Raw genomic sequence first — 57,671 nt, 5'->3', positions numbered from 1 at the left:
TTTGCAGCTAGCAGCATGAGCGTTCCCCAACCACAACCAATATCAAGTAAAGTTTTGCCTTTTTCTGGATTTAATTTATTTAAAATATGATGTATTTTTGCCAACTGCGCAGTTTCAAGGTCATCATTTTCATTTTCGAAATAAGCACAGGAATAAGTTAAAGTAGGATCGAGCCATAATTTGTAAAAGTCATTACCGATATCATAATGACGTTGAACATCTTTTTCGCTTTGTTCTTCTGTATGCTTTTCTTTTGGTAAAAATTTACGGAATTTACTGGAGCGCAAAAAGCTTCCAGCACTTTCATAAGCTCCGCAAATTAATTTTTGCAAACTCCCTTTAATTTCAATTTTTTTATCCATATATGCTTCTCCAAGAGCTAAAGAAGCATTTTTAGAAATAGCGCTGGTTGGGATCTTTTCGTTAAAAATAATCTCAATATTCGGAGTACCGTTTCCATATATTTCGCTTTTACCGTCCCAGTAAGTTACTTTAACAGGGAACGGAAAAGACTTACTTAACATTGTTCTGTAAAAAGTTTTTTCTAACAATTTTTAAAATCCTCCGTCTGACATTTTCACACTAATATTCTAACACCGGAATAAAATAATTTTTATGTAAAACTATCTCTTTTTATTGAGGATGGTAATGAAAATTTGGATTCTGTTCGTAATCAATTTTATCCCAGGCCTTTTTTAATTTGTTATCGATCTGTGCTTCATTTTCATGTGTAAGCTTAGTTTTACGATCAACCATGAATGGTTCGCCAAAACAAACTTCCAAAGGTTGCCTCTTTAACAATCCGGTAAAGGTTAGGGGACCTTGATAAACGACGGGGACTATGGGCTTATTCGACAGCTTGGCAATAGCAATAGTGCCACCTTTCATTTCAGCTGAATGTCTGGTACCCGAGGGGAAAATAATTAGTGAATAGTTCCCATTTTTCAAACCTTTAATTGGTGTTTTTAAAGCTGAAGGTCCAGGATGTTTCCGATCAACAGGAAAAGCATGTGCGTGCTTTAAGATAAAGCGCAATATGGGATTTTTGAATAATTCTATCTTAGCCATAAACATAAATTCTTTAGGACTAGCGGCAAGTGCAAACAATATTGGTTCCCACCATGTTCTGTGCGGTGCTGCTAAAATATAGTTGCCTTCTGGAATTCTTTCTTTATGATTAACGTGTAGATGTCCGTTTAATAGCCAAACTATAAAGCGAGCTACGGGACGAATAAAATGATAAAACATAATTTCCTCCAATTGATGTAGAATATTATAACAAAGCTGAGGAAGAGGACAAATTTTTATGGGAAAATTATTGAAAAATGAACGCATTGATTATATGTATAGTGACGATTTACGAATTATTCAAAATAAGACCTCTTTTAGTTTTTCTTTAGATACGCTCTTATTAGCGGCAGCCGCAAAAAATGTTATTAAAGACAATTCTAAAGTAGCTGATTTATGTGCGGGTAATTGTGCAGCTACAATGTACATGGCCTATTTTAATCGTGCCAAATATGATGCAATTGAAATTCAAAAAGAAGTGGCATCACAGGCTAAACGATCTATTGCACTAAACCAGATGGAAAACAGGATTCAAGTTTTTCAAAAAAATGTTAAGGATGCCCCGAAATTTTTAAGAAAAGATTCTTATGATGTTATTGTCGTAAATCCACCGTATTTTAAAGTGGCGCCAAACCATAAAGTTAATCCCGATCCAGCAAAAGCCATTGCTAGACACGAGATCTTAATTAATCTTGAAGAAATAATTGCTGTGGCGAGCGGCCTGCTTAAGATGAAGGGAAAAATGTTTATGGTTCATAGGCCTGAGCGGTTAAACGAAATTGCTTATTTTTGTCTTCAGCATGATTTGAGTATTAAAGTGATTCAACCATACGTTTCCCACCGTGGAGAAGACTGCAATTTGATAATTATTGAAGCAGTTAAGCATACTGGTAGTGACGGATTAGTGTTAAAAGATGCAATTGAGGTACACGATCAAAAAGGCAATTATCTTCCTGCTATTCAGTGTATCATTCGTGAGACTGAACAAGATAAGGTCAAAAGGAAAAAATTAAAAAAATACTTTTTTTATGTTTTGTTGTGTAGTGATGGCAGCTTTTATGGGGGCTTTACGGACGATCTATTAAAAAGATTAGAGGCTCATAACAACGGTAAGGGTGCTAAATATACTAAATCACGCAGACCAGTAAAATTAATTTATCATGAAGAATTTCAAGATAAAAATTTGGCACTTAAGAGAGAATACTGGTTTAAACACCATAACAGGTTATGGAAAGAAAAATTTTTAAAAGAGCATAAAGTTAACTTTTAGCCTTGCATCTTCAGCAATAATCTAGTATTATTTTAACGTATGCGTTTTAGCATATATGTAGAAAACATCAAGGGCGATCAGTATTTTGGTGCCACACAATGGTGAAATACTGAAATGACCGCTTGAGAGGATTAAAACCGTAGGAGGAATTTAATATGTCAGTAGTTTCAATGAAACAATTGCTTGAAGCTGGTGTCCATTTTGGTCACCAAACCAGAAGATGGGATCCTAAGATGGCTCCTTATATCTTCACCCAAAGAAATGGTATTTACATCATTGATTTGCAAAAAACAATCAAAATGTTGGATGATGCTTATGCCTTTGTTAGAGCCGTTGCTCAAAATGGCGGCGTTATTCTTTTTGTTGGTACTAAGAAGCAAGCACAAGATTCAATTGCTGAGGAAGCTACTCGTGCTGGCCAATACTACGTTAACCAACGTTGGTTAGGTGGTACCTTGACTAACTGGAAGACTATCCAAAGCCGAGTACAAAGATTAAAAGATTTGAAGAAGATGTCAGAAGATGGCACATTTGATGTGTTGCCAAAGAAGGAAGCCTCTCTTTTGACTAAAGAAAAGGATAAATTGGAAAGATTCTTAGGTGGTATTGAAGATATGCCTAGAATTCCTGACGTTTTATTCGTAGTTGATCCTAAGAAAGAAAAGATTGCTGTTCACGAAGCTAACATTCTTGGTATTCCTGTTGTTGCTATGGTTGACACTAACACTGATCCAGATCCAGTTGACGTAGTCATTCCTGCAAATGATGACGCTATCCGTGCAATTCGTTTAATTACTGGTGCCATGGCTGACGCTGTTATTGAAGGTAAACAAGGTCAAGATGACGATGATGCCGAGGCTGAAATGGCTAAGGGTGCAGAAGAAAAGCATGCTGATACTGAAAATGATGCAGAAAAAGCAGTAGAAGCTGAAGAAACTTCTGACTCAGATGAAGACTAGTTTTTAATTATCAATAAGTTTTTATTTGGAAGGGAAAATAATGGCAAGTATTACTGCTAAACAAGTAAAAGAATTACGTGACCGCACCGGTGCTGGCATGATGGATTCCAAGAAGGCTTTGGTTAAAGCTGATGGTGATATTGAAAAAGCAATTGACATTTTAAGAGAAAATGGCGTTGCTAAAGCTGCGAAGAAGAGTGGCCGTATCGCAGCCGAAGGTCTTGCTGAATATGCTTTTGATGGCAACGATGCAGTTGTGGTTGAAGTCAACTCAGAAACTGACTTTGTTTCATCTAATGATAAATTCATTAAGTTAGTAGACGATGTTACCAAAGCTATTTTGGCAGCGAAACCAGCAAATGTTGACGAAGCATTGAAAGCTCCGCTAGGTGATTCAACAATTGGTGATGCTATCACTAATTTAACAGCAGTTATTGGTGAAAAAATCACTTTAAGAAGATTTGATTTAATTACTAAAAATGATGACGAAGTTTTTGGTGCATACAAGCATAATGGTGGTGCAATTGTTGCAGTTGTTACCTTAAAAGGAAACAGTGAAGAAGCAGCTAAGAACATTGCCATGCACGTTGCCGCAATTAATCCAGAATACTTGAACAAAGATTCTGTACCAAAGGCTGACTTTGAACGTCAAAAGGAAGTTTTCACTAAGGAAACTGAAAATGAAGGCAAGCCTGCTAAGATTATTCCTAAGATTGTTGAAGGTAGAGTAAACAAGTATCTTAGTGAAATTTGTTTAGTAGACCAACCTTATGTTAAAGATGGCGACATGACTGTAGCAGAATATGCTAAATCAGAAGGCTGCGAAGTTGTCGGATATAAGCGCTATGAAGTTGGCGAAGGTATTGAGAAGAAGCAAGAAGACTTTGCTGCTGAAGTAAAAGAACAAATGCAATAGATATTTTTGATAAAATTATCTGATGAAAAGCTCTCATCTCTATTGATGAGGGCTTTTTGTATTCAGTTGAACGCTCATTTTAAGGTAACAAAAATCTTAATCAATCCTAAATGATAAGAAAAAACAAGATAACGTATAAAACAAACAGCTATCTCAACAAAAAAACTTAAATTTTCTTTTATTTTTAAAAGCAATTTACATTTATTGCGGAATTTCTTTTAGAATTAGTGCAGTATCTATTAAAGGAAAAAATTTTGTTTTTAACTAGATTTACTTAAAGCGAGGTGATATTTTTGGGTTTCTGGGTTATGATTCTTTCACTAATTTTCGGAGCTATACTAATATACCTTAGCTTTGCTGGTCGGTTTTCTAAAACAACAAAATATATTTCTTTTTTGGTCGGTTTCTTATTAATAGCTGGAGCTATTTTCTTGTCTACTCCAGACGGAGCCGAATTTGTAATGAAAATCACATAGGAAAGTGAAATGTATTTAAGTGCTAGAGTTTTTATAAAAATTGGCACTGTATCTTGTTGCACTGGCAGCAAGATACTTTTTTTATAAAAATTGTGACTTTTATCACTTATGATCTTGACGATGAAGTTACTTCATCAATTAAAATAAATTTGTAAAAGATATTTATAAGGAGAAATAAAAATGACTAAGAAATCATTTATAGGTAAAGGCCAGGGATTTAAAAGTCAGATAGTTTTAAAAGGAGAATTTGCTGACAATAAATTAAGTGAAATAGAGTTAGTTTCAAGTAATGAAACCAAAGATGTCGGTGAAAAAGCCCTACCAAAACTTGTAGATGCTGCAAATAAAAGTAAAAAATTTCAAGTTGATGTGATTTCTGGAGCATCAATAACTTCTAAGGGCTTTAACGAAGCTCTAAAAGATATTGAGAATCAGCTTAATGGTGTAGAAGCCGAAACAGAAACTACTGTAAAAGATGGTAATTATACAGTTGAAGTAAAGTCTTTTAAAGAAAACCAGGGACTGCCTGGTACTGGCAGGGCTTTGATGAATGTCACATTTAAAGATAATAAAATAACAAATATTGTTGTGCCAGAATATACTGATACGCCAGTAATTGGCGGAATGGCATTTGATTTGTTAAAAAATAAAATAATAGAAAATCAGTCTACTGCTGTTGATGTGATCACTAGTGCAACAGTTTCTTCAAATGCATACATTTCTGGTGTTGCAAAAGCAATTTCAAAAGCAGAGGGTAACCCACAATCTTTTGCAAATCGCAAAATTCACAAACCTGCTCCTAAGCATAAGGAAATACATACAGATGTTATAGCTATTGGAGCAGGTTTAACTGGGTTTAGTGCTGCAATTGAAGCAGCAGACGAAGGTGCTAAAGTAATCCTTCTAGAAGCAGGACAAACTTATAGCAGTTCTACTACCCGTGCACAAGGATTTGTCATGGGTGCTGATACGGATGAACAAAAGAGAAGGGGGATTAAGGACTCAGCCGATGACTTTTATAATGATTTAATGACTGTTTATGGTGATGAGCCAAATATTGAACCCAAATTGTTACGCAAGCTAGCTAATGAGTCTGCAGATTATATTTCATTTTTAGAAAATCAGGGAATAAAATGGGATAAAGTGGTTAATATAGCTCCTAAAAAGCCAAGATTAACAAAACGCGCTCACACTATTAAAGGTATGGGAACCACTTTAATTCATGCTCTGGTTGATTCAGCCAAAGCAAAAGGTGTAGATCTGCGATTGGGAATAAAAGTAGATGAGCTAATCGTGGAAGATGGAAAAGTTAAAGGTGTTAAAGCAACTACTGTAGATGGTGATAAACTGTCGATCTATGCGTCAGCGGTAATAGTTGGAACAGGTTCTTATACCGCAAATATGGCAAAAATTAAGGAACTTAATCCTAAAATGACCAATATAGAGGTAATAGTTGGCAATGGCGATGGATCAGCTTTGAACTTTTTCAAGCAGGTTAATGCCAAAATAATAAATGTTCCTTATTTGCAATTTATGTATTACTTTTACGGTGTCTCTTTTGGCGATAAATTCCCAGAGGCAATTCCTGAATCTCCTACTTTACCAAACTATGATGTCTTATGTGTTGATGGTGGCGGTCACAGACTGGTTTCTGAAGATGATTTCACATTTGAGTTTACTAAAAGATGCTGGCGTAATGGTTATGATGAAGGCTATGCCGTTTATGGGCAGAAGACGGCAGAAAAGTATCCAGTTATGACGGAATTGGGCCTAACCAAAAAGACAATTCATGGTAAAAACTTTGGTTATAAAGAAGATAATCTTGAAAAATTGGCAAAGGATGTTGGAATTAATCCTGATAACCTCAAAGAAACAGTTTCGCGGTACAATATACTCTGTGAAAAAGGAAAAGATGAGGACTTCCACAAAAACAGTAAAAATATGATCAAAATAACTGCGCCATTTTACATTTTAAGAATGCCACAAATTTGTACTGATGGTTATACTGGAGCAAAAATTAATGAAAACGGTCAGGTTCTTGACAGTACTGAAAAGCCCGTTCCAGGATTATACGCAGCCGGTTCATGTGCTGACAGTGGAGTAATGGGAATCGATTACTTTGGAGATGGTATGTCATTACTAAATTGTGGAGTATTTGGACGCGCTGCAGCTAAAGATGCCGTTTCTAAATTGAATGAAAAATAGTTAAAAAAATTTAAAAGACTTTGACAAAATATATTAAAGTCTTTTTTTCTGCTTTAATATAGCTATAAGCATGCAAAGGAAGTAGAAAAATGATAGATCATAAAGCGTATCCCTATGTCTATACTTCTTCACAGCTGGGTAAGTATTTTGGGATTTCCATTAAGGGTATAGAATATTATGAGAGAAAAAAATTAATCAACCCTAAAAGAGTAGGCAATAATAATCAGAGACAGTTTAATTTAAATGATACATATCGAATTTTCATGGCTAGGTATCTTAGTCAGTCGGGTTTAACTCTTAATGACACACTGGATGTATTAAACGCTTCAAATGAACAAATTGCTTTAAAGTTTTTAGTAAAAAATTTGCATGATTCTGAAAAAGAACTTAAACGTATCAACGCTTCTATAGAAGTAATGACTCACAACATAAAGCTTTTACAAAAAGTTTTGAACTATCACAGTTTTTTTGAAATAACAAAATCACCAACATTAAAAACATTGTTTTTACGAGAAATGGACGGCCCTCATAAAAGTAATCAAGAACAAACAGATGAATATCGCACTTGGAATGAGTTAATGCCGATAACGAATGGCTCAATCCGTTATAGAAAAAAGGATGTTTTGAATAAAACATCAAAAATTGAACCAGAAATTGAAATGATTATCAGCGAAAAATATTTCAAAGCTTTTGGTTTAAAAAATAGTAATCGTGTTAATACTATCCCTTCCAAAACTTGTTTGCATACTGTTGTAGTGGGTAATGCTCAAAATATTGATAATAAGGGGTGGTTAAATTCTATAAGATCTTATTTAAAAGAAAATAATTATCTTTTAAATGATGATATCATAACTTCCTTGCTTTTAGTCTTAGACAATTCGCAAAAGCACATCAGATATGATGAAGCCTGGATACCAATCAAAAGTAAGCTGTGAAAATGTTAATATAGGAGGAAATTTATGAAGTTTTGGATTATGGTTTTAGGTCTTGCCATTGGAGCAATATTAATATATCTTGGTTTTGCTGGTCGGTTTTCTAAAACAACAAAGTATATTGCTTTTTTGGTAGGATTCTTGTTAATTGCTGGAGCTATTTTCTTGTCTACTCCAGATGGAGCAGAATTTGTGATGAAAATTACTTAATTTTCCATGAAATCGCTTGCAAAAAATCAACGCTCCGTGTATACTTTAAAACTGCACTGTTAATTTACAGGGCAGTATTTTTAGTTTTAATGGAGGCGTGAAAATGGAATTTACTGAGCAAGATTTTGAAAATCGTAAAAATTTTGTCAAAGGTATGTTTTCTTTAGGCGGATTAAGTGAATGTGGCAAATCAGCTGCTGGAATCTATTTTGACAGCATTGGTATAAAACGAATGAAGATCATTGCAATCGAAAAAGAAATGATGATAGAACGCAATTATCAGTTCACTGGACATCCCTCAGAACAAGATTTTACCAATCTTTATGCCAAAGACACTGAAAAAGTGTTTAAAGAGTTTTTATATCGTTTAATAGGTAAAATGCAAGAAGAAAATATTCATTATGCATCAATAGAAAGCCTCTACCGTTCAGAATTGGGTGTTTATCTAAAAAAAGAACTGGGTCCTAAAATGATGAACATTTACATTGAAGCGCCTCTTGAAGTTCGCGCACAAAGAGAATACCAAAAGCAAACAATTGATAACGGCAAAGATTTTACTTTTGATGAAATAGTAGAACGGACCAAAAAGAAGGATCAGTTCAAAATCAAGCATGGAGCGCTAAAAGTAAAGGATATAGCAGATATTATTGTTAACAATGACTCTTTTGTGGAAAATGAAAAACAATACTTAAATATTATGGCAGGTATTGCTTCTATAGTAAAAAAGTAAAAAAATAAAGCACTTTGATTTTAATCATTGTCAAAGTGTTTTTTTGTTATTTTAAACTAAGGCTGCTTAAGAACCTTTTGGTTTTTGACCACCAAATATGAATAAAATATGCTGAAGTGAAGGACAATGTCCAAGTCAGTATCCACATGCCAAAAAATGTTAGAAATGGATGATATACGGCATGATAACTCATATTCAGTCCACGCCAAAGCAGTTGATCCCAGAATACATTCGATAAATATGCTCTATAGGCATAGGTTGCTAGAAAGTGAAAAACTTTTAAACAAGTTTCTGATTTGTGTCTAACGTTAAATAAACATAGTGTAGCTACTAAAGCTATAACGGCTAAACAGTAAAATGTCATGGACGGTTTGTAATAAGGCACGTTTGCAAAAAGAACCGGATGACCAAAGCCATGTAATTCAAAATTAGTCCAGAAAAAACATGCAGCAAAACCAATTAAGATCAGCCACCAAAACTTATATAGAAACGTATTGACATAATACCTAAATTGCCACGCCAATACACCAAAAACACCGTAAATCACAAACGAAATGAAAATACGATCCAGCAGATACCAGCTTTTTTCGTATGGCCCATGAAAAACGTAAAAGTCATAAAACCACAGCCAGAAAAAATACAAAACAAACGTAATACCGGCAACTGATAAACCCCGTTTTACGTTGTTAGCAACATAACGACTGATTCCCCAGAAAATTGGCATTAAAATTATAAATTGTAACATCATGGTGTTATACCATAGATGAGGAGCAGCGTTACCGTTGACAAATTGCCAGCAAAATGTACCAAAATTATTGAACTTTCTTATTTGCTGAAGCCAGGGCATTCCCAACAAGTAGATCAAAGTCCACCAGATTGTAGGAACAAACAAATTTGACCAGTTTGCTCGTAAATGTTTTTGATATGAAAAATTGCCTGCTATATCGTTAGTACGAATAGTTGTATACAAAATGCCAAAGATAAATGCTGGAGCAGTATACTTAACCAAATTATACATAACGCCAAAAATATCTTGCGTATTATATGGTTGTCCCACTCCCATAATTAAGGACATTATTGGTTGAGACATAACGGCGCTGCAAGCAAAAACCTTCAGGTAATCACCTATGTCAGCTAATTTATATGATTCGAACGAATACTCTTTCATTTTATAATTTAAAAATACTTTTTCTTTTAGGATAAATTTTTAAAAACTTCATAAAGATAGTAATAAATTATATTATAAAGTTCAAAAACATAATGGCAAATTACCTGATAAATTAACGAAAATTGCAATTTTCGAAAATAAAATTTTCATCCTTCGGCTATTTAAACTTTTTGCGATATTTTAAAGGCGATAGACCCTTAAAACGTTTAAAGGTAGTCGAAAACAAGCTTGTACTGCTAAACCCAGCATCATACGCGATTTCTTCTACTTTTTTATTAGTAAAAATCAGTTCGTGAACAGCCAAATTTACCTTTTCTTGGTTCATATAAGTTACTAAGGAAGAGTTTTTTTCTTTTTTAAAAAGATGTTGTAAATATGAGGTACTGACATTTAGTTCTGCGGCAATTTCACTGATATTTTTGATAGAAGTTAAGTTAGAAAAAATGTATTCTTGTGCACGATAAACTATGGAAGTTATATTATTCCTTTTTACTCTGTTAACTCGAGCTACAAAGATTTCACCAATTGCTCTTGAATATTCATAGTAGTTAGATATGACGGTATCTTTTTCAATTTGTTTTATTATTTCATCGCTGAGCCCGAATGCTTCAGATACGGGAACACCACCTTTAACTGCTGCTCTAGTATATAAGGTAGTTGCAGCAATTGCCATATCCTTAGAATTTCTGAGCTTGTTACCTCCAAATGTACCCAAATTACCATACTTGACGAATTTTTTGAAGATATCATTATATTCATCTAAGTTACCCTTACTAACTGCTTTCATTAATTCAGTTTCTATCAGATATCCTTTGTAAGAAGCTTTTTTCTCATTATCCAGTGAAATATTTTCCCCTAGGGAAAAAGTTTCACTGGATTTTGCTATTATTGGCCACTTATTAAAGACCATGAAATAAAGACATTTCATGGTTTGTGAAAATTTATTCCATCCTAATAGTGGAGCTAGGCGATCATAATTTTTGTTATTAGCAATTGTAAAATTTAAGTTTAAGCCAATAATTTTTAAATCTTTTATGTTAAAAAAGCCCATGGCGCATTGATTATTAAACAATATTAAATTTAATTTATTGCTTGTATTTTCTGATTCTTTTAATAAACTCAGTGGAAAGTTTGGAGCTAAAGGTGATGTGTACTTTCTTATTTGATCATATTGGTTTTTAAAAACATATAAGTTCAAGTCTGTAGCGCGATGAAAGTTATTTAAAATTTCCTCAAGATATTTAGCTATCATAAAATATTTCCTTTTGCAGCAGAAAACATAAAAAATAAACAGAAAACATAAAAAAAGTTATTAAAATTATACCATAATTTGTTTGTAAGCGATATCAGAAAGGGGAGATATTTATGAAGCTTACAACTATAGAAGTAAATCATATGATTAAACCATTAGGTTTTGATTTTAATAATTCTTTGCATATAGTTGGCTTTTTAGATCAAGGTACTGACCAAAAATTAGAAAGGAAATTGGTGATTAAAAATAATGGTAAAACGATTTATCAAACCAACTGGGAGGCGGCTAACGACTTAATATATGATATTTCGTTAATTTTAAAGCCAAGAACCAAATATTATGTAATTATGTCTGTTAAAAATAAAGAAAAAATTGTAAACAAAGAAACTTGGTTTGAAACGGCATTTATCAATGAAAATTTAAAAGGAAACTGGATTGGAACCAACTTTCATAAACTTCATTCAGTGATATTTAGCAAAAAGTTTTCAGTAGAGAAAGCAAATAATGCTAAGCTCTACATTTCTGCTTTGGGACTATATGAGGTATACATAGACAATAAAAAAGTAGGTGATGAATATTTAACCCCCGGTTTTACAAATTATTTTCGTAATATTCAAATTCAAACATATGATGTAACTGACTTTTTAAGTAGCGGCAATCATGTTATCTCAATTTTAGTTGGGGATGGCTGGTATAAAGGTAAACTGGGCCTAAAAACTCATGGTGGACAACCAAATAACTATGGTGCAGATCTTTTTGCTATTGCTAATTTGATAATTACTAATAAAAATGGTGAACAAATAGTTACCACAGATGAAAGTTGGAAAGTAATTAAATCACCTATTACTGATTCGGGAATATATTATGGTGAAGATTACGATGATACTATTTCATCAAAAGTTTTAGAGTCTGCGCACTTAAGCCAAAAAACTAAAGGCGTCTTAAATGACAGGTTAAGTTTACCAGTCAAAAAGCATGAAGTATTCAAAGTTAAAAAAATTATTCATACACCTAATAATTCTACAGTTTTAGATTTTGGTCAAAACATTGCTGGTTGGGTTGAATTTAAAAATAATTTGCCTCAAGGACAAAAAGTAACGTTAGAATATGGTGAAATTTTGCAAGATGAAGAATTCTATAGAGATAATCTTCGCTCAGCTAGGGCAAAATTCACCTACAAAAGTAATGGTAAATCAAAGTGGGTCAGGCCACACTTTACTTATTTTGGTTTTAGATATGTAAAATTGGATAATTTTGCTAAAGAAATTAATCCTGACGATTTTAAGGCTTTTGCCTTGTATTCTAATATGGAGGAAACAGGCAATATAAAAACTGATAATAAAAAAGTAAATAGACTTTTTGAAAATATTAAATGGGGGCAAAAATCAAATTTTATAGATATACCAACTGATTGCCCTCAGCGTGATGAGCGCTTGGGATGGACAGGAGATGCTGCTATTTTTGCCGAAACAGCTAGTTATAATATGGAAACTTACGCATTTTTTAAAAAATTTGCTAAAGATATAGCGATTGAACAAGATGAACAGGAGGGAAAAGTTCCACTTTATGTGCCAAGAGTTGATACAGATGACGGCGGCAAAGCTGTATGGAGTGATGCAGCGACTATCATCCCCTGGATTTCATATCAACGAAGTCAAGACAAATCAATCTTAAAACAAAACTTTTCGCAAATGAAATCCTGGGTAGACTGGATTCACAAGAGGGCCAAAAAAGCTGGTAATGAGTTCTTGTGGTTAGGTGACGATCAACTAGGCGATTGGCTAGCATTAGACACAGAAGATATTCTGAAACTCAAAGGTAAAACTGCAGATGATTTGATTGCCTGTGCTTTTTATTACTATTCTTCTTTCATTGTAAAAAATGCAGCTAAAGTGCTTAATTTTAAAAAAGAAGAAAAGAAATATAGTCAACTAGCAAATTCAATCAAGACGGCCTTTATAAAACATTTTTATACAGCAGATGGACTAACAGTTGCGGATACACAAACGGGTTTAGCTCTTTGCTTAAAATTTCATTTGTATCCCAAAAATGCCAAACAGAAGGTCATTGATCTATTGGTTGAGAAAATAGAAAAAAAGCAAAATCATTTAGATACTGGATTTGTGGGGACACCAATTTTATTGCCAGCCTTATCTGAAAACAATCAGAAAAATCTGGCTTTAAGAATATTTTTGCAAACAGATTACCCAAGTTGGTTATTTGAAGTTGATCATGGAGCTACAACAATTTGGGAACGATGGAATTCTCTCGATGATCAAGGGAAAATAGCTGAAAATGGTATGAATTCATTAAATCACTATTCTAATGGTTCAGTAATGGCGTGGGCATATGAATACTTACTTGGATTAAAACAATCTGGAAACAATGTTGAGTTTGATCCAGCAATATCAACAAAATTCCATACAGTATCTGGTCAGATAAAATTGCCAACTGGATTAGTAAAAGTAAATTGGGAAATTAAAGATGCATTTCATGTTGCTTTTAACGTTCATATTCCCTACGGCAGTGAAATGATGCTGAAATTCTCAAATGTTAGAGAGCTTATAGTAAATGACAACCATGCTCAATATACTTTGCCATCTGGAGAATATCATATCTATTTAACTGTTAAGGAACCTATTGTTGAGTTTTTTGATATACATACCCCTATTGGTGAATTTTTAGAAAATAAGAACTTAACTAGCAAAATAAGTAAATTGGTACCATTTTGGGATTTCTTGACATTACCAGGAAATATGAAAAACTTTGCGAAATATTCCCTTTATCAATTAAGTAAAGAGATGAAGGGTATTGGGTTTAGACCATTTAATGAACAAGAAGTTGAAAAAATCAATGACTTATTTAAACAAACAGCGATCTTAGGAGTCAAAAATGAATAAAAAGAATTTCGGTTTAAAATTAGCAATCTTATTGTTAAATATTTTTGTTGTTTCATCGGGTGCAACTGCTGCAACTATACCCTTAATGATTAAATCTTTCTCAAATGTTAATCCAACTCTTGTTGAATTAACCATGACGGTTTCATCACTTGGAATAATTGTTTTCACACCTATCAGTAATATTTTAGCTGACAAAATTGGAATTAAGAGCACAATAATTTTAGGCTTATTTATAATTTTTCTTAGTGGCATAGTACCTGCACTTAGTAATAATTTTGGGTTAATTTTTACGTCAAGAATTGGAATCGGAATTGGAACAGGACTATTAGCATCGTGTTCTCAATCTTTAATCATTTCTCTTTTCAGCGGCAAAGAGCAACAGCAACTTCTTGGTTGGTCAAGTGTAGTTCAAGGATTAGGGATGTTTTTAATGACTTTTTTGGCAGGGGTGCTGCTAAATTATGGTTGGCACATGGCCTATTGGGTTAATGCAGTTGCTTTGCCAGTCTTACTCATGTTTTTTGCTTATATACCTAAGAACTTAAGAATTGATCAAGAGAACAATAAATCTGAAAAACCTGAAAATAATAGTCGAAAAATAAATGGGAAAATTTGGCTTTTAGCACTCTTCATATTCTTATTTAATTCTATCTTTGCTTTTGTTTCAATTAAGTTTGCAACTCTGGTAATTGAAAAAGGATATGGCACAGCTCAAGATGCAAGTACATTATTGGGAATAATGTCTTTTGCAATGGCAGCAGGTGGATTTATCTACATGGCTTTACCGCAAACTATTAAAAACTTTTATTTGTCTATCTCCATCGGATGCGGTCTATTAGCATTTTTTATATTTAGTGTTTCTAATTCCTTATTGGTTAGTAGTATAGGTGTCATACTGGTAGGGATTTCAGTTTCGATGACAATGGTTTCGACAATGTCAAGCGTAGGTGCTTTTACTTCACCTGCTCAAGTACCATTTTCTACATCAGTGGTCATGACAATTGCTAATATTGGTACATTAGTTGCTCCATATACCGCCCAAGGCTTTGGGGCACTATTTAAAAATAACAGTGCTGAATTTACTTTCATTTGTGGAACTGTAATTTTTGGATTATTGTTAATATTTGTACTATGGATTGGCTTTAACTATAAAAAACTAGTTTATCATTCAAATAAATAGGGAGTAAAAATGATTAGTGAACAAGCAAAAAAGGCGATTGATTTCTCTAGAAATAATATTAAGCCTAGTCAAAATGAACCGCTAACACCAGAAGTTGTAAGAGTAGCAAGAGCAAATGCGGATATAGGGAATCAATACAAAATACCTGACGATGTAAAAGTTAAGAAAGTTAATAAAGAATTCGTAAAAGGTGAGTTTTATTTAATTCAAAATGCGCAAAACAAAAATAATGTTATTATGTTTCTTCATGGTGGTGCCTATGCTACAGGAACAGTTTTTTCAAGAAGAAAACTTGCAATAAGTTTGGGTAAAAGCAGTAAAGCAGATGTTTTTTCAGTAGATTACCGACAGTATCCAGAAGGAAAACATCCAGATGCTCAAATAGATGTCTACAATGCCTATATTTACTTAAAAGATAAATATGATAAAATTTTGTTGTTTGGTGAGTCAGCAGGAGCTACACTGGCTCTTACACTTACTATTCAATTGCGAAATGAACATAAAAATTTACCTGAAAAAATTTCAGTATTTTCTCCGATTATTAGTCAGCTTAATATTTTTCCATCTGAATATTATAGAAATGAACGAGATCCTATGCTCATTGGGGCAACTGCTCCCGTTCCATACTTTGATAATCCCGAAAAGAAAGATCCCTTAATCTCACCAATATATGACGACTTCCATGACTTTCCTCCAATTTTAATTAATTGTGGCAGTGAGGAAGTAAAATACGATAACTCAGCAATACTAAATTTCTTATGTCAAAAAGCTGGAGTTGATGTACAGTGGCATGTTTGGCAAGATCTTTTTCATGTTTTTGTTTTATTTGATTGTCCAGAAACCAAATTAGCAATAAAGCAAATAGGTGATTTTTTTAATTCGCATGTCAAATAGTTGTTTAAGGTGAGTATTTGAGATAATGTATTAAAGTTGTTTGCAGTATTGTCGTGATTTATATGGAAGAGATTTATGAAAAATTATTTGAGCATTGATATTGGTGGAACTGAAATTAAATTTGCTAAATTAGATTCTGCAGGAAATATAATTGAAAAAGATAAAATTGCTACTGATCAAGATAAAGCAAAGTTTTTAGAAAATATTGACCAGATTGTTAACCGCTATATATCAGATATCAAGGGCATCGGCTTTTGTGCTCCTGGTAAAATTGAAAATACTAAAATAAGATTTGGCGGGGCCTTACCATTTTTAGATGGTATTGACTTTGCCGAAATATATGGTAAAAAGTATCACATAGCGGTTGCTGTTATTAATGATGGTAAAGCCAGTGTTCTAGCTGAAAACTGGTTGGGGAGTCTAAAAGGTGAACAAAATTGTGCCGCTATTACTTTGGGAACAGGAGTTGGCGGTGGCATAATTATTGATGGTCACTTATTAAGAGGAACACATTATCAGGCTGGTGAATTAAGTTTTATGATTAATGATTTATCTCACCCAGATAATATGCAGGGCTCTTTGGGTAACATTGGCTCTGCCGTCAATTTTATTAAAAAGATAAACCACCAACTTAATTATCCTAAAGAAAATGATGGACTTCATGCTTTTGAGGCAATTAAGGAGAAGTCACCTGACGCGGTAAATATCTTTCAGAACTATTGTCTTACAATAGCTGGTTTAATTCTCAATATCCAAACCGTAGTAGATGTTGAAAAAATTGCTATTGGTGGTGGTATCAGTGCCCAACCAATTTTAATAAGTGGTATTAACAAAGAATATGACAAATTGGTACAGGAAAAGAACCCTATTATAGGAAATACTTTAACTAAGCCTGCCATTGTTTCTGCTCATTTTAGGAACGATTCAAATTTGTATGGGTCACTTTATAATTTATTGCTGCAAATTAATAGGGAAAATAAATATTAATTATATTTTGAAAATCTCGAAGTAGATAACTTTGAGATTTTTTGCTTTTCCCGTTAATTTTTAGTTCAAAGAATTTTTTTAAGAAATCCCTCTCTTTTATTTCTAAGTCCACATTTGCGCTTTTTATATGGTAGAATAACTAAAGTTAATAGAGGAGGCTGTCATGACTAAAGTTAAGTATAAGCGTATAGTTTTAAAAATTTCTGGTGAAGCTCTTGCTGGTGCTGAAGGAACTGGAATAAATCCCACGGTCATTAGTCATTTAGCAAAAGAAATCAAATCAGTTCATGAACTCGGTGTTGATATTGGTATTGTCGTTGGTGGCGGTAACATGTGGCGAGGTGAAACTGGTGCAAAACTAGGAATGGAGCGTTCACAAGCTGATTATATGGGTATGCTTGCTACTATAATGAATGGTTTAGCTCTTCAAGATGGCTTGGAACATGTAGGCGTACCTACTAGATTGCAAACATCGATTGAAATGAGACAAATAGCAGAACCATATATTAGAAGAAAAGCAATTCGTCATTTAGAAAAAGGGCGAGTAGTAATTATGGGTGGTGGCACTGGTAATCCTTACTTTTCGACTGATACCACCGCTGCACTAAGAGCCGCTGAAATAGGCGCGGATGTCATTCTGATGGCTAAAAATGGAGTTGACGGAGTTTACTCTGCTGATCCGAAAGTTGATCCCAATGCCAAAAAATATAGTGCACTTTCTCAGTTAGATCTTATTTCTAAAAACTTAAAAGTCATGGACAGAACGGCAAGTTCACTTTCAATGGACACGAACATTCCTCTTATTGTATTCAACGTTAATACTGAAGGTAATATTAAAAAAGTGGTTTTAGGTGAAAATATTGGAACAGTAATCGGAGGAGAAAATAATGAATAATGATGCTATTAAAAAAGCACAAGATAATATGAATAAATCAATTACCGTTTTTGAAAAAAACTTGGGCTCTATTCGTGCTGGTGTTGCTAATGCAGCTTTACTTGAAGGTGTAAAAGTTGATTATTATGGTGCCCCGACACCACTAACGCAAATGTCCAGTGTCACTATTCCGGAGCCGCGAGTATTATTAATCACGCCCTATGACAAAAGCAGTCTTGATAATATTGAACATGCTCTTTTGGCTTCAAACTTGGGCTTAACACCTGCAAATGATGGTAAGGTGATCCGTTTAGTGATCCCGCAACTTACTGGTGAAAGACGACAAGAAATTGCCAAAGAAGTCAACAAGATGGCTGAAGAGAGTAAGATTGCCATTAGAAATGTTCGTCGTGATGCTATGAACAGTCTGAAAAAACAACAGAAAGACGATGAAATCACGGAAGACGAACAACGCAATTTGGAAAAGAAAGTGCAGAAAGTTACGGATGATGCTACTAAAAGAATCGACAAAATTGCGGAAGAAAAGCGTAAGGAAATTACACAAGGCTAATTAAATGGCAAGTAAAAAAAATCAATTAAACCATTTAGCTATTATAATGGATGGTAATGGTCGTTGGGCAACTAGGCAAGGGAAGCCGCGAATTGCAGGCCATTACGAAGGCATGAATAATGTCGAAAGAATAACTTTGGCAGCCGACCAACTTGGTATCAAAGTCTTATCACTATATGCATTTTCTACAGAAAATTGGGCCAGACCCAAGGAAGAAGTAGCATATTTGATGAACTTGCCAGTGCGTTTTTTTGATAAATTTATGCCTACCCTGATGAAGGAAAACGTCAAAGTGAATATTATGGGCTTTTTAGATGAGTTGCCGCCTAAGACTTATGATGTTGTCCAAAGAGCAATGGCGGAAACTGCCACAAATAGTGGCTTAATTTTGAACTTTGCTTTCAATTATGGCTCTAGAAGAGAGATTACGACTGCAGTAAAAGAGCTTGCCACGCTCGTTGAAACAAATGCGATAACAAGCGAAGAAATTGATGAGGAAATGATTTCCCACAGATTGATGACTGCGAGTTTTGGCGAATATAGCGATCCTGATTTATTAATTAGAACATCTGGTGAACAAAGGATTTCTAATTTTATGCTTTGGCAGTTAGCTTATTCAGAACTTGCTTTTAGTGAGAAAAATTGGCCAGATTTTACTAAAACTGATTTAGAAAAATTTGTTAAAGATTTTCAGAATCGTCATCGTCGTTTCGGCAAACTTGATGAATCGGATAGTTAGGTATTTATATGAAACAACGTATAATCACAGCAGTAATTGCTTTAATTTTATTTATTCCTATTGTAATTATGGGTGGGCTCTGGATGGAGTGGCTCACCGTCATCTTTGCAGCCGTTGGTATTAGCGAATTCTTTTTAATGAAAAAGCAAATTCTGGTTTCAGTCAATTTTTTATTGGCGTTACTGGCTACAATCACTTGGGCTGTACCAGATAATTTTATCCAGTCAATGCCATTTCACTGGACGAAATATGGTATTTATTTTGCCCTTATCATGCTAATGCTTACCTGGACTGTTTTAACTAAAAATAAAACCACTTTTGACGATGTAGCCGTTTATACTTTAGGCTCATTATATGTCGGCACAGGCTTTCATTATATGGCAAGCGTCAGAAATGCAAGTAATGGTCTTGCACTTCTTTGCTACGTTTTTGTCGTTGTATGGCTTACTGACACAGGTGCATATATGATTGGCCGAAAAATTGGTAAACATAAGTTATGGCCTGTGATAAGTCCCAATAAAACTTGGGAAGGATCAATTGGAGGCACAATTTGTGCAGTGATTTGTGCGGCAATTTATGTTTATTTTGTCAACTTAAATCATTCTCAAGTTGAAATGATTATTTTTGCCTTTGTGCTATCAATTGTTGGCCAAATGGGCGACCTAGTTGAATCAGCTTATAAGAGATATTACGGGGTTAAGGATTCTGGCAAAATACTACCTGGTCATGGCGGTATTTTAGATCGTTTTGACAGTATGCTCTTTGTTTTGCCTGTATTTGCTGCTCTAATGGGAATCATGCACTAGGAGAATTCTTGTGAAAGGTATACTAATCTTTTTAGTTGTATTTGGAATATTGGTTTTTGTCCATGAGTTTGGGCATTTTATTGTTGCTAAAAAATGCGGCATTTTAGTGCGTGAATTTTCAATTGGGATGGGACCTAAACTTTTCCAAGTACGACGCAATCCTACTACTTATACCATTAGATGGCTGCCTTTAGGTGGCTATGTGCGTTTGGCAAGTAAAGATGATGAAACCACGTTAGCTCCTGGTATGAGAGTAGTTTTGCAACTTAATCAGCAAAATGAAGTAGTCAGGATTGATGCTTCTGAGTCGGATGTCCCGCTTGAAGGAATTCCATTGCAGATCACTAAGTTTGATCTAGTTGATAAACTCTTTATTTCAGGGTATGAAAACGGCGAAGAAGAAAAACTAGTAACATATCATGTTAATCATGATGCCACTATCATTGATCAATCAAATACTGAACTGATCATTGCCCCCCGTGACACGCAGTTTCAAGAAGCAAATGTCTGGCAAAAATTAGCTACTAACATTGCTGGCCCTTTGATGAATATTATTCTGGGTTTTGTTGTCTTTTTGATTTGGACCTTTACCGTTCCTGGACCAGCTACTACAGAAGTAGCAGAAGTGGCACCAAATTCGCCGGCTGCGCTTGCAAAACTTGAGCCTGGTTCAAAAATAACGGCTGTTAATGGTCATAAAATAACCTCTTTTGAACAAATATCTGAAGAAATTTATCAAAGCAAAGGCGAAAAAACTAATATTGCGGTGGTCAAAAATAATCACCAAAAAGTGATAAGTGTTCAACCACAAGTCGTTAAGGTGCAGGGGCAAAAAGTTTATCAAATTGGAATTAAAGCCAAAAGCGATGATAGTTTTAAAGCTAAGTTTAAGCGTGGCTGGGATACAGCCGTTTCCACTACGGGGATGATTTTTAATGCAGTTGGTGGTTTATTCCGTCACTTCAGCTTAAATAAACTTTCTGGCCCAGTTGGGATTTATTCACAGACATCACAGGTTTCTAAAATGGGCTTCACCTATATTTTGGCTTTTTTGGCAATGATTTCTATTAACTTGGGTATTGTCAATCTAATACCAATTCCTGGCTTAGATGGTGGTAAATTTTTACTAAATATTATTGAAATCATTCGTGGTAAACCAATTTCTGAAAATCATGAAGCTATAGTGGAATTAATCGGTTTCGGTTTACTGTTAGTTTTAATTATTGCTGTAACGGGCAATGATATCTACCGTTACTTTATTAAATAAAAAAACAATTTGGGAGAGAGAATTAATGCGTCAATCTAAATTATTTATGCCGACTTTAAAAGAGGCACCAGCTGATGCTGTTGCTGAAAGTCATAAATTAATGTTGCGAGGTGGATATGTTCGCCAAGTAACAGCTGGAGTTTATGCCTATTTGCCCTTAGGATATCGCGTCTTAAGTAAAGCCGAGAAAATAATGCGCGAAGAAATGGCAAAAATCAACGTGCCGGAAATGGCAATGCCAGATCTTTTGCCTGCGACTCTATGGGAAGAATCGGGTAGATGGCAAAAATATGGGCCTGAAATGTTTAAATTAAAGGACAGACATGGTCGCCAAAGTTTACTGGGACCGACTCATGAGGAAACTTTTACTGATATTGTCGCTAAAGATTTAAAGAGCTATAAACAAATGCCAATCGCTCTTTTCCAAATTCAATCAAAGTTTAGGGACGAAAACAGACCTCGTTTTGGTTTATTAAGGTCTCGTGAATTTATAATGCTTGATGCCTATAGCTTTGCTGCCACTAAAGAGCAACTTGATCAGCAGTTTGAGGATGAAAAGAAAGCTTTTACGGCCGCTTATCATCGGTGTGGTTTAAAGGTTACCCCGGTAATTGCTGATTCTGGTACTATGGGTGGTAAAAATTCGACAGAATTCCAAGCTCCTGCAGCAATTGGTGAAGATACTATTGCCACTAATGAAACTGGAACATATTCAGCTAACTTAGAAATGGCTTCAAGTGTCGATACTTTCAAGCCAGAAGAAGAACAATTAAAGCAAGTTGAAGAAGTTGCTACTCCAGGTAAAGAAACTATTTCTGATCTTGTTCAATTCCTGCAAGTGCCAGCTACACGGATAGTTAAAAGTATCCTTTACCTTGCTGATGAAAAAGCAAAGGTATTGGTTTTAATTCGTGGCGACAAACAGATCAACGAAGTAAAATTAAAGCACCTGTTAGATGTAAATTCACTTAGAGTAGCTACAGATGATGAACTAGAACAGATAACTGGTGTCACTAAGGGTAGCGTCGGACCAATTAATGCTGACTGGGCAGATCAAGTTGTTGCAGATAACACGGTAAAAAACTTGTATAATGTTGTTGTTGGTGCTAATAAAACTGGTTTTCAATTTAAAAATGTGAATTTAAAGCGTGATATTAATCCAGACAAGTTTGGAGATATTAGGGTAGCCAATGAAGGTGAACCGGATCCGGTTGATCATCTCCCTTTAAAATTCACTACTTCTATTGAAGTTGGTCATATTTTTAAACTGGGAACATATTATACCAAAACCATGGGTGCAGACTTTTTAGATCAAAATGGTAAAGCCCAGCCCGTTATAATGGGTTCATACGGCATTGGCGTTACCAGAGTATTATCTGCAGTCATTGAACAACATTTAACTGAAAATGGTGTAGCCTGGCCCAAAGAAATCGCACCTTTTAGTCTTCATATCGTTCAAATGAAAATGAAAGATAATGATCAATCTGCTCTGGCTCAAAAACTTGAAGAAAAATATAGTGCTAAGTATGATGTATTATATGATGATCGTAATGAGCGTGCTGGTGTGAAGTTTGCGGATGCTGACTTACTTGGCGCTCCGGTCAGGGTAACAGTCGGTAAAAAAACAGCTGAAGGTGTAGTCGAAGTCAAAAGACCTGCTGACGAAAAAGCTACTGAAATGACACTGTCTGAATTAGATGATTTTGTTAATAAAGAGTTAGGATAATTTTCGTGACTGATAAAAATAAACTATTTTTAAGGTTATTGCAGCAAATAAAGTTTCCGCAAGAATTTGCAGATAATAAATTGTTGCAAAAAGGCGAAATTGAGAACGTGGATGTTTACGCTAGAGAACACAGGTGGGATATCCACGTTCTTTTTACTACACCGTTAAAATTTGCAACTTTTGATGCACTAAATAAGGCAATAACCGCTAATTTTTCTTCTTTTGTAAATACTCGTTTATATATTCGTTCCCAGGATGGAGCGGATGACTACTTAACCGATTATTGGCACTATGCTGTCCAGAATTCTCAGGCTTTACAGCCGGTAGCTCGAGAATTTATTTCCAGCCATAAACCTAAAAAGGAAGATGGACGCTGGATTATTCCCGTAGATAATTTAGTAGTTGATGGGCTGCTTGAACAAAAGATGCTTGATGAGCTAGCTGAAGAAATGAGAAATTACGGTTTCTTTAATTTAAAGTTTGTAACTGAAATCGATGATGAAAATTCTCTCAATAATTTAGCCAGTCTGCAAGAATTGCAGCAGCAGCATGAGCAAAATATGCAGGAAGAATATGATGCTGCTCCAACACAAGAAAAAGTCAAAACTCCAAGTTATCCTACTAAAAAAAGTCGTTATGGCAACCGTAAGCTTGATGAAAATCTGCCTATAACACAAATTAAAGATGTTATCGATGGCAGCAGAAATGTTGTAATAGAGGGAAATATTTTTAATATTTCCAGCAGAGAATTAAAAACCGGTTCAATTATATTTACTGGTGAAATAACAGACTATACTGATTCTATCTCATTTAAGAAATTTGTTTCTGATAAAGATCAAATTCAAAGTATGAAAGACATAAAACCTGGAACCTGGGCAAAGATGCAGGGATCAGCTTCTCAGGACCAGTGGAGTCATGATACAGTTTTTAACATTTCAGCTTTGGAAATTATTGAGCATGTCGGTCGAACGGAAAAGTATCAAGGCGAAGAAAAAAGAGTAGAATTACATCTGCACACCAATATGAGTCAGCTTGATGCGACTAATACGGCAACAGACTTTGTCAAAGCCGCCAAAAAGTTCGGCCAAAAGGCAATCGCTATTACAGATCATGCAGATGTTCAAGCCTTTCCAGAAGCATATAATGCTGGTAAAAAGAATGGCGTCAAAATTATTTATGGCCTTGAAGCTAATATGATTGATGATCATGCTCTGCTTGTTCTTAATCCTGCATCAATGACTTATAAAGATCGTGAATTTGTCATTTTTGACGTTGAAACAACTGGTCTTTCTTCTGTTTATGATACCATCATTGAAATTGGCGCCGTTAAGATGAAAAATGGTGAAGTTCTGGAAAGATTCGATAAATTTATTAATCCCCACCATCCATTAAGCGAACAGACAATTAACTTAACTTCAATTACTGATGAAATGGTTGGGGCTGCTGATGACGAAGCTGTAGTAATTAAGCAATTTCAAGATTTTTATGGCGATCGACCACTTTGCGGCCATAATGTGCAATTTGACGTTGGATTTGTTAATGCTGCACTGAGACGGGCAAACCTTGGCGAAATAACTCAACCGGTAGTGGATACACTTGAAGTATCGCGCTTGCTTCACCCGGAACAATCAAGACATACGCTTGACTCACTGGCTAAAAAATATAATGTAGTCTTAGAGCATCATCATAGAGCCAATCAGGACGCTGAGGCTACAGGCTATTTAATGTTTAAGCTTCTGGAAGCTTTTACCAAAAAGTATCATGAAAACAATTTGGGTAAGATGAACGAATATGCTGCTCAAGGTCAAGTGTTTAAGAGAGCACGACCACAACACATGACCATCTTAGCTAAAAATCAGACGGGTCTTAAAAACATGTACAGGTTGGTTTCAATCGCAAGTACAAAAGATTTTTATCGGATACCAAGAACGCCAAAGTCTGATTTAGTAAAAAATCATGAAGGCTTGCTATACGGTTCAGGTTGTTCTGAGGGCGATGTTTTTGTCGCAATGATGCAGAAGGGATATGATGAGGCCCGTAAAAAAGCCCGCTTTTATGATTATCTCGAAATTCAACCTCCCGCAAATTATTCCATTATGATTGAAGATCATTTGATTGCCGATGAAGCAGAACTTGAAGAAATTCTGACTAACATTTATAAATTGGGTAAGGAATTGAATAAACCAGTGATAGCTACTGGTGACGCGCATTACATTGAGGAACATGATGCTATTTACCGTACAATTTTAATTTCGGCACAACGCAGCAATCCTGATAGAAACAAAAAGCAGCCTGATATGCACTTTTACACCACTCAGGAAATGCTGGACGCATTTAGCTTTTTGGGTGAAGATGTTGCTAAGGAAATAGTCATAACCAACCCTAATAAAATAGCTGAATCAATTGAAGAAATTTCACCTATTAAAGATGGACTTTATCCTCCTCACATTGATAATGCAGATGAAGAAATGAAACGTTTGACTTATGACAAGGCTCATGAACTTTATGGAGATCCGTTACCTAAGATAGTTCAAGACAGACTTGACATGGAACTCAACTCGATCATTTCAAATGGTTATGCAGTTATTTACTTGATTTCACAAAGACTGGTGGCTAAATCTAATAAAGACGGCTATTTGGTTGGTTCTCGGGGTTCCGTCGGTTCCAGCCTTGTTGCTACAATGTCAGGAATCACTGAAGTCAATCCTCTACCACCGCACTATCGTTGTCCAAAATGTAAATACTCGGAGTTCTTTGAAAATGGTGAATTTGGTTCAGGCTATGACTTGCCTGATAAAAAGTGTCCCAACTGTGGGGCAGAGTTAGTTAAAGACGGCCAGGATATTCCATTTGCAACATTTTTAGGGTTCCATGGTGACAAAGTTCCAGATATCGATTTGAATTTCTCTGGTGACTATCAACCAGTGGCTCATAACTTTATTCGGGTAATGTTTGGACCTGATAATTCATACCGTGCCGGTACAATTGCCACAGTGGCAGATAAAACAGCCTATGGTTATGCTAAGCATTATGATGAAGAAAAAGAATTGAATTTGCGCGGAGCAGAACTAGATCGTCTTGCAGCTGGAGTCAGCGGCGTTAAAAGGACAACTGGTCAGCACCCGGCAGGAATTGTTGTGGTTCCTGATGATATGGATATTTATGACTTTACTCCGGTACAATACCCAGCAGATGATGTTAATGCTGCCTGGTTAACGACGCATTTTGACTTTCATTCCATTCATGATAATATCTTAAAATTTGATATTTTAGGCCATGATGATCCAACGATGATTAGGATGTTGCAGGATCTTTCGGGCGTTGATCCGTTAACAATCCCCCCTGATGATCCCGGAGTGATGTCACTTTTTTCAAGTCCCAAAATATTAGGCGTGACCCCTGAACAAATTCAATCAGAAACAGGTACCCTAGGGGTACCGGAATTTGGTACTAAATTTGTTAGAGGGATGCTTGAAGAAACCAAGCCAACTACTTTTTCTGAGCTGTTGCAAATTTCAGGCTTGTCACATGGTACTGACGTTTGGCTAGGAAATGCCGAGGAATTAGTTAATAATGGCACGTGTAAGTTAAAAGATGTTATTGGCTGTCGTGACAATATCATGATGGACCTGATCCACTGGGGTGTTAAACCTGAAGTAGCCTTTTCTACAATGGAATCTGTGCGTCATGGCCGCGGAATTAGTGATGAAGACATGGCTGTTTTAAAGAAAAACGATAAGATACCTGACTGGTATATTCCGTCTTGTCTCAAAATTAAATATATGTTTCCTAAGGCCCATGCTACCGCCTATATCCTAATGGCTCTTAGAATTGCCTGGTTCAAGGTTTATTATCCTGAAATTTACTATACTGCTTATTTTTCAGTCCGTGCCGACTTATTTGACTTGGTCGCTATGAGTCATGGTAAAAATACGGTCAAAAAGGCAATGGCAGATATTCAGAATCAGGGAAACGATGCATCGGCAAAGGACAAGAGTTTGTTAACTGTTCTTGAAATTGCTAATGAATGTTTAGAACGTGGAATTAAAATTAAAATGGTCGATATTAATAAGTCAGAAGCGACCAATTTTAAAATAATAGATAAGCATACTATTTTAGCGCCGTTTAATGCCGTCCCGGGACTAGGCAACAATGCAGCTAAACAGATTGTTGCTGCTAGAACTGAGCAAGAATTTTTATCAAAAGAAGATTTGGCTAATCGGGGTAAAGTATCCCAATCTATCATGGATTATTTGGAGGATAACGAAGTCTTAGCAGGTATGCCAGATCAAAATCAACTGTCACTCTTTTAAAATTTTGCAGTATTAATATAAATGTGTTATACTTCCTAAAGAAGTTCGAATAAATGATTCGGAGTGGGCAAATTTGCTCACTCTTTTTATTACGGAGGAAAGTACTTGGCGAAAGTTAAAGATTCTGTTATCGAAGAGATCAAACCAATTATTGCTGCACGAAACGATGAGTTTGTTGATATGGAATATGTTAAAGAAAAAGGTCAGAATTATTTAAGAATATACGTTGACCGTGAAAATGGTATTGATATGGATGAAATTGCGGGGTTAAGTGAACTATTATCTACGAAACTTGATCAGTTGCAACCTGATCCATTTCCTGATCCATATATTTTAGAAGTTTCTTCACCTGGTATCGAGAGACCATTAAAAAATGCTTCCGACTGGCAAAAGGCTTTAAATGACTATGTACATGTTAACCTTTATCAAAAAGTTGAAGGCGAAAAGGAATATGAGGGAACTTTAAAATCTTTTGATGATAACGAGATCAAGCTTGAAATAAAGGTAAAAACAAGAAAAAGGGTTTTATCGCTTCCCCGTAAATTAATTGCAAATATTCGTTTTGCAATTGAGTTTTAGAAAGGTTGATTAAAAAATTATGTCTAAAGAAATGCTTGAAGCGTTTGCTACTTTGGAAAAAACTAAAGGTATAAAACAAGATGTAATTGTTGAAGCAATAAAAGCGGCACTGGTTGCGGCGTATAAGAAGAATTATAACCAAGCAACAAACGTCATAGTTGAATTTGACGAGCGCAGAGGGGACTTCAAATTAATGACTGAAAAAACTGTCGTTGAAGAAGTTCATGATGAACGCCTGGAAATCAGTTTAAAAGATGCTTTGACAATTAATCGGGCCTATGAACTTGGTGATAAAATTCGTTTTGAGGTTGCACCCAAGAACTTTGGTCGTATTGCTGCTCAAACAGCTAAACAGGTTATTATGCAACATTTACGCGAAGCTGAAAGAAACCATATTATTGATGAATATTCTCAATATGAAGATGAATTGATAACCGGCACAGTTGAAAGACGTGATAATCGCTTTGTTTATGTTAAAATTGGTAATGTTGAAGCAGTAATGCCTCGCAATGATCAAATGCCGGGTGAAACTTATAATCCACAAGATCAGATTCGGGTTTTAGTGACTCATGTTGGCTCGGATTCTAAGGGAGCCCAAATTACGGTTTCACGCACTGCCCCTGATATGGTAAAAAGGTTATTTGAACAAGAAGTACCTGAAATTTACGATGGAACGGTAGAAGTTGCTTCAATTGCACGTGAAGCAGGAGACAGAACTAAAATTGCCGTGAAATCAAACGATCCTAACATTGATCCGGTTGGTACTTGCGTTGGTCAAAGAGGTGCCAGAGTGCAAAATGTGGTCAACGAACTTGACGGAGAAAATATAGATGTAGTTAAATACGAAGAAGATCCGTCAGATTATATAGCTAATGCTTTAAATCCTGCAGAGGTTATTGCCGTGCAATTTGGAGATGAAGATGATGAAAAAAGTGCTTTAGTAATAGTTCCTGATTACCAATTATCACTAGCAATTGGGAAAAAGGGACAAAATGTTCGTTTGGCTGCACGGCTAACAGGTTATAAAATAGATATCAGACCAGAATCAGAAGTAGAATTTGTTGATGAAAGCAGTGATCAAGCTGAAAAGGAAAATAAAGAGGCTGAATCTGACACTTTCGTAGCAGGTGATGCAAATTCTGCAAGTGATGTAACAGATAATTCTGCTACAGAAGAAGAACCTGCATCTGAAGAGACCAAAACAGAAGATGGACTTCCAGATGAAGTTACTAACGGTGAAACGGTAGATACTACTGGAGAATAATGCAAGGGGTGAAACTTTTTGAAAAAAAGAAAGATTCCAATGCGAAAAGACTTGTTAACTAATACTATGCAGCCCAAAAAAGAATTAGTCAGAATTGTGGTTGACAAAGAAAAAAATATCGCAGTTGATCCTACTGGAAAGAAACCTGGTAGAGGAGCATATGTCTCACTTGATCCTAGTCAGATTAAAAACGCTCAGAAAAAGGGACTGATTGAGCGCAGCTTAGGAACAAAAGTGCCTGAAGAGTTTTACCAAGAGCTTTATTCATATGTTGACCATCAAAAGGCAAGAAAAGAATTGTTTGGTGATAAATAGGTTTGCAAAATAGACAAAAAGCATTAAATTTAATAGGACTAAGCCAAAAGGCAGGTAAACTGGTTTCAGGATTTGAAATTGTGTCAATAAGCGTAAAGGCTAAAAAAGTTAAGCTGATTATTTTAGCTCAAGACGCACAGACGGATACCACCGCAAAGATTACCAAGATTGGAAAACAAAATAACGTATCTGTGATTACGGAATTTAATAGTAGTGAAATTTCCCAAGCTATTGGTAAAAAGCGTAAAGTTTTGGGAATTACTGATACTGGTTTTGGCAAAGCATTGTTACAAAAAATCAAAGAAGGAGTGTGATTTGATGACTAAAACAAGAATTTATGAATTGGCGAAAGAATTAGGCATCGATAATAAAACTGTGGTCAATAAAGCAAAGGACCTGGGGTTTGATGTTAAAAATCATATGTCATCACTTGAAGATACACAAGTAGAGCAAATAAAGGGTAGTTTCCGCAGTAGCTCCGCTCCCGCCAAAAAGCAAGAAAGACCAGCGAAAAAGAGCAGTAAAATCAAAATTTCTGTTACTTCAATTCGTAAAAATGAAAAAAAGCATGATGAAACTAAGAATGGTAAAAGTAATAGAAAAAACAATAACTTTCACAAGTCAAATAATAGATCTAGACAAAGTCAAGATCGCACTAGACAACATTCCAATTTGAGTCAAAAAACTTCTAAACCAGTAGCCCAAGATTTATTAAAGCAATTAAAGCAAAAACAACGAGTGGAAGAGAAAAAATTAAATCGGCAAACAGAAAGAGCACAAAAGACTTATAAGGAAAATCAGACTAAAACTAAACCAACGTCTGCTGAAACTAATAAACCTGTTTCTAAGAATGAAAATAAAGTAGTTAAAACTGAAACTACTGCTCCTAAAGTGACTGGACCTAAAATTCTTAAACCTTCACCAGCCAGGTTTAAGAATAATCAAAAGTCTACGCCTGTTCGCCAGCCTAAAATTTTAGATACTGCTGCTCCTGAACCCGAAAAAGAAGAAAAACGTCGTGGCAACGGTCATGGTCGTAACTCTGGCAAGCCAGGCAGAAAAGGTAAAAATCAAACCTATGGTGCAAATAATTATTCGAAACACCAAGAAAAGCGTAAGCGTAAAAATAAGAAGAAGCAGTTTGAACAAGTACCTAAAAAGCAGCCAACGCAAAGAAAAGAGCGGCCATTACCAGATACTCTGGTTTACGAAGTGGGTATGAATGCTCAAGACTTAGGAAAAATTTTGCACAGAGAGCCAGCTGAAATAGTCAAAAAATTATTTATGCTGGGTGTCATGACTAATCAAAATCAATCCCTTGATAAAGATGCAATAGAGTTAGTAGCGGCTGAATATAATATTAATGCTCAAGAAAAGGTGCATGAGGATATATCTGACATTGATAATCTTTATGACAAGAGAATGAAAGCTTCTCTGAAATCTAAGCATTTAATTAAACGCCCACCAGTAGTTACTATTATGGGACACGTTGACCATGGTAAGACAACACTGCTTGATCGTTTACGTCATACGCATGTTTCGGCTCATGAAGCTGGAGGAATTACGCAAAAAATTGGTGCTTATCAGGTAAGAGTTGATAATCAGCCAATTACTTTCTTGGATACACCAGGACATGCCGCATTCTCAAATATGCGTGAACGTGGAGCAGAAATTACCGATATTGTTGTCTTGGTTGTTGCTGCAGATGACGGTGTAATGCCTCAAACTGTTGAAGCAATTGATCATGCTAAGAGTGCTAATGTTCCAATTATTGTTGCCATTAACAAGATGGATGTTCCGGGAGCAAACCCTGAGCATGTTACTGAGCAGTTAATGAAGTACAATCTAATTCCGGAAAATTACGGTGGTGACACAATATTTGTTAACATTTCTGCTAAAACTGGTGAAAATGTTGATGAACTTTTGCAAATGATCCTTTTGCAAGCGGATGTGATGGAATTGAAAGCAGACCCAACGCAAAAAGCAATTGGTACTGTTATTGAAGCCAGACTTTCTCGTGGACGCGGTCCTGTTGCCGACCTTTTGGTTCAACAAGGAACACTAAAAGTTGGCGATCCAATTGTAGTTGGGAACCGCTTTGGTAGAGTTCGTGTTATGACTAATGACCGCGGTCGTCAAGTCGAAAAGGCTACTCCATCAATGCCAGTAGAAATTACCGGATTAAATGATGTTCCAGAATCTGCTGATAAAATAGTAGTGTTCGATGATGAAAAGACGGCTAGAAGTGTTGGTGAACAAAGAGCGCAACAAGCTTTGCAACAATCTCGGGAAAATGTTCAACATGTTACTCTTGATAACCTGTTTGACACTATGAAGAAAGAAAACATGAAGGAAGTAGATGTTGTCTTAAAAGCGGATGTTCAAGGTTCTGTAGAGGCTTTACAGCAGTCACTTGAAAAGATAGAAGTTGAAGGTGTGCGTGTAAACATCATTCATGCCGGAGTCGGTGCTGTAAATGAATCAGATGTTACCTTGGCTGGCGCTTCGAATGCCTTTATAATTGGCTTTAATGTTCGTCCAACAGCTACCGCAAAGTCACAAGCTGAAACAGATGGTGTAGATATTCGTTTGTACAGCATTATTTACAAGGCTATTGACGATGTTAAAGCAGCCATGAAGGGTATGCTTGAACCAACTTATGAAGATAAGGTTGTAGGTAATTTAACTGTACGCGAGACTTGGAAGGTTTCCAAGGTAGGAACAATTGCTGGTGCCTTTGTCGATTCTGGTTATGTTTCAAAAGATTCTGAAATCAATTTGATTCGTGACGGTGTTGTAATATATACTGGAAAAGTGGCTTCACTTAAAAGATTTAAAGATGATGCTAAAATGGTTAAACAAGGGTTTGACTGTGGTTTAACAATTGAGGGCTACAATGATATCAAAATTGGTGATGAGATGGAAGCCGTTGAAAAGCAAGAAGTCAAACCTGAGTAATTAACAGGGAGGAAAGCATGAAACACAGAATTGGTCGTGTTGAAGGAGAAATCCTCCGTGAATTAACGAAAATTTTGCGCAAAAATATTCGTGATCCACGTGTTAATGACGTTACAATCACAGCTGTTGAGTGTACTAATGATCTCTCATATGCTACTGTTTACTACAGTATTCTTTCAGAAGATGCTAAAAAGGAAGAAGAGGCTGCAGCTGGTTTAAATAAGGCAAAGGGCATGATGCGGCATTTGTTGGGTCAGGTCTTAACTGTCTACAAAGTTCCTGAATTAATATTTAAACGAGATAATTCAGTTAAATACGGTAGCAAAATTGATCGGTTAATTGCTGAAGTTAAAAAGCAGGATGAAAATAGAAATAATTAATAAAAGCGCTGTTAGGCGCTTTTTTCATGGTTAAGGTACGGGAAAAATGTTAAATGGTATATTGGTGATAGACAAAGAAAAAGGCATGACGAGTGCTGATGTTGTCTATCAATTACGCAAAGTCTTGCACATTAAGAAAATAGGTCATGCTGGTACTCTTGATCCTGATGTTACAGGTGTTTTACCAGTCGCAATAGGACAGGCTACTAAACTAATTGAGTTAATGCATACTCAAAATAAAAGATATATTGGCCAGGGAATACTTGGTTTTGCCACTGATAGTTGCGATATTAGCGGCAAAATAACAGCTAGCAAAAAGATCACGAATAAAGTCAAATCAACTGAGATAAAAGATGCAATGCAAGAATTTGTGGGACAAATTGAACAGGTGCCGCCGATCTATTCTGCTGTGAGGGTTAACGGTAGGCATTTATATGAATATGCACGAGCTGGCATTGAGGTAGAACGACCTAAAAGGCAAGTTAAAATTTTTGCTTATAATCTTGTAAATGAACCTATCTTTGATAAAGAAAAAGGTCAAGAAATGTTTGACTTTGAAATTGAATGTAGTAAAGGAACCTACGTTCGTTCTTTAATAAATGATTTAGGTACCCAACTGAAAATACCAGCAGTAATGAAAAGTTTGCGCCGCACATCTAGTTCAGGTTTTGATATTAGTCAGTCTGTAAAACTTTCTGAAATTACCGAAGATCCTAAATTAATTGATCAAATTATTCAACCAATTGATTCTTTTTTTAGAAATTACGTGCAAATGGATCTTGATGATAAATTATGGTCTAAAGTTAAAAATGGTGCAGCTATTTCTTTGAAAACGAATGCAAAAAAGGTGGCATTACGTTACAATAATAAAGTTAAGGCAATATATCGCAAAGATGGTACCATTTATCGCCCTTATTTAATGCTTTTACAAAATGAATAGGTGAATGAAGGTCTTATTATGGAAATTATCCATTTAACATACCCTTTTAAGGAAAACATAATTCCCCAAAATATAATTCTTGCTTTAGGTTTCTTCGATGGGGTTCATCGCGGACATCAAGAATTAATCAAAATCGCAAAAGAAAAAGCAAAGCAAAGACATTTACCACTAGTAGTAATGACGTTTGATCGTCATCCAAAAGAAGTTTATCAAAATAAAAAAGTTACATACATTGATACTCTTCCAGAAAAAGCATACAAGATGCAGAAACTTAAAGTTGACTATTTGTTGGTGATGCACTTTAATGAAGCTTTTAGTAAACTAACTGCACAGGAATTTGTTGATAATATTATAGTAAAATTACATGCTGACACTGTAGTTGCTGGCTTTGACTACACATATGGCCCTAAAGACACGGCTAATATGAAAAATTTCCCTAAGTTTGCTAAGGGAAGGTTCAATATAATTAATGTCCCTAAGCAGTCTTATGATGGTCAAAAAATTGGTTCTACGGAAATCAAGAAGGCGATAACTAGCGGAAATATGGAATTAGCTGCTAAGTTGTTAGGTTTTCCCTATGTTATGTCAGGCTATGTTGGTCACGGTTTGCGCAATGGTCATAAACTCGGTTTTCCTACAGCTAATTTGGTTTGGAGTGATGACAAGGCTGTTCCTAAAATTGGGGTATATGCGACTAAAACTAAGATTTGTGGTAAGTGGTATGACTCAATGACAAGTGTAGGCTATAATGTGACTATCAACCAGGGGAAAAAGCTTTATATTGAGTCAAACTTATTTGGTTTTGATCAGGAAGCCTATGATGAGGAAATGGTAATTAAATGGTATAAGTATACCCGTGGTGAAATTAAATTTGCCAATTTAAAAGAGCTAACACAACAAATGAGTCAAGACGAGGCTGAAATTAAAAATTATTTTGCTGCGATGAATTAATTAATGATACTGAAAAAATGATTGACGTTTTTTAAGAAAAAAGTTAGCACTCAACTTGACATTCTGCTAAAAGCTAGTATCATATAAATTGTTAGCACCTAATCAGATTGAGTGCTAAAAGTGAGGGCGATATTTATGTTGACCGAACGTCAAGAATTAATTTTAAAAACAATTATCAATGATTTTACGCAGACACATGATCCTGTTGGGTCCAAAACTGTTATGAATCAACTGCCTATTAAGGTTTCAAGTGCTACTATTCGTAACGAAATGGCTGTTTTAGAAGATAAGGGTTTGATTGAGAAAACTCATTTGTCTAGTGGCCGCGTGCCTTCAACTGAAGGCTACCGCTACTATCTTGACAATTTAGTTGAACCTTTACAAATTTCATCTTCTGTATACAAGCGAATCATTAGTCAGCTTGATCAACCATTTCATCAGGTTAACGATATCGTACAGGCAGCTGTCAAAATTTTATCGGATCTAACCAATTACACAGCATTTGCGGAAGGTCCTGAAAATAGTGAATTAACTATTACTGGTTTTCGTATCGTGCCATTGTTTAACAGACAGATTATGGCTGTCTTAGGAACTAGTGACGGTGACGTTCATGACCAGGTTTATACTTTACCTTATAATGTTAATGGTGATGAAATTGAACAGGCTGTGCGCATGATTAACGATCAGCTGGTGGGCAAAACTTTAGATCAAGTTACTCCAGACTATCTTAAAAAGACTTTGGGCAATAAACTTAAAGTTGCTCATGTCTCTGAACTGATTAATTTGGTCGAGGATGTTATTAACGATGCTGCCAGTGAGCAAACCTATGTTGATGGTCAGATTAACTTGCTTAACAACATTTCTCTGGACGATATTTCAAACTTAAGATCGCTCTATGAAATGATTGAGCATAATGATTTGATTTCCAGTATTTTGGATAATAGGCAAAATTTGAAAAGCGACAGGTATCCGGTTCGAGTTAGTTTAGGATCCGAATTATCAAATGATTTGTTAAAGGATTACAGTCTGCTTACGGCAGAGTACAGCGTTGGCTCTCATGGAAAGGGCATAATTGCTTTACTTGGCCCTGATAATATGCCGTATTCTCAGGTGATTGGATTACTCGAGTATTTCAGAAACGAACTATCTAAAAAATTACTTGATTATTATGGTAGATTCAAATAAAGGAGGTTAGCCGTGAGTAAAGAAGAAAATAATAGTAAAAACTCAAAAAAAGAGCCAAAAAAAGATGAGCATAAAAAGTCAAAGACAGAAGTAGAAAATTCTAAGACTAAGGCTAACGAAGAAAAGAAACCAGAGTCTTTGGAAAGTAAATTGCAGCGTAATTTGACTCAATTGCAAAAAGAAAAAGACGATCTGGAAGATAAGTATTTGCGCAGTCAAGCTGAGATGCAAAATATGCAAAATCGCTACAATAAAGAAAGAGCGCAGCTTATCAAATATGAGTCTCAATCCTTAGCTAAAGATGTTTTGCCAGCGATGGATAATTTAGAAAGAGCTTTAGCTACTAAAGTCGATGACGAAGCATCAAAACAGCTTAAAAAAGGTGTACAGATGACACTTGATTCACTGGTTAAAGCGATGAAAGATCACGGTATCAGTGAAATTATAGCTGAAGGTGTCAAATTTGATCCCAATTTACACCAAGCTGTTCAAACCGTTGCAGCTGAAAATGATGATCAAAAAGATCATGTTGTACGAGTTTTACAAAAGGGATACTTGTACAAAGATCGTACTTTAAGACCAGCTATGGTTGTTGTAGCACAATAATTGAAAGGAAGCATATCAATGTCAAAAGTTATCGGAATTGACCTCGGAACTACTAACTCAGCAGTTGCCGTTTTGGAGGGTAAAGAACCCAAAATTATTACTAACCCAGAAGGAAATCGCACTACCCCTTCAGTAGTTGCCTTTAAAGATGGAGAAATCCAAGTTGGTGAAGTTGCTAAGAGACAAGCAATTACCAATCCTAATACTATTTCTTCTATTAAACGTCACATGGGTGAAACTGATTACAAGGTTAAAATTGGTGATAAAGCTTATACACCACAGGAAATTTCAGCAATGATCTTGCAGTACATCAAGAAATTCTCTGAAGATTATTTAGGCGAGAAAGTAACTGATGCTGTTATTACCGTACCTGCATACTTTAATGATGCTCAACGCCAAGCTACCAAAGATGCTGGTAAAATAGCTGGTTTAGATGTTAAGAGAATTATTAATGAACCTACTGCATCTTCACTTGCTTATGGTTTGGACAAAGACGCAGAAGATGAAAAAGTCTTAGTTTACGACCTTGGTGGTGGTACTTTCGATGTTTCCGTACTGCAGTTAGGTGATGGCGTCTTTCAAGTATTGTCAACTAATGGTGATACCCACCTTGGTGGTGATGATTTTGATAATAAGATTATTGATTGGCTGATTAAGAATTTTAAAGATGAAAATGGTGTCGACCTTTCAAAAGATAAGATGGCTTTGCAAAGATTAAAGGATGCTGCCGAAAAGGCGAAGAAAGATTTGTCTGGTGTGTCAGCAACCCATATTTCACTGCCGTTTATTTCTGCAGGTGAATCTGGCCCATTGCACCTTGAAGCCGATTTAACTCGGGCAAAATTCGATGAATTAACTTCTGACTTAGTTGAAAAGACCAAGATCCCATTTGATAATGCTTTAAAAGACGCTGATTTAACAGTTAATGACATTGACAAGGTGATTTTAAATGGTGGTTCTACCCGAATTCCTGCTGTACAGGATGCAGTTAAGAAGTGGGCTGGTAAAGAACCTGATCACTCAATTAACCCAGACGAAGCTGTTGCTTTAGGTGCTGCTATTCAAGGTGGTGTCATTTCAGGTGACGTTAAGGATGTTGTCTTACTTGATGTAACTCCATTATCACTTGGTATTGAAACAATGGGTGGTGTATTTACCAAACTTATTGAAAAGAATACAACTATTCCAACCTCAAAGAGCCAAATTTTCTCAACTGCTGCAGATAATCAACCAGCTGTTGACGTTCACGTTTTGCAAGGTGAACGCCCAATGGCAGCCGATGATAAGACTTTAGGACGGTTTGAATTAACTGATATTCCTGCAGCTCCTCGTGGTGTACCACAAATTCAAGTTACTTTTGATATTGACAAGAACGGTATCGTTAATGTTTCTGCTAAGGATATGGGAACTGGTAAAGAACAAAAGATTACTATCAAGAGTTCATCCGGCTTATCTGATGAAGAAATTAAGAAGATGCAAAAAGAAGCTGAAGAACATGCGGAAGAGGATAAGAAGAAGAAAGAAGAAGTCGACTTACGTAATGAAGTTGATCAATTAATCTTCTCCACTGAAAAGACCTTGAAAGATGTCAAAGGCAAAGTCTCTGATGATGATACTAAGAAAGTTCAAGATGCACTTGATGCTTTAAAGAAAGCTCAAAAAGACAACAATTTGGATGAAATGAAAGCTAAGAAGGATGAATTATCCAAGGTTGCACAAGACTTAGCAGTCAAATTGTACCAAGCTAATGGTGGAGCTCAAGGTGCACAAGGACAAGCTGGACCTCAAGCCGGACCACAAAATCCTGGTTCACAAGATGGTAATAATGGTTCTGCAGGTGAAGGTGAATTTCATAAGGTAGACCCAGATAAGTAAAGGGTTTATAATTGAATAAATTAGAAAAGAACTGCCAGGAAAAGTAGTTCTTTTCTTTTGTAAGGTTAAGGAGCTTATAGATGGCACAAGAAGATTATTATGAAGTGCTGGGAGTAGATCGCAATGCCAGTGATAAAGAAATTACCTCTGCTTATCGCAAACTTGCCAAGAAGTATCACCCCGATTTAAACCATGAGCCTGGTGCTGAGGAAAAATATAAAAAGGTTAACGAAGCCTATGAAGTATTACATGACAAGCAAAAAAGAGCCCAATATGATCAATTTGGTTCTGCCGGAGTCAATGGTCAAGGAGGTTTCGGTGGTGCTGGTCAAGGATACGGTGACTTTGGTGGCTTCGGTGATTTTGGCGATATATTTAATGATTTCTTCGGTGGTGCCAATGGTGAGAGTCAACATCATGTAAATCCCACGGCGCCAACTCGCGGTGAAGACTTAGATTATACGTTGTCTATTGATTTTATGGATGCAATTACGGGTAAGAAAACACAAGTTTCGTATACTCGGAGTGAAACCTGCCCAACTTGTGGGGGCAATGGTGCTGAAAAAGGCACACATCCTATAACTTGTGATAAATGTCATGGCTCAGGCTATATGACCATAACTCAAAAATCTCTGATAGGTGTGATTCGACAGCAAGCTGTTTGTGACAAGTGCCATGGAAAAGGTGTAATTATTGAACATCCTTGTCAGACTTGTCATGGTAATGGCGTAATTGACGGTAAGAATACCATTGAAGTCAATATTCCCGCTGGAATAGATAATGGTCAGCAATTGCGTTATGAAGGTCAAGGCGAAGCTGGTAAAAATGGTGGTCCTTACGGTGATTTGTACATCAATTATCGGATTAAACCATCAAAGGAATTTGAGCGTAAAGGTACAACTATCTATACGACCGTTCCAATTTCATTTGCTCAGGCAACGTTAGGCGATGAGATTAATGTTAAAACAGTACATGGCGAAAAGAAGCTAAAGATTCCTGCAGGCACTCAACCAAATAAGGAATTTACCATACACGGTGAAGGTGTTCCGTATTTGCGTGGCAACGGTAACGGCGATCAGATTACCACCGTTCAAGTTCAAATTCCAAAATCAATTAATGAGAAGCAAAAACAGGCTCTAATTGATTTTGTCAAAGCAGGTGGTGGGTCAATAACACCGCAAGAAAAAGGTTTTTTTGAAAGACTAAAAGAAAAATTACAGTGATAATCAAGTTATCATGACTTAACTGATTAGATCTTTTTGATAAAAAGAAAAGAAAAATTGCAATGTTAGAATGTCCTAAGGGTTATAAATATTGGAATAAAAATGATACCGGGATAACTATATCGGCGGATGCACCTCAATGGACAAAAAAAGAATTTTACAAGTATATGGAACTTTTTGCAAAAAATGGAAAACCTGATAAACACGGTATAGTCAAGTATTATTAACATTTTTGACAATTTGAATAAGAGCTGATTCCTAAAATATCAAGGAATTAGCTCTTTAATTTTGGCATGTTTCTTATTTAGTTTTATACAGTCTGTTGAATTTGCTATAATAATAAAGATAGAGTAAAGGGTGCAAATTATTTATGGATATAAAAAAATTACAAGATTATCAAAAACACATTCGCAACTTTTCCATTGTTGCTCATATTGATCATGGAAAATCAACGATTGCGGACCGTATTTTAGAGTTGACCGATACAGTATCTGAACGCCAATTAAAAAATCAGATGTTAGACGATATGCCGCTTGAGCGCCAACGCGGTATTACCATTAAGATGAACTCGGTTGAAATTAAATATCATGCTCAAGATGGCGAAGACTACATTTTTCATCTAATTGATACACCAGGACACGTGGATTTTTCATACGAAGTTTCACGTTCTTTAGCCGCGTGTGAAGGTGCGCTCTTAGTAGTCGACGCTTCGCAAGGCGTACAAGCCCAAACTTTGGCAAATACTTACTTGGCAATTGATGATGATTTAGAAATATTGCCTGTAATAAACAAGATCGATTTGCCTTCGGCTAACCCAGAGCAAGCTAAAGAAGAAATTATAGAAATGCTGGGACTTGATGCATCCGACGCTGTTGAAGTTTCTGGTAAAACTGGTCAGGGCATTAAGGAGTTGCTTGAACGAATCGTAAAAGACATTCCGGCACCGCAGGGTAATTTGCAAAACCCACTTAAAGCATTAATTTTTGATTCAAAATATGATGACTATCGCGGGGTAGTTCTCTCTGTCAGGATTGAAGAAGGTACGGTTAAACCTGGCGATAAAATAAAAATCATGAATACGGGTAAAGAGTATGAAGTAACTGAAGTGGGAGTTTCTAGTCCACATCCGGTTAAAAAGGATATTCTGATTGCTGGGGATGTTGGTTACCTAACGGCTAACATCAAGTCCGTTCGTGAAACTCGTGTTGGTGATACAATTACTGCAGCGGAACATCCCACAGCTGAGCCATTACCTGGGTATCGGCAAATACCACCAATGGTTTATTCAGGTATGTATCCCGTAGACAACTCTAAATATGATGATCTTAAAGAAGCTTTGCAAAAATTGCAGCTCAATGATGCTGCTCTAGAATTTGAACCTGAAACTTCAACCGCTTTAGGCTTTGGCTTTAGGTGCGGCTTTTTAGGTTTACTCCACATGGATGTGGTGCAGGAAAGACTTGAACAGGAATTTGACCTAGACTTGATTATGACTGCCCCTTCTGTTGATTATCATGCAATTATGAATGATGGTTCCACAAAAGTAATTGATAATCCTTCTGATTTACCGTCTGCAGGTGAATATAAGGAAGTGCAGGAACCTTTTGTTAAAGCAGAAGTAATGGTGCCGAATGATTTTGTCGGTCCTGTGATGGAATTATGTCAACGCAAACGGGGCGAGTTTGTGACAATGGACTATTTAGACAAATATCGGGTTAACGTAATTTACAATATGCCATTAGCCGAAATTATTTATGACTTTTTTGATGATTTGAAGTCTTCTACTAAGGGTTATGCTTCTCTTGATTACGAAATTACGGGTTACCGCGCAACAGATTTAGTTAAAATTGATATTCTGTTGAATAAGCAAGTTGTTGATGCTTTAAGTTTCATAGCCCACCGGGATGAAGCACAAAATAGAGCAAGACAAATGACCTCGATGCTTAAGAAATTAATTCCGCGGCAAAACTTTGAGGTTGATATTCAGGGAGCAATTGGTGCTAAAATAATTTCGCGTGCCACTGTTAAGCCATACCGCAAGGATGTTACTTGGAAAATTCACACGGGAGACCCTGATAGAAGAGCTAAATTACTAGAAAAGCAAAAGAGGGGTAAAAAGCGGATGAAGGCTGTAGGGCATGTTGAAATTCCTCAAGATGCTTTTATGGCAGTTTTAAAAATGAATGATGATGATTTAAATTCAAAATAGTAGGAAAATAAAAAGGCTGAATTAATTAATGATTGAATGGCGTGAGCGCAAGGGTGAAAAATTAGCTCCAGAATTGATTGAAAAGTATCAGCTTAGTCCGCTTACGGCTAAGCTGCTTTCTTTGCGCGGAATAAATACTGACGCAAAACTTGCATTTTGGTTTAATGCAACTGAAGACGATTTAGCAGACCCGTACTTAATGCACGATATGCAAAAAGCTGTTACAAGGATTAACCAGGCAATTGATGCAGGTGAAAAAATTACTATTTATGGTGATTATGACGCAGATGGTATTACTGCCACCAGTATCATGATGGAGACGCTGGGAATTTTAGGAGCCGATGTTCATTTCTTCATTCCTGATCGCTTTAAAGATGGCTACGGTCCCAATCTTGATGCCTACAAGAAAATTGCGGCAGACGGTACGAAACTAATCATTACTGTTGATAATGGTGTTACAGGGGTTGAAGAAGTAGACTATGCTAAAAGTATGGGCATTGATACAATAATTACTGATCACCATAACTTTCAAGATAAAGTGCCTGAAAGTTATGCCCTAGTTCATTGTAATTACCCCGGACAAAAATATCCGTTTGATGACTATTGCGGGGCAGGTGTTGCCTATACAATTAGCCGAGCCTTGATGCAAGATTCAATGCCAGAATTACTGGAGCTGGCAATGATTGGTACAATCGGCGACATGGTTAAAGTCTCAGGAGAAGGCCACATTCTCGTCAAGCGGGGTCTTAAAATGCTCAACGTAACTGAGCGACCAGGTTTGAGAGCTCTAATAAAAAAAGCTGGCTTGCAAATGGGACACATAGATGAAACAGATGTTGGTTTTAATATTGCACCAAGACTGAATGCGGTTGGCAGACTGGATAATGCCAGTTTAGCTGTAGACCTTCTCTTGTGTGAAACTGATGATGAGGCAGAAAAGATTGCAGATAAAATTGAAGAATTAAACGCTAAACGTAAAAATTTAACTAGTAAAGTTTACAATTCCTGTCTCAATCAAATTAAAAATAACAGCTGGGAAAGAAAGAAAACCTTAGTTTTATATAATCCTAAGTTTCATGAAGGCGTTTTAGGATTAGTCGCCAATAAACTGGTAGAAAAAACTCACAAACCAACTATAGTATTGACTAAAAATGACAAGGGAATCATAAAAGGTTCTGGGAGATCAGTTGACGGTTTTAATCTTTTTAATGCATTAGAACCTTTGAAAGATAAACTGTTTCTCAAATTTGGCGGTCATGACTTTGCCTGTGGTCTGTCAATGACAGAAGACAAGATAACTTCATTGCGTGCCACTTTCGAGAAAAGTTTTAAAGGAATTTATAATCAAAATATTCGCTATTATGATTGTGAATTATCCTTTTCTAATCTTGACTTGAAAATAATTACTGACATTAAAAAGGCTGGTCCTTTTGGCAGCGATAATGTGGCTCCTGTTTTCAGCATATTGCATCCCGCAATAAATAGCTGCTTTTACATGGGAAAAGAAAAAAACCATATTAAGTTAAATATTGGAAAAAATAATAAGAATATTGATGTTGTCGGCTTTAACAAAAAATATTTGACCAAGATCCTCTTACCATATGTAGATCAAATATTTATTGAGCTGCAGGAAAATTGTTATCGTAATCAGATAAAACTACAAGGAATAATCAAGGGCATTATTTTTGCTGCGCCAAAATTAGCAGTTCCTGCACCTGTTATTGATTTGCGGAATGAAAAATACATAATGGGATTTGCCGATAGGTATTTGATTTTTGATAAAAGAAATAAAAATATTGCTTCTAGCCTGTATGATATTGATCCAGCTAAAATTACTTTGGTAAATGATTATAACAATGAGGGTGAAGTAGCTGCTTTTCTTGATGCTCCCCGTAATCTGCAGGAACTTAATTTAGCTTTAACTAATAATTACGACCAACTTTATTTGCGCTTTATTATGGATCAATTGCCTGTTAAGCAGCTACCGCTAAAAGCTGATTTTGTGAGGCTGCTGAAATACGTGTATTCTCACCCTGGTTTGGCTGTAGCCGATTATCGTGCGGTAGGTTTATTTTTACAAATCACTTATGATAAGATTCTTTTCATTTTGCGGGTGTTTTTTGAACTAAAATTTGTCAAATTAGAAGATGATAGAATATTTGGCGTTGCCAATCCCATAAAAAGAAGATTAACAGATTCTAATTATTTTAGGGCAACTAATTCCCAAATTAAATTTATAACTGATTTAAGACAGATGCCAAGTCAAAAATTACTAATGTACGTGAATGAGCAATTAAAACAACATTAATTTCTCACGGATTTAATGCTTTTAAGTTCAAAATCTGTTAGAATATTAAGGTCGAGTAAGCTTTAGCAAGAAAGTTAAGTTTTGGAGGTTTTTTCTTCTTATGGCAAACGATTTTGAGAAACATATTGCAAGTGTTAAGGATTTCCCTAATAAGGGTATTATCTTTCGTGACATTACCCCTGTTCTGCAGGATGGCAAGTTGTTTCAAGCAGCTACTCATAAGTTAGCTGAATACGTTAAAAGTAAAAATGCTGATGTAATTGTTGGTCCGGAGGCCCGTGGCTTTATTGTTGGTTGCCCTGTGGCTACAGAGTTGGGTATTGGTTTTGTTCCAGCTAGAAAGCCGCATAAATTACCGCGGGAAGTCGAAAGGGCTTCATATGATCTGGAATACGGTTCAAACAGCTTGGAAATTCATAAAGATGCTATTAAACCTGGTCAGCGTGTAGTAGTCTGTGATGATTTACTTGCTACTGCAGGAACTTTAAGGGCATGTAAAGAGCTAATTGAAAATCTTGGTGGAGAACTAGTGGGTTCAGCTTTTTATATTGAATTACCAGATTTGAAGGGAAAAGAAAAATTACCAGGACTTGACGTATTTTCACTCGTTAAATATCATGGTGCTTAAAATCACCAAAAGCTAGCAATTTATGGTGAATTCATGAATTACAATTAAATACTGCTTTTATCTCAAGTGCTCTTAATAGTTAGACCATAAAGTCAACTATTAGGGGCACTTTTTTCATGACTAAAATAAATTGCTGACGCAAAACTTAAAATTTAAGGAAAGCGATTTCTGAAAAATGAAAACTTTTATACTCTTTTTGAGTGCAAATTTTTTACAAGACAAAGTCAAGTATATATAATGATACAGTATTTTTAAAAAAGGAGAATAGAGTAATTTGCAATTAAGAAGAGCAACAATGGCCGATTTTGACCGAATTATCGCTATTTTAAAAGATGGAGCCAATCAGCTGGCTGAACGTGGTGTTGATCAGTGGCAAGGAGATTATCCGTCAAAAGCACAAATTAAAGAAGATATTGAAAACGGCTGGGCCTTTTTGGCTGTTTCTGAAGACCAGGAAACAGTTGGTGCTATTGCCATAGTGGACGGACCAGACCATGTTTATGATCATTTAGATGGCAAATGGTTGGCTGATACTAATAAATATGTGGTTATTCATCGTGTGGCAATTCATTCTCAGCATTCTGGTAAAGGCTATGCTACCAAGCTGTTACAGGCTGTTATCAATGATATTAAAAACAACAGGGACGATATTGACTCAATCAGAATTGATACTCACGAAGACAATAAAGCCATGCAACATTTGATTGCAAAGATGGGTTTTTCTAAAGTTGGTTATTTGCATGGCGCTTACCGTCTTAACGAAACCTCATATGTTTATGAACTACTTAAATAAAAGAAAAAATTGTTATCAAATATCACAATAGCAATCTATTCAAAACTAAAAACCTGGTGATGGAGTTTTTTCATTACCAGGTTTTTAAAAATTATTTAATTAGCGATTTTTCATAATTGGTTGGTAAAAGAGATCAATCAGTATGGCAGCCACTAGGGCAACAGCGAAAGTGAGTAGCAAATTCGTCCAGCTAATTTTCGTCATAGCAATTCCTAATAAAGCTAAAACGACAGTTAAGAGAACATCACCTAATTGGGTTAAGCCAACAGCTTTAGAAGGGTAATCTTGCCAGAAATACTTTTTAGTTCTGGTGATCAGGACAATAAACATTGCACTTAGAACTAAATAGACATAGACCATTGTTGATATGGTGCCATGGCTCCAGCCATGAGTATTAAGATAAGCAATACCTGCTATTCCAATTACCGTCCAGCCGAAAGCTAATGAAAAGGCAATCTTAGCCAATTTTGCCATATTCCAATTTTCAGGTTTATATGTGATATGGGTTCTGTCGGTACCGATCATCATCGTCACCATATTATTCATAATAGTATAAATAACCATTGCGTTTAAGGCCATTGGAATATAGTTGAAGAATAAATAGCCAAAGGTCAATAGCATGGTTAGTTGAGCAGTTCTGGCCAGCTTGGTTAATGACCAAGTCGTCATTCTTTGGTAAACTCTGTGTCCGGCATCAAGTATCTTAACTATTGAAGATAAACCGTCATTTAAAAGAACCATTTTGCCTGATCTTTTTGCAACATCTGCCGCATTCGAAACGGCAATTCCAACCTCTGCTTGTTTTAAGGCTGGCGAGTCATTTACACCGTCACCCGTCATCCCCACAATATAGCCTTGCTTTTGAAAGAATTTAACCATGCGCAATTTATCTTCTGGTAAAACATCTGCAATTCCAGCTAGTTTACTAGTATCAGTTTGATCAGTAAAATCATGAATAGAAATTACCTCACCTTGCAAGTCAACCTGTTTAGCAACTGCAACGGCCGTTTTTTGGTTATCGCCAGTTAACATAATCGGTTTCACTCCACGTTTTTTGAGTTCACCTAAGGCTTCTTTAGAATCAGATCTCACCATATCTTGCAAGATGAAAACACCGGCTAATTTATCATCAATTAATAAAGCGACTGAACGACCGGCACTAAAATCAACTTCCTTAGCTTTTTCGTTTGCATTATTGTCAATTAATGAAAGTTGTTTAAAAGAGCCGAGTTTAATATTATGACCGTTGTAATTTGCCATTGAATAGCCTGTACTAGAGGTAAAAGGAGTAAAGTCAGAACCTGATTTGACGGTTAAACCCTGCTTTTTTATGTATTCATCAATCGCAGTGTCTATCAATTTTTTATTTCTTTGATCTGTAGCTGCTGAAGCCAGTTCTAAAGCCTCATTATCACTAAATGAGCTGAAATTTGTCCATTGACCAACTGCTGTTTTATTTTCGGTAATGGTGCCAGTTTTATCAAGTAAAATCAGATTTAGGTTTGCGGCATCTTGAATTCCAGTTAAATCTGAAGTTAATACGCCTTCTTTACTTAGACGAGTAGCTTCAAATGAATTGGAAAGTGCAAACGTAGAGGGCATTGCCACTGGAATGGAAGCTATAAACATCATTGCCAAAAATGGCAGCATATTAATGAGATTATTAATGTCTCCTCCTTTGAAGAAAGAAGCAATGATAATTATTAAAGTTAAAATACCGTCAAGAATACACAAATAGTAAATGATTTTAGTAAGTAATTGTTGCAAATGACCCGGAGCAGCGGAATTATTAATTAAATTAATTGTTTTACCAGACCGTGAATTAGCTCCGGTAGCCGTAACAACTGCAAGGCCGTTGCCTTCCGTAACAGTAGTTCCCGCGTAGGCTGTATCTTGGGGATTTTTGCGGACGGTTCTGGCTTCACCAGTAATTGAACTCTCATCGGTAGAAATTTGGCCATCAATTAGTTTTACATCTGCTGCTAAAACATCTCCAGCTTGCATACTGATTAAATCTCCTGGGACTAAATATTTAGAGTCAATATTTTGCCATTGACCGTCCCTTTGAACAGAAATAGTAGGGGTCAGTTTGTGTGAAATATTATTTAAAACGCGTCTAGACTGCTTTTTCTTGGAAGCCCCGTTCCAAGCAGCGAAAAGAAGCATTAAAAGAACAAACAGAGATTGTATCCATTTGCCCAAAATACACTCCAAAAGTAGAGCAGCTTCGAGAATCCAGGCTGATAAATTCCACAACTTGGACAAAAACTCTTTAAAAAAATTGAACTGGGGTTCCGGTACCTCATTTAAGCCATTTTTTTGCAAAAGTTTATCTGCTTGGGCCTGAGTTAAACCAGTGATTTTTTCCGACATAATTTTACTTCCTTAGTTTTAATACTTTAATTAAAGTAGCATAAAAAGACCGCTTTTGCTATAAATTTATACCCAATTTTGTTTTAAAAAATCCCAAAATAGTGTACACTAGGTATAGTAGTGTATTAGTACACTTCTCTTAAACAATTATAATTATTCCAAAGTCTGTCGGATGTATGCAGTTATACCTAATTTAATCAGGTGAGTCCCATGTCCTTTAAAAAGATACTTTTAGTTTCATTGCTAACAATTACAGCTTTCTTTTGTTTTCTTTTTTATTCATAATGAAATTTTGGATTACTTTAACCCTGCGCTTCCGGATACCAAAAGTTATGCTCAAGGACCGCAAAATGTTCAACAATATTATAACTTGCAAGCATACGATTCAAACTGGAAGTTAAGCATCCCTATAAAATAAATAGGGTAGGAGGATACGATCCTAGTTTGGGATAGATAAAAATTGATCATAGAGGCCAGTATGTTAAGGAAATTCAATATGTTTCTAAAAAAATTTTCAAAAGTTGTAAATAAATAGAAGTTCTAAAAATCGAACCAAAAGTATAGGTTTAGGCAAGCAGAAAGGAAATACCATGTTTGAAAAAATGTTAGTACCAATATATGTTTGTTTTTTAATTATCACTAACCAAATTCCTTTAAACCATAATTCATGGACTGATAGAGCAGATCCCACAATTGACGAAGCTATAAGTTATGCGAAAGTTCCGGGTAATACTCAAGAGTATCTAAATGTTCAAGCAATAGATCCAGAAACTGGTAAAAAATTGCCATATAAAATAAAGAGAGTGGGTGGTTATGAACCAGGTAGGCAATATATAAGGATTGACCACAAAGGTCAGTATGTCAGAAAAATTGACTACATTTCAAAAACCACTTACCTAAAAGCAATTAAACAAGGTAATGAGTAACCACTTTGTTATCAGCTTAAAAAGGCACAAAAAAAGTCTGCAATTATTGCAGACTTTTTGAATTGATAAATTAATCTTTATCAACGCTGTCTGGGAAAGTAGCTAAACGCTCGCCTTCGCCAAGTTCTTCTTCGATTTCAAGTAAACGGTTGTACTTTTCAACACGCTCTGAACGAGCTGGAGCACCAGTCTTCAATTGACCACCGTTAACGGCAACGGCAAAGTCAGCGATAAATGTGTCACCAGTTTCACCTGAACGGTGAGAAATCATAGTGTTGTAACCATTCTTACGTGAAAGACGAATAGTTTCCAAAGTTTCGGTAACAGTACCAATTTGGTTTAACTTAATCAATGAAGCGTTACCGGCACCTTCCTTAATAGCTTTAGTCAAAAGCTTAGGATTAGTACAAATGAAGTCATCCAAAACAATTTGAATTCTGTCTTTGTGGCTTTGGGTAAATTTAATCATGCCGTCAACATCATTTTCATCGTATGGGTCTTCAATTGAGATTAATTCTGGGAATTCGTCAAGTAACTTATCATAGTATTGAGCTAATTCTTCATCGTTAAATACTTTACCTTCGAAGTGGTACTTGCCGTCTTCTTTGTTGTAGAAGTAAGAAGCAGCACAGTCACAAGCTATGGCAATGTCTTCACCAGGCTTGTAACCAGCCTTAACGATAGCGTCGTGTAAAGCTTGTAAAGCTTCTTCAGAGTTCTTCATGTTAGGAGCAAAACCACCTTCATCACCAAGGCCAGTTTCGTAACCCATATCTTCAAGAACTTTCTTTAAAGTGTGGTAAGTGTTAACGATCTTTTCAAAACCATCACGGAATGAAGTCTTCTTAACTGGAGTGATCATGAATTCTTGCACGTCAATACCGTTGTCAGCATGCTCACCACCGTTAATAACGTTGTGGAAAGTTTGAGGCATTTCAAGATCAGTGCCGCCAAGGTATCTGTATAAAGGTTGGTGGCTGTCTTTTGCGGCAGCAGCTGCAGTAGCCATAGATACACCTAAAATGGCGTTAGCACCAAGCTTGGCTTTGTTAGGGGTACCATCTAATTCAATCATTACGCGGTCAATGTTTGCCTGATCGTGTGGATCCAAACCCTTTAAAGCATCAGCAATTTTAGTATTTACGTTTTCAACGGCTTGGGAAACACCTTTGCCGCCTACACGGCTGCCACCATCACGTAATTCAACTGCTTCATTTTCACCAGTTGAAGCACCTGATGGAACCTCAGCTTTACCAACGACACCATTTGATAAGGTTACAAAAGCCTCAACAGTTGGGTTACCACGTGAATCATAGATTTCCAGTGCATGAACATTTTCAATGACTGATTTTAACATCTAAAAACCTCCTAAATAATAAATGCTGTACTATTTTGTGTAAGTACATACATTAGTGGAGCATAAGCTCCATATCTACATCACAAATTTTAGCCTAAGTTTGTGATTATGTAAACATTTGTAAACGATTTCTAATGTTAAAAAATATTAAAAATATTTTTGTCGCTTTTTTTGCAGGTTTGATTTATTATTTAGCTATATATTTTTTAAAAAGGATAGTTTATTTCTATAAGGACATAAAATATGGATAAAGTAAAGTTAATAATCGACTCTGGTTCAAACGACAGAATGAATGATGATTTAATTGTCGTACCATTAACAATGACGATTGCCGGACAAGATTTTGTCGATGACGAAAATCTTGATATTGATAATTTTATTGCTAGTATGGAAAAGAACACTGAAGAAGGCAAAACATCTTGCCCTAGTATTAATCAATGGCTAAATGCTTTAAAGGGATCAGAATTAGCGATCATTATGACGATTACTAGTGGTTTGAGCGGAAGCTTCTCCTCTGCATTTCAGGCAAAACAAATTTATGAAAAAGATCATCCAGGAAGTCATGTGCTTGTAGTTGATTCCAGAACGGCCGGACCAGAAATTTCTGTTATTTTGCGGGAAATTGAAAGGTTAGTTAATAGTAAGACCCGTTTCGTAGACTTAGAGCAAAAAATTTCAGATTACAAGACACATACACATTTACTTGTTGTATTAAAGTCGCTCCATAACTTAGCCCTAAATGGCCGAATAAACATGGCTGTTGCCAAAGTAGCAAAAGTTTTAAATATTGATGTGGTTGGCACCGCCAGTGATGAAGGTAAATTAGAGCCATTATCAAAAGTTAGAGGAATAAAGCGTGCTTTTAAAGAAATTCTGAAATTAATGGCCGAAATGAAATACCAAGGAGGCCGTTTAATCATAGATCATTGTAGAAATGAAAAAGATGCCCAAACGTTAAAAGAAAAAATTTTAGCAAGTTACCCTCAAGCAGAAATAGTAATTCGTTCAATGAGAGGGCTTTGTACCTTTTATGCCGAAGAGGGAAGTTTAATGATAGGCTTTGATGATTTATGATTTTTCAATAGCAGATAGTCTGCTTTTCTTCTGTATAAGATAAAAATAATTTTGTATGCAAAAAACAGCTCTAACTTTTTTAGTTGAGAGCTGTTTTTTAAATAATCATTAGTAATAATTGTTGCGAAATGCTAAAACAGAATACTGCAAGCGATGTTGCTCCGATAATGTCCGATGGGAAATGGGCTTTAAGACTGATACGGGAAATGACCACCATGAGCCAAATTATCAGCAAAACCCACAGCAAGCTGTTTCCTAGTTGGCCTGCAAAGAGGTGCCAGATAATTAAAGCCATGACAGTACTTCCTAAAACATGTCCACTAGGGAAACTATAACCGTCTTCTAAATCTGAATGCAGAATTGGACGTTTTCTGCGCATCCATTTTTTTAAAAAGATCCCAATCAAATCGGTAAAGCCTAATGTAAATAAGGCCCAGAAGGCAAGTAAATTTTCATTATTACTAATTAAAAAACTTGCTAAAAATACATCCAAAACAACCAGCAGCTTAGGATCGTTAATAAATGCAATTATTTGCCAGCCAATGCCATCACGTCTTCTAATCAGTTTGTGGTGCAGCCAGTGATCGAATAGATTGAAACGCCGTGAATTTCTGACATTAAAGATAAGTAGTATTAGTATTAGAGCAGATAATAAAGATATCCAAAAATTAATATTCAAAACACATCCCTACCTATAATTTATATTCGCTTGTATTTTAACAGCAACGGGGCAAAGCATAAAAATTAAAATCTACTCTTGAGTAAAACTTAAGAATTGTAATTTAAAGGAGATTCAGAATTATAACTTTCGCTAAGATAAGTTCTGGCAAGGTAATTATTTTTAAAATAAAGCTTGACTTTAATTAAAACCAACTTAAAATTATTCTTATCAAGTTAGGGCGTAATTTAGGAGGAAAAATGAGTAAAAATCACACTTCTAAGCAAGAGACTGTGGGTGAAGCTATACGTGATATTGCTCGCCATGAACATAACTTTGCTTTAGCTGATAATTCTACGAATCATATTGGTGATCTCGTTATTTATGGCATCCTTTATCTTTTTACAATTTTATTTTCTATTATTTGGTTTGACTGGCTATTTGTATTGTTAGCTATTGTTGCAATCATTAGCGTAATTCGTTACCAAAACTTCTTGCGACACAAGGTTAATTTCCAAAAGATGACATCGTTTTTCGTAAATACTAGTTTGATATCAACTGGAGTGAGGTCTTTTGTAATAGGAAACGCACCATTACTAGCTCTCAGTATGCATACTCAGGGAAGATTTAATTTCTTTATTTCTTTGCTAGTTGGCCTATTTACGGCTTTGATTGGAATAACTTGTCAGTATCATTACCTAACTAATCATCAAGTCATTGACAGGCAAAAGGAATCACTAGGAAAGACCTGCAAAAATGCTGTTGACTTTAGTGTTAATAGTTGCAAAAAGGGTTATGTTAGCCACGGCTTTTTCTTTGATATTGCATGTGGCTTTGCGCTTTTGGCAAATCATTTTTCATATAAAGAATTCATCTTAGTTAAATTTGAAGCTTGGCAATTTGTTCTAATTACTATTTTAATAATATTGGGTACAGTTCTATTTCAAAGGTTTTTACACAATAAAGTTGTTACAAATAATATAAGTAAAGGCTTTAAGTGGGGTACTTTATTAATGACGGCTGCGCGCGGCTATCTGATAGCCATTGTACCATGGGTTGCAGTGTGTCTGTTCAAGGGCAATTCAATCAATTGGTTAGAAGCAAACTTGTTAGGAGCATTGGTAGCAATAGTTGGAACTCGATTGCAATATAAATATTTACATAATGTCAGAGTCTTTTAATTATAAGATTAATTTTGGATAATTTTAACAGTTGTGACGCTGATACAAAGAGAAGCCAGTAAAAGTAATTTCTTTCACTGGCTTTTTTTAATACCGAAAACAGATTTGGTTATAAAGCTTGATTCTATTCATTTGCTCTTTTTCAGAAGGATTTCTTATAGAATGTCAAGTATCAAAAAGAATAAAAAATGGGTATACTAAAGGTATTTCAAAAGTCGCCCTTTGAGAGTTAAATATTTATTTAACAGATAACGCTTATTGGCATACAGCTTATTGATAATGCTGCTTTTTTTCTATATTCATTAAAGTCTTTTGAAAATGCTGGTTCATCTTTATAGTTGTATTTCAACGAACTTAATTTGTTAATAAGCATTTTGCGTTGCAGACTATCTCTATTCAATATTAGAAGAGCTAAAAAGCTGAGTATAAATCATTTTTTCTGATGAAGAAGAGTCAGTTGATTCAAGAATTTTGTGACCCAAATAAAGTTCTAAACTTTTTCTAGTGGGAACAGTAAAATGTTTCTGATTTTCATTCACTTTGTAAAGATAAATGGTGATACGTGGGCAGCGTTGTTTCTAAAAAAGATAGTATTTGTGTTTTTGAATAAAAACAAAATAATGTTGAATCAAAAACTAAAGATGAGGGTACTGAAAAAGAAAGTAAGAACCCGCCCAGACCAGTAGATAACAGAATCAGTTCTAACTTTCACCAGTTGTTAGTTGACCAAGATGCAAGCTATCTGACCACTGAACCGCCAGCGATTGACGTTGACGACGATAAGCTTAATCAGCAAAACAAAATACGCTGGGTGACAACTTTGGCTTAAGGTTGAATGAGCTAGTTATAGATGCGACTAATGCCAGTATAGTATGGCTACATTACTGAATAGATGAAAAAAGATAATTTAGGTAAGCAATTGTACCACCTGATCAAATAACCCCGATATATTCTACTGATCTAAACTGTAGACTCATTGCATTGAGGCGATCGTACAAAGAATTAAACCTAGACACAGCGAAGTATCACTAGGTGCATAAATATGGGAAGCGGCAAACAGTTACAGCCTTTAAATCAAGAAATTAGCAATTTCAATATTTACCAACACTAAAAGCGCATACGTGTGAAGAATGCGCTCATTTAGATGAAAAAGTCTTTGACTTAAAAGATAAAGTTGAAGGTTTGAATAACCCCTTAATACATCCATATTATAGATGTACGACAATGCTATTGCTTGATAGCTCTGAAAGATGGGCACATAACCCTGAAACGGGCAAGGGTGAATATGTTGGAAACATGTCCTTTGAGCAATGAAACAAACAAATTGAAATTAGATGTATTAAAGAAAAAGAACAAAACCGTATTAATAAATACGAAGAAGTTGTTCCTTCTATAAAAGAAGCGCATAACATGTCGACTAAAGGTAAGCCATTATCAGTGATTGGTAGATTAAGTAACGATAAGCTAGTTGAGTATAGGTATTATGATGAAACAGGCTATGTTGACAAAGATTTAGACTTAACAGACCATGGCAATAAAAAAATGCATAATGTCGTACCACATGTACGCTTTTGGGTAAAACAATTTGATAAAACCCGTGGTAAAATAAGATTATATAGAAGAACTGTAGACCATTAACTGAAAACTAAATTGAGAACTTAAGGAGGTGGCACAATAATAAGCAAAATTAAGAGTTTGGCTCAGTTTAGGGATTTAATTGAAACAGGATACGAAATAGAGTTCACTTTAAATAATCGGCATTGGTTATTGGAACCTGACCCAAATGCACCTGACTTTTCTGAGAGACGTGAACTAGGCAGTGGCGACTATATTAAAAAGTTCAAAAATATTAATGAAGTATTGAACTTTGAAATTGATGGTAAAAAATTATCAGAACTATATCCTAAAATGGATAATGTTCAATGGTAACTATAGATTCAATTAATCAGGTAGCATATATAGGTCCAAATAAAATGACTTTAGTACAGATTTTAGGTAATTTTCGTGCTAGAAATGTAACTTTTACTTTAAAAGGTGGAACTAAACGTACAATTTTTGTTAATGAGATAGAAGACGAGTCAGATGATCAACCTGAAACGTTATTTATGGCAGATGACCCTAAAGATGATGTATGGATTTCAGATGTGGTCAGTGCTACAGCTTTATAGCAAGTAAACTATAAGCCAGTAAAGAAGTAGGGCAAAATTGAAAAAAGTGAAAAAAAAGCAATTAATGTCTTAAAAAATGCATTTAATACTAAAGAACTCTATATGTATACATTCACTATTCAAGATTATTTTGCAGATGAAACGGATCAACTGGCAATAGATAATCCTAAAATGGAAGATTATTTAAATGATGTTATTCCTGAGTTTACGGAAGCATACGATGAGACAAAAAAATGGCTAAATGATTTGAAAAAAATCATTAAAAAAGCAGAATTATTGGCATAAGTTTGAGTTTCACAGGACATATGCAGAATGAAAAATTTAGATACAATAGATAAGTTGATAAATATTCTTGGGTGCTCGGTTGCTTTTTACGTTAGCAACTTTTTTATCAAGTTTATGTCTTTGCTTTGTAGGAGGTATACTTCCATATAGCTTTTTAAAGAATACACATTATCTTGATATTTATGATAAATATCAAGATAATATTCTAATAGTTCTTATTATGACTTTTTTTTTCTGATTGTGCAAAGTGGAATAATATTTTAAAAATGGTATGTTGATAATACGACATTAAATAAATGGAAAAATCAATATGAATATGGTGGTAACAGTCGACAAATCGAAATAAAAATTGGACTAATTGAACAGGAAAAACAAGGCTTAGCAAAGTTTCTTTCATTTTGGTCTTATAAGATTAATGATAAATTACGAAAAAGCTTAAAATTAATGATTATGATAAGGAAAATATTGCAAACCTTTATTAAGCTTTTAGTAAATTACCTAAATATCAATCGAACAAGCCATTGCACCGTTCACTAAACTTTTGGAACGAAGAAGAACTGACTGATTTTTTTAAAAAAAGCCAGGTGCAATATTAGTAGAACCCAGTTACATTTCTGCAAGAAAAGCAATCTACGATAAAAATGATAACGTTCAAATTATTATTAGAAATAGCAAAAATGGCGTTGATTTATCAGATTATGGATTAGCAGAAGAAAAGGAGGTACTATTTGGACGTAACAGAAAATTCAAAATTCTAAAAGGTTATACCAAAGGTGAACAAATAATATTGGAGGTTGATGAAATTGAATAAGAAAGAGCCTATTCAGACCTGCGCTGGCACTTACCTAGTGGTGGCAAGGTAATTGGAAGAGACCATCCGGAGACTGAGGAAGAAAAAAAGCAGACAAAAGAACTAATCGAGTTTGCTAGGAACCTACCTAAATCAGCTTTTGATAATGAACACCACAAAAAATTGAGAGAGCAAATAAGAGCGGCAAACAAAAAATATGGTTTGCCAGAAGACAAAAATTTATAACTCGAAGTTAAAGCAGCAATTAAGCTGCTTTTTTGTGCCCCCAAGCATGGCGTAAAAAGGCTTATTTTTTATACCTTGAATGTGGTCGCCCCACGTAAAAAGAAGTGAGAGAGGAAACAAATAAATGAAACGTGAAGAACTAAAAAAATTAAATTTAACAGATGAACAAATTGACAAAGTAATGAGCCTACATGGCGCCGATGTTGAAAACTAAAAGTCCAAGATTGACGAACTGAATAAGACTAACGAGTCTTTGCAGTCGCAGATTGCAGAGCGTGACAAGGATTTAAAAACACGCAAAAAGCAATTAGAAGACAACGGCGCACAATCACTGATATTCAGGCTAACTATAGTAATGATTAGGATTCATATGAATTAAAAAATGAATGTTATTGGAGAACGCTAGTAGATCCATTTGATGTAGACGAATCTAATTATGTTGTTTCAATGGCAAACAATAGCCGTCAATTTAACCTTGACGAAAAAATACCCGAAATGGACAATTACATGTTTAGTAAACTATTTTTAGGAAACCAAACTAAAGATAGTGGCAAAGGTATTACAACTAATACGTTGAACGAGAAGAAGATTTTAGCTGCCTTTTACGTTATGATAGTCGATTTTGACAACAGCCAATTTGAAGAGTTTGCCAAGCATGTTAATGCCCAGGTATCTGTTGGTAAACTTAAAATGAAGTTAAGAAGAATGCTAAAAATGTTTTGGAAACATATAAGCTAAAGGCGTAAGTCTGAACACAGGTTAAAACTGGTAATTTAAGACGAAGTTGGATACTAAAAGGCACTTTTTATCGGGTTCAGATATCGCTATGGAGAAATTTAAAAATATATCAAATAAGCCACTCAGATTAATTTTGAAGCTAACCCCTAAAACTGGACGTTAGTTTTATATCGTTTTACTTAAGGCTTGATTCCGATATTGAATCGGAGTTAAGCCTT

Annotated in this window: 49 protein-coding genes and 1 pseudogene (1 of these 50 running past the window's edge); 43 read left to right on the top strand and 7 right to left on the bottom strand. The window is 35.5% G+C overall.

The genetic code is table 11. The features are described 5' to 3' along the window. Both H3R29_RS03935 and H3R29_RS03930 read right to left on the bottom strand, forming a co-directional pair. A protein-coding gene (locus tag H3R29_RS03935; protein WP_046325023.1) for a cyclopropane-fatty-acyl-phospholipid synthase family protein crosses the window boundary here: on the bottom strand, positions 1-551 show its 5' end (the start). The gene continues 625 nt to the left of window position 1, outside the view; only the first 551 of its 1,176 coding nucleotides appear in the window; its start codon is at positions 549-551; its stop codon lies off the left edge, out of view. An 82-nt stretch (positions 552-633) separates the two neighbouring features. After that, a complete protein-coding gene (locus tag H3R29_RS03930) occupies positions 634-1,248 on the bottom strand; it encodes a 1-acyl-sn-glycerol-3-phosphate acyltransferase (protein ID WP_174795366.1) in 615 nt (204 codons plus the stop codon). 58 nt (positions 1,249-1,306) lie between these two features. Between H3R29_RS03930 and H3R29_RS03925 the strand changes: the two genes are divergently transcribed. The 7 genes from H3R29_RS03925 (at position 1,307) to H3R29_RS03895 (ending at position 8,766) form a co-directional block, all read left to right on the top strand. Further along, a complete protein-coding gene (locus H3R29_RS03925) occupies positions 1,307-2,338 on the top strand; it encodes a GIY-YIG nuclease family protein (RefSeq protein WP_198202159.1) in 1,032 nt (343 codons plus the stop codon). A 155-nt stretch (positions 2,339-2,493) separates the two neighbouring features. Beyond that, positions 2,494-3,297, top strand: coding sequence for a 30S ribosomal protein S2 (gene rpsB, locus H3R29_RS03920; RefSeq protein WP_122026169.1), 804 nt, complete (start codon positions 2,494-2,496; stop codon positions 3,295-3,297). 40 nt (positions 3,298-3,337) lie between these two features. Beyond that, positions 3,338-4,213: a translation elongation factor Ts gene (gene tsf / locus H3R29_RS03915; RefSeq protein ID WP_198202160.1), complete on the top strand. Its 876-nt coding sequence runs from the start codon at positions 3,338-3,340 to the stop codon at positions 4,211-4,213. Between the two features lie 656 nt (positions 4,214-4,869). Beyond that, complete coding sequence (locus H3R29_RS03910) at positions 4,870-6,894, top strand: FAD-dependent oxidoreductase (protein WP_198202161.1); 2,025 nt, start codon at positions 4,870-4,872, stop codon at positions 6,892-6,894. A gap of 89 nt (positions 6,895-6,983) precedes the next feature. Then, on the top strand, positions 6,984-7,829 hold the full coding sequence (locus H3R29_RS03905) for a MerR family transcriptional regulator (protein WP_198202162.1): 846 nt from the start codon (positions 6,984-6,986) through the stop codon (positions 7,827-7,829). Between the two features lie 24 nt (positions 7,830-7,853). Continuing rightward, complete coding sequence (locus tag H3R29_RS03900) at positions 7,854-8,036, top strand: hypothetical protein (RefSeq protein WP_198202163.1); 183 nt, start codon at positions 7,854-7,856, stop codon at positions 8,034-8,036. Between the two features lie 103 nt (positions 8,037-8,139). Further along, entirely contained in the window at positions 8,140-8,766 is a 627-nt protein-coding gene (locus H3R29_RS03895; RefSeq protein ID WP_198202164.1) for a hypothetical protein, read from the top strand. A gap of 46 nt (positions 8,767-8,812) precedes the next feature. Here the strand turns inward: H3R29_RS03895 and H3R29_RS03890 are convergent, their stop codons facing one another. After that, complete coding sequence (locus H3R29_RS03890; RefSeq protein ID WP_198202165.1) at positions 8,813-9,934, bottom strand: acyltransferase family protein; 1,122 nt, start codon at positions 9,932-9,934, stop codon at positions 8,813-8,815. A gap of 157 nt (positions 9,935-10,091) precedes the next feature. Then, positions 10,092-11,186, bottom strand: coding sequence for an AraC family transcriptional regulator (locus H3R29_RS03885; protein WP_198202166.1), 1,095 nt, complete (start codon positions 11,184-11,186; stop codon positions 10,092-10,094). Positions 11,187-11,422: 236 nt separating this feature from the next. On the opposite strand from H3R29_RS03885, the gene H3R29_RS03880 reads away from it, so the two are divergent. The 27 genes from H3R29_RS03880 (at position 11,423) to H3R29_RS03750 (ending at position 45,657) form a co-directional block, all read left to right on the top strand. Continuing rightward, positions 11,423-14,086 (top strand): family 78 glycoside hydrolase catalytic domain, encoded by a 2,664-nt coding sequence (locus tag H3R29_RS03880; RefSeq protein ID WP_370567362.1) that lies wholly within the window; start codon positions 11,423-11,425, stop codon positions 14,084-14,086. Next, a complete protein-coding gene (locus tag H3R29_RS03875) occupies positions 14,079-15,266 on the top strand; it encodes an MFS transporter (protein WP_198202168.1) in 1,188 nt (395 codons plus the stop codon). The genes H3R29_RS03880 and H3R29_RS03875 overlap by 8 nt, the downstream gene beginning before the upstream one ends. A 9-nt stretch (positions 15,267-15,275) precedes the next feature. After that, a complete protein-coding gene (locus tag H3R29_RS03870) occupies positions 15,276-16,160 on the top strand; it encodes an alpha/beta hydrolase (RefSeq protein WP_110446188.1) in 885 nt (294 codons plus the stop codon). Between the two features lie 75 nt (positions 16,161-16,235). After that, positions 16,236-17,147, top strand: coding sequence for an ROK family protein (locus H3R29_RS03865; protein WP_198202169.1), 912 nt, complete (start codon positions 16,236-16,238; stop codon positions 17,145-17,147). A 163-nt stretch (positions 17,148-17,310) separates the two neighbouring features. Then, complete coding sequence (gene pyrH / locus H3R29_RS03860) at positions 17,311-18,042, top strand: UMP kinase (RefSeq protein WP_122026158.1); 732 nt, start codon at positions 17,311-17,313, stop codon at positions 18,040-18,042. After that, positions 18,035-18,592, top strand: coding sequence for a ribosome recycling factor (frr, locus tag H3R29_RS03855; protein WP_046325001.1), 558 nt, complete (start codon positions 18,035-18,037; stop codon positions 18,590-18,592). The genes pyrH and frr overlap by 8 nt, the downstream gene beginning before the upstream one ends. Before the next feature lie 4 nt (positions 18,593-18,596). Next, the gene (locus tag H3R29_RS03850; RefSeq protein WP_198202170.1) at positions 18,597-19,331 is read left to right on the top strand and encodes an isoprenyl transferase; all 735 of its coding nucleotides are present in this window, start codon (positions 18,597-18,599) and stop codon (positions 19,329-19,331) included. 8 nt (positions 19,332-19,339) lie between these two features. Continuing rightward, positions 19,340-20,137: a phosphatidate cytidylyltransferase gene (locus H3R29_RS03845; protein WP_046324999.1), complete on the top strand. Its 798-nt coding sequence runs from the start codon at positions 19,340-19,342 to the stop codon at positions 20,135-20,137. Between the two features lie 10 nt (positions 20,138-20,147). Further along, on the top strand, positions 20,148-21,404 hold the full coding sequence (gene rseP / locus H3R29_RS03840) for an RIP metalloprotease RseP (RefSeq protein ID WP_198202171.1): 1,257 nt from the start codon (positions 20,148-20,150) through the stop codon (positions 21,402-21,404). Positions 21,405-21,429: 25 nt separating this feature from the next. Then, the gene (locus H3R29_RS03835) at positions 21,430-23,130 is read left to right on the top strand and encodes a proline--tRNA ligase (protein ID WP_198202172.1); all 1,701 of its coding nucleotides are present in this window, start codon (positions 21,430-21,432) and stop codon (positions 23,128-23,130) included. Between the two features lie 5 nt (positions 23,131-23,135). Further along, positions 23,136-27,443: a PolC-type DNA polymerase III gene (locus H3R29_RS03830; protein WP_198202173.1), complete on the top strand. Its 4,308-nt coding sequence runs from the start codon at positions 23,136-23,138 to the stop codon at positions 27,441-27,443. 105 nt (positions 27,444-27,548) lie between these two features. Beyond that, the gene (gene rimP, locus H3R29_RS03825; protein ID WP_198202174.1) at positions 27,549-28,022 is read left to right on the top strand and encodes a ribosome maturation factor RimP; all 474 of its coding nucleotides are present in this window, start codon (positions 27,549-27,551) and stop codon (positions 28,020-28,022) included. A 19-nt stretch (positions 28,023-28,041) separates the two neighbouring features. Next, positions 28,042-29,286: a transcription termination factor NusA gene (gene nusA / locus H3R29_RS03820; RefSeq protein WP_198202175.1), complete on the top strand. Its 1,245-nt coding sequence runs from the start codon at positions 28,042-28,044 to the stop codon at positions 29,284-29,286. Positions 29,287-29,304: 18 nt separating this feature from the next. Then, a complete protein-coding gene (gene rnpM, locus H3R29_RS03815) occupies positions 29,305-29,601 on the top strand; it encodes an RNase P modulator RnpM (protein WP_110446180.1) in 297 nt (98 codons plus the stop codon). Positions 29,602-29,603: 2 nt separating this feature from the next. Continuing rightward, positions 29,604-29,915 (top strand): ribosomal L7Ae/L30e/S12e/Gadd45 family protein, encoded by a 312-nt coding sequence (locus tag H3R29_RS03810; protein WP_046324994.1) that lies wholly within the window; start codon positions 29,604-29,606, stop codon positions 29,913-29,915. 4 nt (positions 29,916-29,919) lie between these two features. Further along, positions 29,920-32,559: a translation initiation factor IF-2 gene (gene infB / locus H3R29_RS03805; RefSeq protein WP_198202176.1), complete on the top strand. Its 2,640-nt coding sequence runs from the start codon at positions 29,920-29,922 to the stop codon at positions 32,557-32,559. Between the two features lie 17 nt (positions 32,560-32,576). Next, positions 32,577-32,939: a ribosome-binding factor A gene (locus tag H3R29_RS03800; RefSeq protein WP_046324992.1), complete on the top strand. Its 363-nt coding sequence runs from the start codon at positions 32,577-32,579 to the stop codon at positions 32,937-32,939. 46 nt (positions 32,940-32,985) lie between these two features. Continuing rightward, complete coding sequence (gene truB / locus H3R29_RS03795; RefSeq protein WP_198202177.1) at positions 32,986-33,879, top strand: tRNA pseudouridine(55) synthase TruB; 894 nt, start codon at positions 32,986-32,988, stop codon at positions 33,877-33,879. Between the two features lie 18 nt (positions 33,880-33,897). Continuing rightward, positions 33,898-34,830, top strand: coding sequence for a riboflavin biosynthesis protein RibF (gene ribF, locus H3R29_RS03790; RefSeq protein WP_198202178.1), 933 nt, complete (start codon positions 33,898-33,900; stop codon positions 34,828-34,830). Positions 34,831-34,965: 135 nt separating this feature from the next. Beyond that, positions 34,966-36,015: a heat-inducible transcriptional repressor HrcA gene (gene hrcA, locus H3R29_RS03785; RefSeq protein ID WP_046324989.1), complete on the top strand. Its 1,050-nt coding sequence runs from the start codon at positions 34,966-34,968 to the stop codon at positions 36,013-36,015. 12 nt (positions 36,016-36,027) lie between these two features. Then, the gene (grpE, locus tag H3R29_RS03780) at positions 36,028-36,621 is read left to right on the top strand and encodes a nucleotide exchange factor GrpE (RefSeq protein ID WP_046324988.1); all 594 of its coding nucleotides are present in this window, start codon (positions 36,028-36,030) and stop codon (positions 36,619-36,621) included. 18 nt (positions 36,622-36,639) lie between these two features. Beyond that, positions 36,640-38,496: a molecular chaperone DnaK gene (gene dnaK, locus H3R29_RS03775; protein WP_046324987.1), complete on the top strand. Its 1,857-nt coding sequence runs from the start codon at positions 36,640-36,642 to the stop codon at positions 38,494-38,496. Positions 38,497-38,576: 80 nt separating this feature from the next. Next, entirely contained in the window at positions 38,577-39,719 is a 1,143-nt protein-coding gene (gene dnaJ, locus H3R29_RS03770) for a molecular chaperone DnaJ (RefSeq protein ID WP_198202179.1), read from the top strand. A 370-nt stretch (positions 39,720-40,089) separates the two neighbouring features. Beyond that, positions 40,090-41,928, top strand: coding sequence for a translation elongation factor 4 (gene lepA, locus H3R29_RS03765; protein WP_198202180.1), 1,839 nt, complete (start codon positions 40,090-40,092; stop codon positions 41,926-41,928). A 31-nt stretch (positions 41,929-41,959) separates the two neighbouring features. After that, a complete protein-coding gene (recJ, locus tag H3R29_RS03760; RefSeq protein ID WP_198202197.1) occupies positions 41,960-44,236 on the top strand; it encodes a single-stranded-DNA-specific exonuclease RecJ in 2,277 nt (758 codons plus the stop codon). 100 nt (positions 44,237-44,336) lie between these two features. Next, positions 44,337-44,864 carry an adenine phosphoribosyltransferase gene (locus tag H3R29_RS03755; protein ID WP_046324984.1) on the top strand — a complete coding sequence of 176 codons (528 nt, stop codon included), beginning with the start codon at positions 44,337-44,339 and terminating at the stop codon, positions 44,862-44,864. Positions 44,865-45,138: 274 nt separating this feature from the next. Then, positions 45,139-45,657: a GNAT family N-acetyltransferase gene (locus H3R29_RS03750; protein ID WP_198202181.1), complete on the top strand. Its 519-nt coding sequence runs from the start codon at positions 45,139-45,141 to the stop codon at positions 45,655-45,657. 99 nt (positions 45,658-45,756) lie between these two features. On the opposite strand, the gene H3R29_RS03745 is transcribed toward H3R29_RS03750, so the two are convergent. Further along, the gene (locus tag H3R29_RS03745) at positions 45,757-48,030 is read right to left on the bottom strand and encodes an HAD-IC family P-type ATPase (protein WP_198202182.1); all 2,274 of its coding nucleotides are present in this window, start codon (positions 48,028-48,030) and stop codon (positions 45,757-45,759) included. 590 nt (positions 48,031-48,620) lie between these two features. Between H3R29_RS03745 and H3R29_RS03740 the strand changes: the two genes are divergently transcribed. Next, a complete protein-coding gene (locus H3R29_RS03740; protein WP_122026145.1) occupies positions 48,621-48,956 on the top strand; it encodes a hypothetical protein in 336 nt (111 codons plus the stop codon). Positions 48,957-49,026: 70 nt separating this feature from the next. Here the strand turns inward: H3R29_RS03740 and eno are convergent, their stop codons facing one another. Beyond that, positions 49,027-50,313, bottom strand: a complete 1,287-nt coding sequence (gene eno, locus H3R29_RS03735; protein WP_046324981.1) for a phosphopyruvate hydratase — start codon at positions 50,311-50,313, stop codon at positions 49,027-49,029. A gap of 243 nt (positions 50,314-50,556) precedes the next feature. On the opposite strand from eno, the gene H3R29_RS03730 reads away from it, so the two are divergent. Beyond that, positions 50,557-51,387 carry a DegV family protein gene (locus tag H3R29_RS03730; RefSeq protein ID WP_198202183.1) on the top strand — a complete coding sequence of 277 codons (831 nt, stop codon included), beginning with the start codon at positions 50,557-50,559 and terminating at the stop codon, positions 51,385-51,387. A gap of 97 nt (positions 51,388-51,484) precedes the next feature. Here the strand turns inward: H3R29_RS03730 and H3R29_RS03725 are convergent, their stop codons facing one another. Continuing rightward, on the bottom strand, positions 51,485-52,060 hold the full coding sequence (locus H3R29_RS03725) for a phosphatase PAP2 family protein (RefSeq protein ID WP_370448802.1): 576 nt from the start codon (positions 52,058-52,060) through the stop codon (positions 51,485-51,487). A 245-nt stretch (positions 52,061-52,305) separates the two neighbouring features. Between H3R29_RS03725 and H3R29_RS03720 the strand changes: the two genes are divergently transcribed. The 7 genes and pseudogenes from H3R29_RS03720 to H3R29_RS03690 all read left to right on the top strand — a co-directional run bounded on the left by H3R29_RS03720 (position 52,306) and on the right by H3R29_RS03690 (position 57,453). Next, positions 52,306-53,226, top strand: coding sequence for a hypothetical protein (locus tag H3R29_RS03720; protein WP_198202184.1), 921 nt, complete (start codon positions 52,306-52,308; stop codon positions 53,224-53,226). A 661-nt stretch (positions 53,227-53,887) separates the two neighbouring features. After that, a pseudogene (locus tag H3R29_RS09240) lies at positions 53,888-54,055 on the top strand (phage portal protein); the annotation flags it as partial. 581 nt (positions 54,056-54,636) lie between these two features. Continuing rightward, positions 54,637-54,864, top strand: coding sequence for a hypothetical protein (locus H3R29_RS03710; RefSeq protein ID WP_198202185.1), 228 nt, complete (start codon positions 54,637-54,639; stop codon positions 54,862-54,864). Between the two features lie 57 nt (positions 54,865-54,921). Continuing rightward, positions 54,922-55,155 (top strand): hypothetical protein, encoded by a 234-nt coding sequence (locus tag H3R29_RS03705; protein WP_198202186.1) that lies wholly within the window; start codon positions 54,922-54,924, stop codon positions 55,153-55,155. A gap of 44 nt (positions 55,156-55,199) precedes the next feature. Beyond that, positions 55,200-55,394 (top strand): hypothetical protein, encoded by a 195-nt coding sequence (locus tag H3R29_RS03700; protein WP_198202187.1) that lies wholly within the window; start codon positions 55,200-55,202, stop codon positions 55,392-55,394. 102 nt (positions 55,395-55,496) lie between these two features. Next, on the top strand, positions 55,497-55,679 hold the full coding sequence (locus tag H3R29_RS03695) for a hypothetical protein (protein WP_232352213.1): 183 nt from the start codon (positions 55,497-55,499) through the stop codon (positions 55,677-55,679). Between the two features lie 1,483 nt (positions 55,680-57,162). Beyond that, positions 57,163-57,453 (top strand): hypothetical protein, encoded by a 291-nt coding sequence (locus H3R29_RS03690; protein ID WP_198202188.1) that lies wholly within the window; start codon positions 57,163-57,165, stop codon positions 57,451-57,453. Positions 57,454-57,671: the final 218 nt, after the last annotated feature.

The organism is Lactobacillus sp. M0393, from assembly GCF_016102025.1.
GTDB lineage: Bacteria > Bacillota > Bacilli > Lactobacillales > Lactobacillaceae > Lactobacillus > Lactobacillus melliventris.
Note: the sequence above shows the minus strand (reverse complement) of the source record. Positions and strands in the feature narration are given on the sequence as shown.

What these genes read in the sequence shown, in the direction of transcription:
- H3R29_RS03930 (WP_174795366.1), bottom strand. Translation starts at nt 1,248, where the DNA reads ATGTTTTATCATTTTATTCGTCCCGTAGCTCGCTTTATAGTTTGGCTA.
- H3R29_RS03925 (WP_198202159.1), top strand. Translation starts at nt 1,307, where the DNA reads ATGGGAAAATTATTGAAAAATGAACGCATTGATTATATGTATAGTGAC.
- rpsB (WP_122026169.1), top strand. Translation starts at nt 2,494, where the DNA reads ATGTCAGTAGTTTCAATGAAACAATTGCTTGAAGCTGGTGTCCATTTT.
- tsf (WP_198202160.1), top strand. Translation starts at nt 3,338, where the DNA reads ATGGCAAGTATTACTGCTAAACAAGTAAAAGAATTACGTGACCGCACC.
- H3R29_RS03910 (WP_198202161.1), top strand. Translation starts at nt 4,870, where the DNA reads ATGACTAAGAAATCATTTATAGGTAAAGGCCAGGGATTTAAAAGTCAG.
- H3R29_RS03905 (WP_198202162.1), top strand. Translation starts at nt 6,984, where the DNA reads ATGATAGATCATAAAGCGTATCCCTATGTCTATACTTCTTCACAGCTG.
- H3R29_RS03900 (WP_198202163.1), top strand. Translation starts at nt 7,854, where the DNA reads ATGAAGTTTTGGATTATGGTTTTAGGTCTTGCCATTGGAGCAATATTA.
- H3R29_RS03895 (WP_198202164.1), top strand. Translation starts at nt 8,140, where the DNA reads ATGGAATTTACTGAGCAAGATTTTGAAAATCGTAAAAATTTTGTCAAA.
- H3R29_RS03890 (WP_198202165.1), bottom strand. Translation starts at nt 9,934, where the DNA reads ATGAAAGAGTATTCGTTCGAATCATATAAATTAGCTGACATAGGTGAT.
- H3R29_RS03885 (WP_198202166.1), bottom strand. Translation starts at nt 11,186, where the DNA reads ATGATAGCTAAATATCTTGAGGAAATTTTAAATAACTTTCATCGCGCT.
- H3R29_RS03875 (WP_198202168.1), top strand. Translation starts at nt 14,079, where the DNA reads ATGAATAAAAAGAATTTCGGTTTAAAATTAGCAATCTTATTGTTAAAT.
- H3R29_RS03870 (WP_110446188.1), top strand. Translation starts at nt 15,276, where the DNA reads ATGATTAGTGAACAAGCAAAAAAGGCGATTGATTTCTCTAGAAATAAT.
- H3R29_RS03865 (WP_198202169.1), top strand. Translation starts at nt 16,236, where the DNA reads ATGAAAAATTATTTGAGCATTGATATTGGTGGAACTGAAATTAAATTT.
- pyrH (WP_122026158.1), top strand. Translation starts at nt 17,311, where the DNA reads ATGACTAAAGTTAAGTATAAGCGTATAGTTTTAAAAATTTCTGGTGAA.
- frr (WP_046325001.1), top strand. Translation starts at nt 18,035, where the DNA reads ATGAATAATGATGCTATTAAAAAAGCACAAGATAATATGAATAAATCA.
- H3R29_RS03850 (WP_198202170.1), top strand. Translation starts at nt 18,597, where the DNA reads ATGGCAAGTAAAAAAAATCAATTAAACCATTTAGCTATTATAATGGAT.
- H3R29_RS03845 (WP_046324999.1), top strand. Translation starts at nt 19,340, where the DNA reads ATGAAACAACGTATAATCACAGCAGTAATTGCTTTAATTTTATTTATT.
- H3R29_RS03835 (WP_198202172.1), top strand. Translation starts at nt 21,430, where the DNA reads ATGCGTCAATCTAAATTATTTATGCCGACTTTAAAAGAGGCACCAGCT.
- nusA (WP_198202175.1), top strand. Translation starts at nt 28,042, where the DNA reads ATGTCTAAAGAAATGCTTGAAGCGTTTGCTACTTTGGAAAAAACTAAA.
- infB (WP_198202176.1), top strand. Translation starts at nt 29,920, where the DNA reads ATGACTAAAACAAGAATTTATGAATTGGCGAAAGAATTAGGCATCGAT.
- H3R29_RS03800 (WP_046324992.1), top strand. Translation starts at nt 32,577, where the DNA reads ATGAAACACAGAATTGGTCGTGTTGAAGGAGAAATCCTCCGTGAATTA.
- truB (WP_198202177.1), top strand. Translation starts at nt 32,986, where the DNA reads ATGTTAAATGGTATATTGGTGATAGACAAAGAAAAAGGCATGACGAGT.
- ribF (WP_198202178.1), top strand. Translation starts at nt 33,898, where the DNA reads ATGGAAATTATCCATTTAACATACCCTTTTAAGGAAAACATAATTCCC.
- hrcA (WP_046324989.1), top strand. Translation starts at nt 34,966, where the DNA reads ATGTTGACCGAACGTCAAGAATTAATTTTAAAAACAATTATCAATGAT.
- dnaK (WP_046324987.1), top strand. Translation starts at nt 36,640, where the DNA reads ATGTCAAAAGTTATCGGAATTGACCTCGGAACTACTAACTCAGCAGTT.
- dnaJ (WP_198202179.1), top strand. Translation starts at nt 38,577, where the DNA reads ATGGCACAAGAAGATTATTATGAAGTGCTGGGAGTAGATCGCAATGCC.
- lepA (WP_198202180.1), top strand. Translation starts at nt 40,090, where the DNA reads ATGGATATAAAAAAATTACAAGATTATCAAAAACACATTCGCAACTTT.
- H3R29_RS03755 (WP_046324984.1), top strand. Translation starts at nt 44,337, where the DNA reads ATGGCAAACGATTTTGAGAAACATATTGCAAGTGTTAAGGATTTCCCT.
- H3R29_RS03745 (WP_198202182.1), bottom strand. Translation starts at nt 48,030, where the DNA reads ATGTCGGAAAAAATCACTGGTTTAACTCAGGCCCAAGCAGATAAACTT.
- H3R29_RS03740 (WP_122026145.1), top strand. Translation starts at nt 48,621, where the DNA reads ATGTTTGAAAAAATGTTAGTACCAATATATGTTTGTTTTTTAATTATC.
- eno (WP_046324981.1), bottom strand. Translation starts at nt 50,313, where the DNA reads ATGTTAAAATCAGTCATTGAAAATGTTCATGCACTGGAAATCTATGAT.
- H3R29_RS03730 (WP_198202183.1), top strand. Translation starts at nt 50,557, where the DNA reads ATGGATAAAGTAAAGTTAATAATCGACTCTGGTTCAAACGACAGAATG.
- H3R29_RS03720 (WP_198202184.1), top strand. Translation starts at nt 52,306, where the DNA reads ATGAGTAAAAATCACACTTCTAAGCAAGAGACTGTGGGTGAAGCTATA.
- H3R29_RS03710 (WP_198202185.1), top strand. Translation starts at nt 54,637, where the DNA reads ATGTCGACTAAAGGTAAGCCATTATCAGTGATTGGTAGATTAAGTAAC.
- H3R29_RS03700 (WP_198202187.1), top strand. Translation starts at nt 55,200, where the DNA reads ATGACTTTAGTACAGATTTTAGGTAATTTTCGTGCTAGAAATGTAACT.
- H3R29_RS03695 (WP_232352213.1), top strand. Translation starts at nt 55,497, where the DNA reads ATGTATACATTCACTATTCAAGATTATTTTGCAGATGAAACGGATCAA.
- H3R29_RS03690 (WP_198202188.1), top strand. Translation starts at nt 57,163, where the DNA reads ATGGCAAACAATAGCCGTCAATTTAACCTTGACGAAAAAATACCCGAA.